Below are 57,671 nucleotides of genomic sequence, written 5' to 3' on the forward strand. Positions count from 1 at the left end.
GCGACCATAGAGAAACAAATAGGGACATACTTGCATTATTACCTCGATACCGGTGAGTAGAGACTTCCTTATAACGATGTAATAAGTGTAGACGACAGGTCAGGGTTGACGACGATAACCGGATAAAGATTCATCATTCGGATTATTTACCTGACGTAGGTCAGCCTTTTCTCTGTTGATTTTACAAATAAAACAGGACCAGACCTGACAACAATAAAAGCGTGATTTCCTGTCAGATATTATTGTCATGGCAATAATAACAAAGCATGACCGTCGAATGATGAAATAAAAGGCCAGTTTATAACGCGTTACGATACATCACCTCTTGCGCCGTGCTGTTTATCGCCAGCAGTCATCCTGTGCACGCGCCGATCGTTCGGGCTTTGTTAAATCTGTCTGGCCCTAAAACTCAGGTTATCTAACGTAAAGGGCGAAATAACCGAACCGGCAGAAAAGATCATCAGGTAATAATATTGAATCATCTGGTTCATTATTTCGCTCATCTTTTACCCACCTTATTGTTTATTAATTTCAGCACGTTCCCACTAAATATTTACCCTCCTGATGCCGATATATCAGTCCATAATCCCCTATTCAGGACTGCGTAATGTCGTTAAAAAAATCTTCACTACTGGTTTTGTCGTTCCTGTTAATTCTTTTTCTTATCAGCATATCGGTCAGCATCTGGTTACTGGCCCGGAGCAACGCGTCGTTAAATGCGGTTAATAAAGAAATCCGCGTAGTGTTATCAGTTATCGATCCTATCAACCACAGCCGAACGTTACGCGTACGGCTGATGGAATACATGAAAGAAATTGAGAACGACGGCCCGCAGGGCGGCTATTCTCTGGACAGCGTGAAAAGCGTCGCGGCTAAAGCCGATGCTGCCTTTCAGGCTTATCTGAGTGCGCCACGCATTCCGGGTGAAGAGGCCGATGCAGACCGCTATCGTCAGGCCTATCTGGCTTATCGCGATCAGGGAATTCAACCCTTGATTGAAGCGGCCGAAGCCCGCGATCAGCAGCGCTTTAAAAATCAAATTGCCAACGTAGTCCGCCTCGACCGGCAGTATGAAATCGTGCTGGATCAGGTGCTGGCCCAACACGAGGCTTATGCGAAGAAACTGAATACTGACGCCCAGGGCAACTTTTCATCCGGGATCACGCTGCTCATCGTGTTTGGCTTGTTATTCCTGGCCATCATCATTGCGATACTGATCTTTGTCAGACGCTATATCTTATCGCCGCTCAATAACGCAAAAGCGCACTGCAGCGAGATTGCAGCAGGCGTGCTCGATCACCCGGTGCCGGTCAAAATCGGCTCGAAGAGCGAAATTCAGCAACTGATGAGCTCGATGGAGCAAATGCGGACGTCTCTGACGGACATTATTATCCGGGTGCGCCACTCAACCCACGCGGTGTCCTGTGCTTCACAGGAAATTGCCAGCGGTAATATCGATCTGGCGTCCCGTACCGAGCAGCAAGCTGCGGCGCTAACGGAAACGGCGGCCAGCATGGAGCAGTTAGGGGCAACCGTTAAACAGAACACGGACAACGTGTTTGAAGCCTGCCGTCTGGCTAACGAAGCGGTACAGAACGCAGAAACCGGCGAGAAGGTTTCTCAGCAGGTTATCGTCTCAATGGCCAAAATTAATGAAAGTTCGAAGAAGATCGAGGATATTACCAGCGTTATTAACAGCATTGCTTTTCAAACCAATATTCTGGCGCTGAACGCCGCCGTCGAAGCGGCGCGCGCCGGTGAGCAAGGCCGGGGTTTTGCCGTTGTCGCCGGTGAAGTGCGTAATCTCGCGCAACGCAGCGCCGTGGCGGCGAAAGAAATTGAAGGGCTGATTGCCGAATCGGTCGCGACGATTCGCGTGGGTTCTGATCAGGTCAGCCGCACGGGCGAGGCGATGAATGCGATTATTTCCTCGGTGAGCCGGGTGAACGAGCTGATGGACCACATTTCAACCGCGTCCGATGAGCAGCATCACGGTATCAGCCAGATTGAAAAGGCGGTCACTGAGATGGATGGTGTGACGCAGCAAAACGCCGCGCTGGTCCAGGAGTCGGCCGCCGCGGCTGCTTCGCTGGAAGAGCAGGCTCAGCACCTGACCCACTCCGTTTCTGCTTTCCGCCTGTCTGGCGTCTAAAACGGATTCCCGCTCGGGTGATCAGGCCTGAGCGGGAAACAGACTCTGTGCGGCGCGGCGTCAGCCTGTGAGTGCCTGGCCTTTACCGGCCCGCCAATCGTGGTGACGGCTGACCGCGCCTTTGTGCCCTGACCGGCTCTTGTGCCTTTACCTCGGCCGCCTGCCGTTCTGCCCTAAAAACCGTCCCAGTCAATACTGCAATATGCGTTGCTAAAAATTCATCACTATTCCTGTCGGCAAGAATCAGGTAATTGATTATTCTGCTGCTTCACGGCTCGCGAATGGGCAACGCTTTCAAAACACATCACGGCCTGTAGCGGGAATGGCAATCATCCTGACATGAGGTTCACCTTACATGACACCAGCCTTCATCACAGGGATAGCACCGACGGCGGCATCGTCGGCCAACACCAGCTTAGCTGAGCGCATTGATGCGCTACCTTCTTCTGTCGGTTTATGGCGCTTTATCTCGCTGCTGGCGCTGGGCGGGTTCTTTGAGCTTTACGATCTGTTTGAAACCGGGTATATCAGCACTGGCTTGCTGGCGGCCGGTATCTTTCACGCGGGCAGTGCCGGGATACTGGGCATTACCGATCAGGCTGCGTTTGCTTCCGCTACCTTCCTGGGGCTGTTTGTTGGCGCCAGCCTGCTCACGCCCCTTGCCGACCGCTTTGGTCGTCGACTGACCTTTATCTGTGCCCTGGCCTGGTACGGCGTATTTTCACTGCTCATGGCTTTTCAGCACAGCGCGGAGATGGTGATCCTGTGCCGCTTTCTGGTGGGGATTGGGCTGGGCGTAGAATTGGTCACCATTGATACTTATTTGAGTGAATGGGTGCCCACTCACCTGCGTAACCGGGCTTTTGCCTTTTCATTTTTTATCCAGTTCCTGTCGGTGCCTGCCGTTGCGCTCATGTCGTGGTGGCTGATGCCGCAAAATATCCTTGGGCTGGAAGGCTGGCGCTGGGTGGTGATTGCCGGTGCGGTCTGTTCACTGGTGATCTGGTTTGTGCGCAAAAACCTGCCAGAGTCCGCGCGCTGGCTGGTGCAGCAGGGGCGCGTCGATGAGGCCCATCAGGTGATGGCGAAAATGGAAAAACGGTGCGGCATCGCCCCGGGCCTGCCGTTGACGAAGCCGTCCGTCTCAGACAAGAAACCGGAGAAGAGCCGCTTTCGGGAGATCTGGTCAGCCCGCTATCGCAAGCGCACGCTTATGTTGGTGGTCATGAACTTCTTTCAGGCGATTGGTTTTTATGGTTTTGGTAACTGGCTGCCGGCATTGCTGTCCGGTCAGGGAACGTCGATCACCCACAGCCTGCTGTATGCGTTTTTTATCACGCTTGCCTACCCGATTGGATCGCTGATTTGTGGCAGTTTTACCAGCCAGCTCGAAAACAAATGGCAAATCGTTCTCTCTTCGCTCATGACGGTGGTATTCGGTACGCTGTTTGCCCTGCAAACCAACCCGGTACTGCTGATTATTTGCGGTTTCCTGATCACCTTCTCGAATGCCTGGCTGACCTGCAGCTATCATGCCTATCAGACCGAGATTTTCCCCACGCACATCCGCGCACGGGCAGTGGGTTTCTGCTACTCGTTCAGCCGGTTATCAACCGCATTCAGCAGTCTTTTGATCGGTGTGATTTTACAGTACGCCGGCACGCATGGCGTTATCGCGTTTATCGTGCTGAGTATGCTGATGGTGATGCTGTCGGTGGGCGTTTTCGGGCCTAAGACGCGCGGTATCAGGCTGGAACATATCTGAACATTCAGCCTTCCCCCTGCGGGGAAGGCTGAAACACTGAGGTCTACTTCCCTTCTAACACCTTGATATCTGCATTGCCCTGACGATCTTTGACCTCTTCACGCAGGGCAGCCACCTGCTTCGCCGTCACGTTATCCGCCGCATTGTTGCCCCAGCTGCGACGAATAAAGTTCACCACGTCTGCGACCTGCTGATCGTTCAGACGCCAGCCAAATGCCGGCATAGTGATGGTTGAAGGCGCGCCTTTTACTCCACGTAGTTCGCCACCAACCAGCACGATGTGAATCAGCGAGGTCGGATCGTCTGCCATCACCACAGGATTGCCCCGCAGCGCAGGATAGAAGCGTTTATAGCCGCTGCCATCGGTTTTATGGCAGGCTGCGCAGCTGTCCACATAGGTCGCGGCGCCCGTCTGACTGTCGTCGCCCTTCCATAAGGCTTTGGCCGTCGCGTCATCCACGCTAAACGCCACCTGATGCGGATCTTTGGCACCCAGCGACTTCAGATAGCGGGCGATGGCCGTGATGTCTTCATCCGTCAGGTGCTGCAGGCTGTGGTCGACAACGTCCACCATGCCGCCAAATGCCGCCGTGTGGTCGTTACGCCCATAGCGCAGGAACTGGCGCAGGTCATCTTCACTCCAGCGGCCCAGACCATCGCGGTTATCTCCGCGCAGATTGCTTGCGGTCCAGCCGTCAACCGGCGCACTGCTGCCCGCCAGATAATCCGTTCCCCCGGCATTGGTTAACGCCTTTTCCTGCAGGGTAAAACTACGCGGCGTATGGCAGGCACCGCAGTGGCCCAGACCTTCTACCAGGTAACGGCCACGCGCCAACGTCGCATCCTCCTGCGCGGCAGGCTGGAACGCCTTTACATCCGGTGCAAACAGGTTGCGCCAGATCGCCAGCGGCCAGCGCATTGACAGGGGCCAGGGAATATCACTCTCTTTGTTGGCCTGACTGACCGGGGCAACCCCGTGCATGAAGTAGGCATACAGCGCCTGCATGTCTTCATCGCTGACCACGGCATAAGACGGATAAGGCATAGCGGGATAGAGCGTATCGCCGTTTTTCGCGATACCGTGCCGCACGGCTTTCTGAAAGTCGTCGTAGCTGTAGTCACCAATACCGGTCGATTTATCCGGCGTGATATTGGTGGAGTAGATCGTGCCAATCGGCGTGGCCATCGGCAATCCCCCTGCAAAGGGCTTGCCGCCTTCACTGCTGTGGCAGGCTACACAGTCGCCCGCGCGCGCCAGATATTCACCGCGTTTAACCCGATCGGCCGTGCTGTCATCCGCCAGGGCGGCGAAGGCGAGGCTGCCCAACACCAGGGCTAAAATACCGTTTTTCATCACCATCTTCCTTATGCCTGCACCAGGGGACCCGGATTCTTCAGATACTGTTCCCGAATCGCTTTCGCCGACCAGTAGGTCAGTGCGGCGACCATGCCGGTGGGGTTATATCCCAGCCCCTGCGGAAACGCTGAAGCGCCGGGAACGAACACATTCGGCACATCCCAGCTTTGCAGATAACGGTTCACCGCACTGGTATTGGGATCTTCACCCATAATCGCGCCGCCGCTGATGTGGGTTGTCTGATACACGGTCGTGTCAAAATGCGTACCAGGCTTCTTCGCCCCGCCAATGATCATTTTAGGATTCATGGCTTCGGCGATTTTATGCATTTTCCCCACCATGAACTGCGCCATTTTGATGTCGTTGTCCTGCCAGTCGAACGTCATGCGCAGCAACGGCTGGCCGTAGGCATCTTTGTAGTTCGGGTCCAGGTCCAGATAGTTAGCGCGGTAAGACTGGTGCGCACCGTGAGCATCCATGGAAAGGTGGTGCGTGTAGGTGTCCGCCACGGCGGCTTTCCACTGACTGCCCCAGTTTGGCGTGCCGGTCGGCGTGGGGAGCCCCGAGATCGGTTTGGTGCCCGCCTGGTTCACCCAGAACGGCGACCCGCCAACAAAGCCGTGCGGACCATGATCGAAATTGTCGGCATTGAAATCATCCACGGCGACGCCTGCACCGCCAGCACCGATGAAGGGATTGGTGGTGGTGTTTTTATCGAACAGCGCTTTCAACGTCGACAGGTTTTGATAGGCGAAGTTGCGCCCTACCGTACCTTCGTTGGTGATCGGGTTGTAAGGTTTACCAATGCCGGACAACAGCATCAAATGGACGTTATGGAACTGAAAGGCAGACAGAATGACCAGATCCGCCGGTTGCACCTGCTCACGGCCCTGCGCATCGACATAGGTGACACCGGTCGCACGCTGCTTATCACCCGTGAGGTTGACGCGCAGCACGTAAGAATTGTTACGCAGCTCAAACTTTGGCTCCTGACGCAGCGCAGGCAAAATATTCACATTCGGCGATGCCTTGGAATACATATAACAGGCGTAGCCGCTGCAGTAGCCGCAGAAGTTGCACGGCCCCATCTGGGCGCCGTAAGTATTGGTATAGGGGCCAGAGGTGTTCGCCGACGGCAGATCGTAAGGGTGATAACCTACGGACTCGGCGGCCTGGGCAAACAGCTGAGCCGACCAGGTACGCTTTTGCGCGGGCAGTGGAAAGTTGTCAGAGCGATCGGGCGCAAAGGGGTTACCGCCTTTGTCTTTGCCGACGACCTTGCCCTGAATACTCCAGGCACTACCGGAGGTGCCAAACACCTTTTCAGCTTTATCAAAAAACGGCTCCAGCTCCTGGTAGTCCACGCCAAAGTCCTGAATGGTCATGCCTTCAGGAATAAAGTTTTTGCCGTAGCGCGCCTCATAGTGGCTACGCAGCTTCAGCTCTACGGGATCAACCCGGAAATGGACACCCGACCAGTGCAGCCCGGCGCCGCCGGTTCCGGTACCGGGCAGGAAGGCCGCCAGTTGGCGGTAAGGCACGGCCGTTTGTGAGGCGTCGTGCCGAATGGTGACGGTGCTCTTAGACAGGTCCTGAAACAGCTTTTTGCGAACGTTGTAGGTCAGCTCATCAATCGACTGCGGGTAAGAACCATCCGGATAGGTATCACGATGTGGACCGCGCTCCAGCGCCAGCACGTTCAGACCTGCTTCGGTCAGCTCTTTGGCCATAATGGCGCCCGCCCAGCCAAAGCCGACAATCACGGCATCCACTTTCTTTAATTCATTTGCCATGCTCAGCTTCTCTCTCCACGAATCGACACTGACGGGAACGGATAGCGTTCACCGCGCTCTACCCAGTCCATAAAGTCGGCGCGTGCGCCAGGGAAGTTGATGAGCTTCCAGCCCACCATGCCCTGATTGCCGCCGTGGATGGGATCGCTAAAGAAGCCTTCGCGGGTGTTCTGCAATAAGTATGAGAAAAACACGTTGGCGGGCAGCTGACGGAAACCGGCTTTGCCGCTCTCCATGGCCTGTAATAATGCGTCCTGCTGCCCGGCGTCGAGTTGGGCAAACACCTTACCGTGCTGCTGCTGACTGTAATGATCGGCATCAGCCAGACCGAGACGGTAGATCTGTTGCGGCACCAGCGGCAGCTGATAGCCCATTTCTTTAGGGACGTCGGGATTGAAAGGCCCCTGCATATACCAGTTCGCTCCGGTGGCGTAAGGCGTATTCATCTGACGATCGATAAACTCGGGCACGCCTGCTTCCAACGCGCCGGGGCCGCGTTCATCAGCAGGAATCAGACGCGCAACGGCCGCCTTGATAAAGGCAAATTCCTCGGCGGTAAACCAGGTGGGCTGATAATCTCGGGCAGACTGGGGTGCGGCGGGCGCAGCCGCCTGAACGGGCGCAGAAAATGCACCAAGTGCGCTACTGCCTACCGCCACTGCGGGCGCCAGGGTGATGGTCTTCAGCAAAAAATCCCTGCGTGAATGACCCTTTTTCTGGTCTGACATGACATTGCCTCATCACCGCATCAACTGCGGTACGAAAAAGAGAAGTGAGTGCGTTGTAGTGGTTTTTATCTGCGGATTTCGGGTACAACGAACTGTTACCGGTAACAGTGAATATAAGTGTAACACCATTGCCAATAAACATTTAGTTTAAGGAAACAAAAAAGCACAATTTCATTAACATATATTTTGTCGATGTCATGTTCAGAAACAACAGGCTACAGACAGATAGCCGTTTAAACGTTATAAAAGCGATTACACAACAGCGGAGTACCTATGTTTAAGTCTTTCTTCCCGCGACCGGGACTGTTTTTCAGCTCGGCCGCCCTTTGGAGTTTACTGGCGATTTTTGGCTGGTTTGGCTTTGCCAGCGATTTACCGGCCCATTTTTGGCCTGCTTTTCAGGCCGCCATCAAGCAGCCCTTGCCCACGACGGTAATGCGGTTTATTGCGCCGGGTGAGTTGTGGTTTTATGCCTATTACTGGCTGATGGTGGCAATTTTCGCGATAGCCTGGCGACTAACTGACAACCATCCGTGGCAACGCTGGTCGGTATGGGGTTCGGCACTGATTATTTTTGTCACCTGGTTTGGTGTGCAGGTTGGCGTTGCCGTAAACGCCTGGTATGGCCCTTTTTATGATTTGATCCAAAAAGCGCTGACGAAAGCCGGCTCGGTTCAAATCAACGAATTTTATGCTCAGGTGATGGCCTTTTTGGGCATTGCCTTAATTGCGGTCGTTATTGGCGTGATGAATGCTTTTTTCATCAGCCATTGGGTATTCCGCTGGCGTACCGCAATGAACAATTATTATATGCACCACTGGCAGCGCTTACGCCACGTTGAAGGCGCGGCTCAGCGTGTGCAGGAAGATACCATGCGTTTTGCCACAACGCTGGAAAGCTGGGGCGTGAACTTTATCCAGGCCATTATGACCCTGGTGGCGTTTCTGCCGGTGTTGATCGCCCTGTCACATCATGTCGAAAACATTCCGATTCTGGGGAATCTCCCTTACGCGCTGGTGATTGCTGCGGTTCTCTGGTCGCTGTTCGGTACCGGTCTGCTGGCGCTGGTCGGGATTAAGCTCCCCGGTCTCGAATTTCGTAATCAACGGGTTGAAGCTGCTTATCGTAAAGAGCTGGTTTACGGCGAAGACAACGCCGACCGTGCCACACCACCCACGGTAAAAGTGCTGTTCAACAACGTGCGGGTTAACTATTTCCGTCTGTATTTTCACTATCTCTACTTCAACATCAGCCGCATTCTTTATCTTCAGGTCGATAACGTCTTTGGACTGTTTCTGTTGTTCCCGTCCATTGTCGCCGGAACGATAACGCTGGGTTTGCTTAACCAGATAACCAACGTTTTCGATCAGGTCCGCAGCTCGTTCCAGTACCTGATCACCTCGTGGTCGACGCTGGTTGAGCTGATGTCTATCTATAAACGTCTGCGCAGCTTTGAGCAGATTCTGGATGACGTGCCGCACGGTGAGATGATGCGTGACGCCTCAGAAGACGTGTCATAACCAGGCTCTTCGCCTGCGGCAGCCTCATGCCGCAGGCAAATTATCGCGAATCCAGAGTCATGAGTCGGTGCCTGCCAGGATTGTTGGCCGCGCTTCACGCAATCCAGACTGACAAGCAGAACCTGGCGACTTGCTGAGCGCAGCAGACCGGTAAACCGGTTACTGATGCGGTTTACGTCTTCCCCTTCTGCCCAGGCTCTGCTTCCCTTAGCCCGTGATGGACTTTGCCATCGGCTGTCGTCCGACCAGGCTTACGTGGTCTTACCGTCTTGCTGCATCAGGGATCGTCCGAGGCCAGCCTGTCTTGCACCTGGCTATTAATGGCAGCAAATCGTCTTTCGCGTGAAATCGCGGCCGCAGCGGAGAAGCCTGCACGTTATCGCGCCCAAAAATCAGGCAAGCGTCTGCACAGCTGACAGGCTTAGTGGCGAATAACAAAGGAGTCTGATGGGGAACCTGGAAGGGAAAAGATGAAACGGCGGGCATCCACAAACGCCGCCAGGACGCCCTTAGGCGTCCTGTCAGCACACAACTTCAAGCATTATTTCAGCAGTTCAGCGGTCATGTGCACGCCGTTATTGGTGTTAGCTTCGGTGATTTTATAGGAAGCACCAGCTTCTTGCGCCTGCGCAGCAATTTTCGCTTCGGTGCTGTCCAGAGTAGAACCGGTCGCTGTCACAGTTTGCGCGAAGCCTGCAACAGGAAGAACGGCAAGGGCGATAACAGCAGCAAAAGTTTTGATAGTTTTCATGATAATTTCCTCGGTCATTTTCAGTTTATTTAAGGCGTTTTGCCTTGTGTGAAAACATAATAGGCCGAATATTGATCAGAAAAAAGCAGAGGGTTTTGCTTAAGTTGTTCAATAAAACTGAAATTGAAAAGCACGTTTAGCCCTGTTAAAACACAAAAGGTTAAAAAACCAGACCGCAATAAAAAGGCAGCATATATCGCTGCCATGAGTCTCATTAACCGTGATGCCTGACGCGGGAAAAGATCGTTACTGCCGCCACCAGCATCAGCGCGCTACTGGCAAGGAAAACGCCGCCTGCACCGCGTAAGTCAAACATCCAGCCTCCCGCCGCCGCGCCCACCGTAATCGCTAACTGAATGGTTGCCACCAGTAACCCACCGCCCGATTCAGCATCGTCTGGCACTGCACGAGAAATCCACGTGGACCAGCCCGTCGGCATCGAACCAAACGCCAGGCCCCAGATCGCGACACCGCCTGCAACCAGCCAGCCAGTATGGCCAAAACTCACCAGCATCAGGGCCGTCGCGCCCATCAGCAGGGCCATTCCGCTCAGCGTCAGTGATACGCTACGTGTCACCAGATAACCGGCCAGATACGTACCCACAAAGTTAGCGATGCCAAATGCCAGCAGCACCAGAGACAGCTGGCTGAGGTCAAGCCGCGCCACGCTTTCCAGAAACGGTCGCAGATAGGTGAAAAAAGCAAAGTGGGCAGTAAACATCATGATCACCGCCAGCATTCCCCAGCGCATGACATTTATCCGTAACAACGCCAGCACACCGCCGCTGCGCGCGTTGCCTTCGGCAGGCATGGCGGGAAGGGTGAAAAACTGCCAGAGCAGGGAAGTCGCGCCCAGGCCCGCCGTAAACAGGAAGATCGCTCGCCAGCCTACCAGCCCGCCCAGATAACTGCCCAGCGGGGTCGCAATAATGGTCGCCAGTGAGATACCACTAAACACGATGGAGAGTGCGCGAGGGACCTGATCGGCGGGCACCAGCCGCATGGTAATAGCGGTAGACAACGTCCAGAAGCCACCAATGGCCACCCCCAGCAGGACGCGCGCCAGCAAAATGACGGTCAGATTGGCGGCCAGTGCCACCATCAATGCGGAAACGATGAGCAGTAATGAGAAGGCCAGCATCACCACCCGGCGATCGATGCGTCGGACCAGGCTGCCTACCGTCAGACTGGTGAGAAGCGCAATCAGGGCCGTGACGGTCACTGTCTGTCCCGCCAGACCTTCCGAAACGTTCAGGCTGCGCGCTATCGGCGTCAGCAAACTAATAGGTAAAAACTCGGCGGTAATCAGGCTAAATACGCCAAACGACATCGCAAAGACGGCGCCCCACGCTGGCTGAGTGGGTATGGAAACCTCATCAGCCACTTCAGTGTTGAGACTCATGTTGCTTCTCCGGAAAAAAAAGTAGTGCTGAGCATAGAGGGGATGAGCAAGACGATCTATGATGGTTACACCGTCATTTTTGATAATTCGTCTGGATTTCTGTGATGAGCCGTTACGATGAGTTGACCAGTGAGTTGCTAATGGGCATGCGCCTGTATGGCGTTAACTACCAGCGCATTGCCGTCAGCGCCCCTTTTGGCCTGCGCTTTAATGATTCTCCGGGACGGGCCCAGTTTCATTTTGTCGGGCGCGGTACGCTGCTGGTGCGTGGCGCATCCGGCGCGCTTTTCACGCTGAACAGTGGCGATGCCCTGCTGATCCCTCACGGTAAGCCGCACAGCCTGCTCTCCAGTGAGGATGCCGACTGTCAGTGCATTGACGCGATGGCGAGCAAACCGATCTGTGACAGTATCTGTGCCATTACGGCACCGGCGGATGCCTGTGAAGATGACCACAGCGTCCTGTTATTCAGCGCCAGCATGGCATTTGAACTGGGCGGCATGCAGCCGCTGATCAACACGATGCCGGACGTCATGCTGGTCAGTACGCTGCTGTCACACTACCCGGAGATTCGCCCAATGCTGGAGGCGATGGAGCGTGAATCACGTACCCGACACGCGGGTCACGCCGGGATTCTTTCGCGTCTGGCGGATGTGGTTGCGGCCCTGGTGGTGCGTGGCTGGGTAGAAAATGGCTGTGGGCAAAGTAGCGGGCTGGTGCAAGCGATGCGCGATCCGCGCCTGAGTGAGGCCATTGCCGCCATGCACCGTTCTCCGGGCGAGAACTGGACGGTAGAACGTTTAGCGCGCGAAGCCGGTAGCTCACGCTCGGTATTTGCCGAACGCTTTCTTCATGCCACCGGTATGACGCCGCTGCGCTACCTGACCGAATTGCGCATGCGACTGGCGGTTAAACGCATCGCCGACCATGGTGAGGCGCTGGAAACGGTCGCTTTCGATTTGGGCTATGGTTCACTGGCCGCTTTTAGCCGGGCCTTTAAACGAATAATCGGCCAGTCACCCGGTGCACTGCGTGCCGGCTATACAGGCACGCAGGCGGTCGCGTCTTAGCGAAACACGCTGATCGCTTCAACCAGCCGGTTAGCCTGATGCGTCATGCGCCCTGAGGCTTCTGCGCTTTCCTGAACGCGGGCGGCGTTTTGATGGGTAATATCGTCCAGATCTTCCACCGCCGTGCTCACTTCACTCAACGCGGTGGACTGTTCTGCTGTCGCGGCGCTGATTTGGCCGATCAGTGACGTCACGTTCTGGACCTGCTGCACAATGTCCTGCATGGTATGGCCTGCGGCACCCGCATGCTCGTTACCCGAATTGACCCGGCTGGCGCTGGTTTCAACCAGCGCTTTAATCTCGCTGGCGGCTTTTGCGCTGCGCTGTGCCAGGCTCCGCACCTCACCGGCCACCACAGCGAACCCTTTCCCCTGTTCACCCGCTCTGGCCGCCTCTACCGCCGCGTTCAGCGCCAGGATGTTGGTCTGGAAAGCAATGCTGTCGATAACGCTGGTGATACTGGCAATGCGCTGTGAGCTGTCAGCGATTTCTGCCATCATTCCCATCATCTCCTTCATGACCTCGCCGCCCTTGCTTGCCGCTTCACTGGTGTTAACAGAGAGCGAACTCACTTCCTGTGCGGTCTGCGTATTACTTTTTACCGTTGCAGTCATTTCGTTCATGGTCGCGGCCGTTTGCTGTACGTTGGCCGCCGCCTGCTCGGTGCGACGACTCAGTTCATTATTGCTACGGGCAATCGCATCACTGGCACTCAGCACATTAATGGCCTGGCCACTGACATCATCGACTAACCAGCGGAACATCAGCCCCAGCTGTCCAATGGCGCGTAGCGTCAGTCCTACCTCGTCGATGCGATCCATCTGCTCAACCTGATGGCTGGCACCGGTTGCCACACGCAGCGCCTGTCTGCACATGCGCTCGATGGGACGCGAGATCTGCTGTTCGAGCCACAGGCTGGCCAGCAACAGCAGGCAGGCCATACCGGCCGTAAAGCCCGCCAGCGCCAGTGGCGCAACGCCCAATGCCCAGACGCCCGCAACCGACAGCGGCAAGACAGCCAGTAACGCAGTGCGAATGCGCCAGCGGAGCGGCAACGTTTTTAATATCGATCCAAGACGACGCCAGCCGCTGCGTATAATCAGCCCTTTGTGAAACTGGCGGCCCCTTGCGCGTCCTTCGCGGAAATCGCGATACAGCGCTTCACACTGTTTAACCTCCTGCGCTGAGGGCTTAGTGCGTACGGACATATAGCCCTGGACCTTGCCGTCACGCACCACCGGAATGGCATTCGCCCGCACCCAGTAATGGTCTCCGTTTTTACGCCGGTTTTTAACCAGCGCGGTCCAGGGTTCACCCTGTTTTAAGGTGGCCCACATATCTGCAAAGGCTTCTGGTGGCATATCCGGATGGCGCACCATATTGTGCGGCTGCCCTTTTACCTCATCAGAGGTAAAACCACTGGCCTCAATAAAGGCGTCGTTGGCATAGGTGATATAGCTATTCAGGTCGGTCGTTGACATCAGTGTGGCATGATCGTCATAGACATATTCACGCTGGGAAACAGGTTGGTTATTGCGCATAGGAGTCCTTGCTCGTACCAGTCAGACTTACACCAGAAGTGTTAATGAGTGAGTGTTAAAAGGTAAAGATTACCTTTTTTTATGTTTTCGGCACTTGCGTAATGACTCTTTAGTGCTACGCGCAAATTTGTTGCATTTAAAAAGCCGCTTTAGGGCGGCTTTTGGTATTTATACCGCGATCATTCATTGCGAACGTAGCGGGTTGAGTACGCAGACTGGTAAGCCCGAGACAGTGTTAGGGACGTTTTGATGCAACAGATTCCCCATCCTTATTTTTTTACAGACCTGCTTAACAGGCTTTCTTCGTGTTTTATTTATCAATTCAGCGCAGGTCGACATTGCGGGTGCCGAACCACCACGTCAGTAAAAAGCCGCTAACCCAGGCGACGATCAATCCCCCCAGATAGACAGCCATGCCGGCAAAAATCCCCTGATGCGACGTCATCAGCGGCAGCGTGACCAGTCCAGACGGACCAAATACGGTATTCATGCCCACCGGCAGCCCCAGCCATGCCACTAAGCCAATAAAGAACCCGCCGACCGCACCGCCACAGCAGGCGGTAATAAAAGGTTTGAGGCGCGGCAGCGTTACTCCGTAGATAAGCGGTTCCCCCACGCCCAGTAACCCCGGCACGATAGCGCCTTTTATCTGGGCACGCAGCAGCGCGCCCTTTTCCGCTTTGCACCAGAGCGCCAGCGAGGCACCGACCTGACCGGCACCCGCCATGGCGAGAATCGGAAACAGTGAGTTAAATCCCTGGGTTTCCATCAGGGCAAAATAGACCGGGATAAATCCCTGATGAATGCCAAACATGACGGCGATCAGGAACAGTCCGGCCAGTAGCGCACAGCCAAACGGGTTGTTATTAAGGTGGATAAAGAGCCATGACATGCCCTTAAACAGCTCGCCGCCGACCGGCATAATCAGCAGGTATGTCAGCGCGCCCGTGATCAATAAGGTCAGCAGCGAGGTGAGAATCATATCCAGATTGTCTGGAATGATCGTGCGCAGCTGCCTTTCCAGCCAGCCACCAAACATGGCCGCCAGCAGCACCCCGATGATATTACCGCGCGGATCGATAGCCAGACCAAAAAAGCTGTCCATACCGCTGTAATAGCCGACTTTGGCATCCGGCACGTAGCCCAGAATAAACAGCGAGGCGATGATGGCCCCGTTTACGCCCGTGCCGCCAAAGGCTTTTTGCGCGTTGTAGCCAATCAGAATGCTGAGGAAGGTAAACAGCCCTTTGCCGAACACTTTCATATAGGCCACGCCCTGAATCAGCCAGCCTGGATGACCGCCAGGCGTGCTCAGGTGCAGGCTTTGCTCAATCAGGGTGGCAAACCCCAGCAGTAAACCTGCGGCAATAAAACCCGGAATGAGCGGCGTAAAAATGGTGGCGAAGCGTGCCAGGAACTGCTGCAGCGCGCCAGTCTGCCTGGCTTTTATCTGCTGTTTCTGTTCTGCCGCTACCTGGTGCAATACCGCGGCATCGCCCTGCGCCTGCGCCAGGATGGCCTGCATCCGTTCTGCCGCCGTCTGTGCCTTACCAGGACCGAGCACTATCTGCAACTGATCATCGCTGTCGATGACGCCCAGCACGCCGGGCAGGCGTTTCAGCCGGGCAATATCGGCCTGATTGTGTCTCAGCGTCAGTCGTAAACGCGTCATACAGTTGCCGCATACGACGATGTTCGCCGCGCCGCCCACTGCCTGCACGATATCGTGCAGAAGTGCATCGGTCATTTTTGCCATTAGCGCGCTCCCGAATCCTGTAATGCTTTGCGGATAAAGCCCTGGTGCTTAGCGAGCAGCGCGATCGCCTCATCGGCATTTAATCCTGCCAACACCATGAGGATGGCGGTTTTACAGTGTCCGCCACAGGCTGACAGCGCCGAGCGGGCGCTGGCTTCATCACAGTCAGTGGCCTGCATAACAATGTTAACCTGCCGCTGCACCAGCTTTTGGTTAGTGGCTTCAACATCCACCATCAGGTTGCCGTAAACCTTACCGCTACGAATCATCGCTCCGGTGGTGAGCATATTCAGCACCAGCTTCTGTGCGGTTCCGGCTTTCATGCGTGATGATCCCGTCACCACTTCAGGCCCCACTACTGGCGTCAGGGCGATATCGGCGACCTGAGCCATTTTGCTGTGTGGATTACAGGTCAGCGCTATCGTGGAGGCACCGCACTGCCGGGCATAGTCCAGCGCCCCCAATACGTAGGGCGTCCGTCCACTGGCAGCGATGCCGACCAGCACGTCGTGGCGGCTAAAGTGAATAGCCTTCAGATCCTGAGCGCCCTGTTCCACATTGTCTTCTGCGTTTTCTACCGCCTGCAAGATGGCCTGATGGCCCCCAGCAATCAGGCCAATAACCTGGTCACGTGGCGTTCCGAAGGTTGGTGGGCATTCACTTGCATCAAGAATACCTAAACGGCCGGATGTCCCGGCACCGCAGTAAATCAGACGTCCCCCTGCGCTGAACGCCGCGCAGATCGCCTCCACCGCGCGCGCAATCTCCGGCACGATCGCCTCCACGGCCAGAGCGACTTTTTTGTCTTCCTCGTTGATGACCCGCAGCATCGCCTCTGTGCTCATTTCATCAATATGCTGGCTGGCCGGATTGCGCCCTTCCGTGATCATCTGACTGAGATCGATTTTCACACTCGTCCTCCACAGGAATAATTTATTCTGGATATTTTTAACACAACGAATGAATAATTCATCCTCTGCCCACGTTTTTTTCTGCGGTGATAAAAACGGGGTAAAAAAAAGGCCCAACCACCGTTGAGCCTTTGTCTTGCTAACCCGCTGTTAACTGGCGGTTTGCGTCCGTAACTGTAATTCGTACGCTTTAGCCTGTTCTGTATCGAACTGGTTTTCCCAGCGCGCAATGACCAGCACTGCCAGAGCATTACCCACCACGTTGAGCGCGGTGCGGGCCATATCCATAATGCGGTCCACGCCCGCAATAAACGCCAGCCCTTCCAGCGGAATACCCACGCTGCCGAGCGTTGCCAACAGCACAACAAAGGATACGCCGGGCACGCCCGCAATGCCTTTGGAGGTGACCATCAGCGTCAGCACCAGAATAATTTCGTCCGTCAGCGACAGATCAATGCCATACAGCTGAGCAATAAAGATGGCGGCGATGCTCTGATACAGCGTTGATCCATCCAGGTTAAACGAATAGCCGGTCGGAACGACAAAGCTGGTAATCGCTTTGGGCGCGCCATAGGCTTCCATTTTCTCCATGATGCGCGGCAGCACGGTTTCTGAACTGGACGTTGAGTAAGACAGGATCAGCTCATCTTTTAAAATGCGCATCAGCGTCGTAATGCGTAGCTTGCAGAAACGCGCGACCGCTCCCAGCACCACAAAGGCAAAGAAGAGGATCGCCACATATACCAGCAGCACCAACTTCGCGAGCGGCCACAGCGACGCGAAGCCAAAGTTAGCAATCGTCACGGCGATCAACGCAAACACGCCCACTGGCGCGTAACGCATAATCATATGCGTCACTTTAAACATGGTTTCTGATACGCCACGGAACAGATTGACCAGCGGATCGCGCTGTTCTGACGGTAGAGCGGACAGTCCCAGCCCAAAAAGTACCGAGAAAAAGATAATCGGCAGCATTTCACCCTTCGCCATTGAGGCAAAGATGTTCTGCGGGATCAGCGACAGGATGGTCGCCACCAGACTGTGGGTGCCTTCCTGCACCTGAGCGGTTGTGGCTTCATATTTAGAGATGTCCACCGTTGCCAGCGTAGACATATCAATGCCGGTGCCGGGCTTAAACACGTTGGCCAGGGTAATACCAACAACAATGGCAACGGTGGTAATCACTTCAAAGTACAAAATGGTTTTGAGACCAATGCGTCCCAGCTTTTTCGCATCCCCGACACCCGCAATGCCGACAATCAAGGATGAAATCACGATGGGCACGACAATCATCTTAATCAGATGAATAAAGATATCGCCCGCCGGGCTGAGAATATTATTGACTAACCATTCACGATCTTCTGGCTGATTATGCAACACGGCACCCACGATGATGCCAAGCACAAGTGCGATCAGAATCTGCCAGGCAAGGCTGATTTTAAAACCTTTCATAACGCGTAATTTCCTCAGTCAAAACCCGTTTCTCTCTACTGCGAAGGTGCAGAAGACAATACACACAGGGAAGTGAGCAAAAAGCCCGGTAAATTAGAGGGTGTTTATAGACGGCGTCCCGCATTGAAATGCGATGATTTCCATACCCATTTTCAGACGCGGTCTGAGTTGATACCTGATGATCAGGGGCGAGATAAGTACCATTTTCACTGTGGTAAATGCAACCCTTGGAGGCTTCGATTAAAACTTCACCATCTCTTAAGCATAAAATGCTGGCACAGGCGCAAATCCCTAACCTGCTGTTATGAAAAGTAAACCTTCGATAAGTTTTCGCATAGCTATTCAGGCAATGCTCAATGTCTGCGCGGTTCGTTCGCTGTTTTTTTAACCAGAGCCCTTCACAAAATGTTGCAACTTAAATCCCCATTTTTTGCAGGGAGTTAGGGTGATTTTATCCAATTCACGACGTTTTTATGTCAGCAAGGTTAACGCGTGATCTATGGCGCAAAAAAGAAACAAAACCCGTTGTCGGGCTTCACTTAACCATTGATTGACATATGATTAACATCTTCAAGGAGATTCGCCATGAGCCAACATCATATCTATCCTGTTCCAGAAAATATTGCAGCAAACGCGCTGATTACTGCCGAACAGTATCAGGCGATGTACCAGCAATCGGTTACCGATCCAGAAACATTCTGGGGGGAGCAAGGTAAAATCCTTGACTGGATAAAGCCTTACAGCAAAGTTAAAAACACGTCTTTTGCGCCTGGCAATATTTCCATTCGTTGGTATGAGGACGGCACGCTCAATCTGGCGGCGAACTGCCTGGATCGTCACCTGGCAACCCGGGGCGATCATCCTGCCATCATCTGGGAAGGTGATGATGCCAACGAAAGCAAAACAATAACCTTTCGTCAGCTTCACGCCGATGTCTGTCGCTTTGCCAACGTGCTGGAGCTGCTCGGGGTTAAAAAAGGCGATGTCGTCGCGATTTATATGCCAATGGTGCCGGAAGCCGCGGTCGCCATGCTGGCCTGCGCGCGCATTGGCGCCGTGCATTCGGTTATTTTTGGCGGCTTTTCACCGGAAGCGGTGGCAGGTCGCGTGATCGACTCCAGTGCAGCCTTAATTGTGACAGCCGATGAAGGCGTGCGCGCGGGGCGTACGATCCCACTGAAAAAAAATGTGGATGATGCGTTAAAAAATCCCAACGTAAACAGCGTGAAAAACGTCGTGGTCTTTCAACGTACCGGCAAAGACGTCGGTTGGGTTGAAGGACGTGACAGGCACTGGCACGAGCTGATGCAGAACGCCAGTACCAACCACTCTGCGGCAGAAATGCAGGCAGAAGATCCGCTGTTTATCCTGTATACCTCAGGTTCAACCGGCAAGCCGAAAGGCGTGCTGCATACGACCGGCGGCTATCTGGTTTACGCTGCGACCACCTTTAAGTTTGTTTTTGACTACCATCAGGACGATATCTACTGGTGTACGGCTGACGTAGGCTGGGTTACCGGCCACAGCTATCTGCTGTATGGCCCGCTGGCCTGCGGTGCCACGACGCTGATGTTTGAAGGCGTGCCCAACTGGCCGACGTCCGCCCGCATGGCGCAGGTGGTGGATAAGCATAAAGTCACCCTGCTCTACACCGCGCCCACGGCTATCCGCGCGCTGATGGCCGAAGGGGACAAGGCGATTGAAGGCACCGACCGTAGCAGCCTGCGTATTATGGGTTCGGTCGGTGAGCCGATTAATCCGGAAGCCTGGGAGTGGTATCACAAAAAAATCGGCAACAGCCAGTGTCCAATAGTGGATACCTGGTGGCAGACCGAAACCGGGGGGTTTATGATCACCCCGCTACCCGGCGCAACGCGGCTTAAGGCCGGTTCTGCGACCACGCCTTTCTTTGGCGTACAGCCCGCGCTGGTCGATAATGAGGGGCATCCTCAGGAAGGAGCCTGCGAAGGTAACCTGGTTATCACTGACTCCTGGCCTGGCCAGGCCCGAACGCTGTTCGGGGATCACGACCGTTTCGAACAAACCTATTTCTCTACCTTCAAAAATGCCTACTTTAGCGGTGACGGCGCGCGACGGGATGAGGACGGTTATTACTGGATCACCGGCCGCGTGGATGATGTGCTGAATGTGTCAGGGCACCGTCTGGGCACGGCAGAAATCGAATCGGCCCTGGTTTCCCACCCTAAAATTGCCGAAGCCGCTGTGGTGGGGATCCCGCACAGCATTAAGGGCCAGGCGATTTACGCCTATATCACCCTGAATCACGGCGAGGAGCCCTCACCAGAGCTTTACACCGAAGTGCGTAACTGGGTACGCAAAGAAATTGGCCCGATCGCCACGCCCGATGTGCTGCACTGGACCGACTCTCTGCCAAAAACCCGCTCCGGTAAAATCATGCGCCGTATCCTGCGGAAAATCGCCGCGGGTGATACCAGTAATTTAGGCGATACGTCAACGCTGGCCGATCCTGGCGTCGTTGAGAAACTGCTTGAAGAGAAACAGTCCATCACCATGCCGTAACAACCCGGCGGAAAGCATCAGGCTTTCCGCCACCACTTCCCTACGTAGTGTGTTTCTGTAGTCACAAAAATATAACTCATTCACGCTTTTGCGTGAGGTCCACGCCTGCATGCTTCTGGAGATAATGTGATGAATGATGCCCTGCCCGAACAGGAAAGGATCTACCAACAAATTGAACGTAATCCTCGCTTTCAGGAATTGGTACACAAGCGCCAGTCCTTTGCCCTGCTGCTGTCGTTAATTATGCTGGTGCTGTATGTCGGCTTTATTCTGCTTATTGCTTTTGCCCCTGGCTGGCTGGGCACGCCTCTTCATGCCGGCACCAATGTGACACGCGGCATTCCGCTCGGCGTGGGGCTGATCGTCATCTCCTTTGTCCTAACCGGCGTGTACGTCTGGCGCGCAAACGGCGAGTTTGATCGTCTGACGAAGGCTATCCTCAGCGAGGTAAAACCATGATACGTCTTATGCTGTGGATGCTGGCAGCGCTGCTGCCATTTTCTGCTCTGGCCGCCGATGCCATTACGGGCGCGGTACAGAAACAGGCTGTTAACTATCAGGCGATCGTCATGTTTGTGATTTTCGTCGGCGCCACCTTGAGTATCACTTACTGGGCGTCGAAGCGAACGCGTTCGCGTAGCGATTACTACACCGCAGGCGGAAATATCACCGGCTTTCAGAATGGGCTGGCCATGGCAGGCGACTTCATGTCCGCCGCCTCTTTTCTGGGTATTTCGGCGCTGGTGTATACCTCGGGCTATGACGGCTTAATCTATTCGCTGGGCTTTCTGGTCGGCTGGCCGATGATTCTGTTTCTGATTGCAGAACGGCTGCGTAATCTGGGGCGCTATACCTTTGCCGATGTTGCCTCGTATCGCCTGAAGCAAAAACCCATACGCACCCTGTCAGCCTGCGGTTCACTGGTGGTGGTTGCGCTCTATCTGATTGCTCAGATGGTTGGGGCAGGTAAACTGATCCAGCTTCTGTTCGGCCTCAATTATCATATCGCCGTTATCCTGGTGGGGATCCTGATGGTGATGTACGTGCTGTTCGGCGGCATGCTGGCGACGACCTGGGTTCAGATCATCAAAGCCGTTCTGTTGCTGTTTGGTGCCTCATTCATGGCCATTATGGTAATGAAAAGCACCGGATTTAGCTTTAATACGCTGTTCACCGAAGCGATGGCTGTCCACCCGAAAGGCGCGGCCATTATGCAGCCCGGCGGGCTGGTTAAAGATCCCATTTCTGCCCTGTCGCTGGGGCTGGGGCTGATGTTTGGTACGGCGGGATTGCCGCATATTCTGATGCGCTTCTTTACCGTTGCCGACGCCAAAGAGGCACGTAAAAGCGTATTTTGGGCCACCGGTTTTATGGGGTACTTCTACTTTCTGACCTTTATTATCGGTTTCGGCGCCATACTGCTGGTCGGTGCCAACCCGGCCTTTAAAGATGCCTCCGGCGCGTTAATCGGCGGCACCAATATGGCGGCGGTACACCTGGCGAATGCGGTTGGCGGCAGCACCTTCCTGGGCTTTATTTCAGCCGTGGCATTCGCCACGATTCTGGCCGTGGTGGCTGGCTTGACGCTGGCGGGCGCTTCGGCGGTCTCTCACGATTTGTATGCCAGCGTTTACCGTAAGGGCCAGGCCAGCGAGCGCGACGAGCTGCGAGTGTCGAAAATTACGGTGCTGGTGCTCGGTGTTGTGGCGATAGCCCTGGGTATTCTGTTTGAAAAACAGAACATCGCGTTTATGGTCGGCCTGGCGTTCTCGATTGCGGCCAGCTGTAACTTTCCGATTATCCTGCTTTCCATGTACTGGTCTAAACTCACCACCCGCGGCGCGATGGTCGGCGGCTGGTTAGGGCTGATCACCGCCGTGGTGCTGATGATTCTTGGCCCTACCGTCTGGGTTCAGGTGTTGGGCCATGCTTCGCCGATCTATCCGTATGAATATCCGGCCCTGTTCTCTATTACTATCGCCTTTGTGGGCACCTGGCTGTTTTCGGTAACCGATCATTCGCAACAGGGCGCAGAAGAGCGTTCACGCTTCCGGGCGCAGTTTATTCGCTCCCAGACCGGTGCCGGTATTGAGCAAGGCAAAGCGCACTAATCCCTTTTCCCGGGCATAAAAAAAGGGCAGGGTCCGCGAGGTCCCTGCCCTTTTTCTCAGGCCACTATCAGAAGCGCAGTGATGCACCCACGTATGGACCATCGACCAGGACGTTGTCTTTACGACCGCCTTTATTATTCAGCTCGATATACTGATAACCCACGCGCAGGTTAAGCAGAGAGACTGGCGTAAAGCTCACACCGCCGCTCGCTTCCTGGTAGCTGTCAAGATGATCGGTAAGGCCTTCCGGCGCATAATAATACTGGCCGTACAGGCCCCACATGCTGTTGAAGTTGTACTGCGCGCTGCCGCCCAGCGCCACCGCAAATCCGTCTTTCCCGTCTTCAGGATGGGTAAAAATCGCCTTTGCGGTTGGCGCCAGTCGCAGATCGCCGAAATCGACGTTGTAGCCCAGGCCAGCGCCGTAAGTGCTGCCGTCATGATCGCTACGCAACCAGTTGCCGTTCAGGAACAGGCCTGGTGAGGTCGTGCCCAAACCGACATTCAGGTTGGTGCTGTGCTCGCCAACATCGACGCTGCCCTCGATGGCCTGCGCGGCGCCGCTCAGCATAATGAAGCTCAGAGCGCTTCCGGTAACAAGTTGCTTAAACATGATTCTCTCCATGATGGGTCAAATAATTCCGCATCAAGGGTAGCAGTCTGAAACGAGGTGACAACTAAATTTGGAAAGCTTTACGTAAAAAGAGATGTCATTTTGTGCCAAAACGGACAACGCGCTGTAAGTTAAGCGGAAAAGAGCGGATGACAGGCGCATTCAGGCCTGTCATCACCGGGCTCAGTGTGCCCACATCAGGTGCCCGATGAACGGTGCCAGTATGACGGTTACTACACCAGACAGCATCATCACCAGGCTAGATACCACGCCTTCCTGCTGCCCCAGTTGATAAGCGCGTGCCGTACCGGCACCGTGCGAAGCGGCACCGAATCCGGCCCCTTTCGCCACGCCCTGTTTGATGGCGATGCGCAGGAACAGCACATCCCCTACCGCCATGCCAAATACGCCTGTCACAACCACAAACAGCGCCACCAGATCGGGCTGCGCACCCATGGGTTTGGCCGCCGCCAGCGCAAAGGGCGTAGTAATGGAGCGCACGGCCAGACTTCGCTGAATAGTTTCCGGTAAATTCAGTAAGCGCGCCAGCCAGACGGAACTGCATACCGAGACTGTTGTGGCGGTTAACACACCGGCACTCAGCGATAACCAGTGGCGTTTAATCACCGCCAGATTTTCATAGACCGGCACCGCAAAGGCCAGCGTCGCGGGGCCCAACAGCCACAGTAGCCAGTGGCTTTCCGCAATATAGTTTTGCCAGCTGATATGGGTCAGCAGCAGCAGCGCCACCAGAATGAGCGGCGTCATGATCAGCGGCATCAGTAACAGTGTTGGCCAGCGGCGATACAGCCGTTTATTCAGGTAATAAATCAATAGCGTGACGGCCGCACACATCAGGCTGATAAACAGATTACGCATCGTCGCCGCCCTGCTTACGCGCGGCCCGCGCGACCTCGAAGCGGTACAGGCGATCCACCACCAGGGCGGTCGTTGCCAGCACCAGTAGCGTACTGACCGCAATCACCACAAAAATCCGCCATCCATCAATCTGCAACAGATCAGCGTAATTCACCACCGCTACCACTGCCGGGATAAAAAACAGCAGCATCTCTGCCAGCAGCCAGCTGGCACCGACTTTCACCCAGCGCAGCGGTAAAACGCGTAGCGCAATCAGCATTAACATCAGCAGCATGCCGACAATGTTGGCCGGCAGCGGCAGATGCAGCCAGTTCACCAGCTGCTCGCTGGCGACGAATACCGAGATAAACAGCGCCAGCTGTAGCGGTAAGCTGAGCCGTTGCAGCCTGTCGAGGTTAAGGCGCGGCAATGCCAGGGCCATCATTTTTCTCCCATATCGTTAATGCGCTCAGTATAGAATCACGAGGTATTGTGAAAAAAATGAATTAAAATTATTAAAATCATGCCAGAAAGGAATAGTTATGGACGTTCGTGCGTTGCGTTACTTTACCGAAGTGGTACGTCAGCAGAGTTTTACCCGGGCCGCGCAAAAGCTGTTTGTGACGCAGCCGACGATCAGCAAAATGGTGCGTCAGCTGGAAGAGGAGCTGGACTGCGCGCTACTGCTTCGCGATGGACGTCGCCTGCATCTCACGGACAGCGGACAAGCCGTTTATCAACGCGGACTGGCTATTTTGCAGGAGTTCCATCAGCTTGAGGCAGAGATAGGCGATATCAATCAGTTGAAAACCGGCAAGCTGCGGCTCGGTATTCCCCCAATGGTCGGCATGCAGATCGCCGGATCGGTTTCGGCGTTTCGTCGCCGGTATCCGGGCGTGGAACTCAGCATTGCTGAGTTTGGCGGCTTAACGGTTCAGGAGGCGGTGCTGGCAGGCACGCTGGATATTGCCCTGACGGCGCTCCCGGTCGATGCCGAATTACCCCTGGAAACGTTATCGCTGATGCAGCATCCGTTATGTGTCTTACTGCCCCGTCAGGAACCCTGGCTGCAACGCACCCAGCTCAGCCTGCGCGATTTGGCTCCGCATCCTTTGCTGATCTTTAATGAAGAGTTTTCGCTGAACCGCCAGTTAATGAAAGCTTTTCAGCGTCAGGAGATAACCCCTACCATTGCCGTGCGTAGCGGGCAGTGGGATTTTCTGGCCGCCATGGTGCAGGCCGGGATGGGGCTGGCAATTTTGCCGGAGCCGATATGCCAGCGGTTAGATAAACAGTCGTTACTGTGGCTGCCGCTGGAATCCGAGCTTCAGTGGCATCTGGGGCTGATCTGGCGGGAAGGCAGCTATCTGTCACGCAGCGCGCAGGCGTGGATTGCGTGTTGCCGCGAACACTGGCCCGATCAGGCGCCGCGCCTCTCCGTCTAGTGCAGCAGCCCGCCCGGCCGTCGCAGAACGCAGGTGACCGGGCGGGCGCGGCGCAACAGGGAGTTTACTCTTCTTTCTCGATCAGAAGCGCTTCCAGCAGGTCCAGATCGTGCAACAATTTTTGCATCGTTTCGTTGGATATCTGCTGGGTGGCACGCAGGTGATACACTTCGGCACGTTCGGCACGCAGTGCGTTCAAACGGAAGCGACGTTCCAGGTTCTCGGCAAACAGCGCGTGCTCGAGGTCGTTTTTCCCCTCCGCACGGCGACGCAGGTTGCCGATGACACGCAGGCTGACCTCTTTCAGCAGCTCAGGATCGATATTTTCGTCGGTTTCCTTTTCGAGCCGTGCCTCCATCTTTTGCAGACTCTCGATAGCCACACCGGCCATCACCGCTCTTGCATGCTGAAGTTCGTGCCGATGAGCACTCTTATCCATCGTCTCGACGCCGCGCAGCAGCACCGGCAGAACAATGACGCCAACCAGTAACGAGAACAGAATCACGCCGGTTGCGATAAACACCAGCTCATAGCGCGCCGGGAAAGGATTGCCGTTGCTCAGGAACAGGGGAATCGACAGGACACCCGCCAGGGTGATGGCCCCGCGCACGCCCGCAAAAGAGGCAATCAGCAGTTCGCGCAAAGAGTAACTGGAGAAAACTAACGGCTTGTTTTTTAACAGGCGCTTGCTGAAACGCTGCATGATCCACAGCCAGCCGAAACGGACCACCATTAACGCCGCATAGACCAATGCGATATCTGCAAAGATCATCCAGATATCCACGTTGGGATCCGCGTTCGCCTGTTGAATGGAATTTTCCAGGATAGAGGGCAATTGCAGGCCCAGCATCAGGAACACCATGCCGTTAAACACAAACTCCAGCATGTGCCAGACGCTGTTGGCGCGCAGTCGCATGGTCAGCGGGGCCTGACGGATAATACCGGAGCGCGTGATGGTCATCCCGGCCGCGACGGCGGCTAAAATGCCGGAAACGCCCAGGTGTTCTGCAATCAGATAAGAGGCAAACGGCAGCAGCAGCAGCAGGACGATCTGTGTGGCAGCATCGTCCCCACCGCTCCAGCGGTTCAGGACACGCAGTGACTTACCGTAGAGCCAGCAGACCGCAACACCGGCAATTAAGCCGCCGACCGCCACTTTCAGGAATTCGACGCTGGCACCGCCCCAACTAAACACCATGGTGCCCATCGCCACCGCGACGGCAAATTTCAGTGAAACCAGGCCAGAGGCATCGTTCATCAAGGCTTCGCCCTGAAGTATTCCCATAATTTTCTTAGGAATGCGGCCTTCGCCGACAATGCCTGAAAGCGCCACGGCATCGGTAGGTGATAACACTGCCGCCAGGGCGAAAGCAGGGATAAGAGGAATACCGGGAACCGTCCAGTAAATCAGATAGCCAATTCCGACGACGGTAATCAGCACCAGCACCAGCGCCAGGCCAAGAATTTCCCGCCCGTAATGCAGAAACTCGCTAACCGGCGTTTTCCAGCCGTCAGCAAATAACAGCGGCGGAATAAATAAGACGAGGAACAGTTCCGGATCAAAATCCACATGCAGGCCGAAGTTAGGCCAGGCCAGTAGCGCACCGACGGCGATCTGCACCAGCGGTAGCGGGATTTGAAAAGGCAAGATACGTGCGGCGACCCCGGAGAGCGACACCACCAGTGTCATAATTAAAATAGTAAAAAAGATTTCCATGCTTTCCTTAGGCGGTTGTTATCTTCGAATCAACTATAAGTTAAAAGTGTAAAACAAACTGGCCAGGGCAGGAAAAGCAAGCCGTGCTTAAAAGACCAAAAAGCGGATAATTCCGGACGCTCCGCTGAACGTCCGGTTTGACAGTCAGATCGCCCAGCCTCCGGCATAAAAGGCGACTAACGCGGCGGCAATCACGACAGTGCCCACGTTGAGCTTACGCCACTCGCCCGCAAACAGACGGCCCACCACCAGAGTGGCGAACCCCATCATAATGCCGGTAACGATGTTACAGGTCAGCACGATAATCACCGCCGTGAGCAGGCCGGACATGGCATCAACGAAGTCACCGAAATCGATCTTGGCCACGTTGCTCAGCATCAACAGGCCGACATACATCAACGCTGGCGCGGTGGCGTAAGCCGGCACCAGGTATGCGATCGGCGACATGAACAGAATGACCAGGAACAGGAGACCCACAACGATCGCCGTCAGGCCGGTTTTACCGCCCGCCGCCGTACCGGCGGCAGACTCAATGTAGACTGCCGCGGGCGAAGCACCGACAAGGCCAGCAAACAGGCTACTGACGGAATCCGTGGTCAGCGCCCGACCACCGTTGATGATCTGCCCGTCTTTATCCAGCAGATTGGCCTGGCCCGCAACCGCGCGGATCGTGCCGGTGGCATCAAAGACCGCCGTCATCACTAGCGCCAGCACGCTGGGCAGCACCGCAGGCTGCAAGGCGCCCATGATGTCCAGGCTAAAGAGCTGTGACTCACCCTGCGCATCACGCAGGCTGGGCAGGGCAAACAGTCCCTGCCAGCGCACGGCCGGGTCGAACACCAGCCCCAGAGCAGAAATCGCGATAACGGTCAGTAAAATACCGCCAGGCACGCGGCGTTTTTCCAGGCCAAAAATGGCGGCCAGCCCCAGCAATGACATCATGACGGGGAACGACGTAAACTGGCCCAGGGCAACGGGTAACCCTGAGGCCGGATTTCTGACGACCAGTCCCACGTTGTCTGCCGCAATCAGCAGCAAAAACAGACCAATGCCGACGCCCGTTCCGTGCGCAACCCCCATTGGCAGATTGCGTAAGATCCAGGCGCGAATCCCGGTGGTGGAAATCAGGGTAAAGAGCAGGCCCATCAGGAACACGGCACCCAGCGCCACGGGTACGCTAATGTGCTGACCCAGCACAAGGCTGAAAGCGGTAAACGCCGTCAGTGAGATAGCACAGCCAATTGCCATGGGTAAATTCGCCCACAGCCCCATGATGATCGATCCCACGCTCGCCACCAGACAGGTCGCAACGAACACCGCCGTGGGTGAAAATCCCGCCTTACTGAGCATGCCGGGCACCACGATCACTGAATAAACCATGGCGAGGAACGTAGTCAGCCCGGCGACAATTTCCTGTCGCACGCTGCTGCCACGGGCCGAGATGGCGAACCAGGCATCCAGCTTTCCACCGGACGGGCGTGATTCAATTGACATAGTTGAGCCTCAAAAATTGTTGTAGTGGGATCGTGCGGTAACGGCCCTGACGTCCCTGGAAACCTGTCATCGCCAGCGGGCAGCCGGCAAAAGGCAAACGTTTACTTCGCCGCACAGAACGGGACGTCACGCTGCCCCGTTTAAAGGGGGCAGATTATCCGGCGTTTAACCGCCGTTTTTCAACCGCTGAGTGAGGATTGGTGACTATAAAGATCAGGTTGATAACATCAGGAATGCTCTTGATACCATCATTTAACATTCTGTCCGTCAGGATAAGGCGTCAATCACGAGAAGGCAGGCAAGAATGACGCCGGGCGGCGTCATCGGGCAACGTGCATCAGCCAGAAAGGTTAATCTCACCGCCTTGTTGAATAGCGCGCTGCCAGGCCGCACGCTGTTGCACGGTCGTTAACCATTTTTGCGTAGCGGGGGCATCTTTCAGTCCGGCGCGCTGGCTCAGCGCCAGAATAGGGAAACTCATCTGCACATCCGCAATGCTGAAGCGCTGACCCGCGAACCACGGCTGTGTTGAAAGGTGAGCTTCAATGACCTGCTTGTGCAATTTGAGTTGTTTATCCAGCCAGGCTTTCTGAACGCCTTTGCCCAGCGCCGCGCCCACGGGGCGAAGCAACCACGGCACCGGCGCGCTGCCAAGGCGGCCAAAAACCAGCTTCATCACCAGCAGCGGCATCAGTGAACCTTCTGCGTAGTGCAGCCAGTAACGCGCCTGTAGCTGCGCCTCTTCATCGGTGAGCTGCAGCCGCTTTTCGCTGTCGTATCTTTCTTCCAGATACTCAAGGATGGCCCCGGACTCGGCCACCACGCGATTGCCATCGGTGATCACGGGCGACTTCCCTAACGGATGCACTTTTTTTAGTGCGTCCGGCGCCAGCATCGTGGGTTCGCGCTGGTAGCGCTTGACCTGGTAAGGCACTTCCAGCTCTTCCAGCATCCACAGCACCCGGTGAGAGCGCGATTGTTCAAGATGGTGAACGGTGATCATCATGGTTCCCTGTGAGTGAATATGCTGCAAGTATAGACGTCACCTTGTCTTATGCAGGGAACCATCCTGCTCAGGATCGAGCAGTACCGCGCCAGAGCCCTGCTGGCCCAGCAGGTCGCCAGGGTTGCGCAGCGGGCAGTCACGCATTGATAAACACCCACAACCAATGCAGCCATCCAGATCGTTACGCAGGCGCGTCAGCGTTTCGATGCGCTTATCCAGTTCGTCGCGCCAGTGCTGCGTCAGATTGCCCCATTCCTGAGCAGACATCCGCTTATCTGCCGGCATGTTCTCAAGGCTGTCACTGACGCTGGCGAGCGGAATACCAATGCGCTGTGCAATTTTAATAATGGCCACCCGTCGCAGCACATCACGGCTGTAACGCCGCTGGTTTCCGCTATTACGGGTGCTGAAAATCAGCCCTTTGCTTTCATAAAAGTGCAGTGCAGAAACGGCGACGCCGCTTCGGCGCGCCACTTCGCCCGGTGTCAGCACGGGTTTTGGGTAATTGCGATCTTTTTTCATTTGGCACTTTACCTCAAGTTAACTTGAGGAATTATACTCTTTTCCCATCAGAACGACACCTTCCCTTATGATGTCATGCGCCAGCGAGCGGACCCGGTTTTATCGCCGAAAGCCTGTTAATTCCGCATGAACGCTAAGGGGAAATTCACCAGAAGGATGAGGCCATGATACAAGAAGAGATCATTCATTCACTGACGCACTGGATTGACCAAAACCTGGATAAGAGCCTGTCAATTGACGAAGTCGCCGCCAAATCAGGCTATTCGAAATGGCATCTGCAACGTATGTTCCGTAGCGTGACGAAACAGACGTTGGGTGGCTATATTCGCGAACGCCGCCTGACGCTGGCCGCTGAAGCGCTGCGACAAACGCAGCGGCCGGTGTTTGATATTGCGATGCAATATGGCTATGACTCGCAACAGACATTCTCACGCGTTTTTCGTCGCCAGTTTTCACAAACGCCCACGGCTTATCGCCACGCGATGCGCCGCCAGGCCATCCAGCGTCCGCGTTTGATGCGCTTTGACTGCAGCGACACGATGACCAGCTTTACCCAGCGGACAACGGGAGAATGCTGTCCAGTTAGCTGACGCGCTCCGTGCGCCTGCCCAGGCGCACGCCGCATTCAGTGCCCCAACCTTGTCGTAAGCGCCCTCTTTTTCTGCTGCCAGATCAGACAAATTTTGTACAAAAATCAGAAATCGGATGATATAGTGTGACCCACATCACATTATGACACTTGTTGCCGACGAAAGAGCCCGACCTGACAGACTTTTCCGCCGACGTGATGTTCGCAGACAGTCAGGCGTAATCTCCGATTTTGAGGTCAAAATTGATGGCGACTTTAACCACCAGTTTTCTTGTTATGCGCTGGGAATTGCTTAGCGCGATAATGATGTTTTTTGCCAGCACGCTAAAAACCCGTCTCCGCCAGGACAGTCATCACGTCATGGCGTTTCTCTGTGGCAGCGTAGGCGTTGGGATGTCGTGCTGGTTCGTGACCGGCTTGATGGGCATCACGTTGAGTATGGAAAACGTGCACCATTTCTTTAGCGTCTCTAAAGATGTCTTTATCGACGTGATGAGTCGAGCGCCCGCTAACTGGCAAATGCCCTGATAAACTCATAAAAAACCCCGCAAAGCGGGGTTTTTTATATTGCTGTGTAGCGTCAAATTTTCTTCAACATAACAGGAATGGCAACGTCCTGTATTTCTACGTCCGGCCTCTGCGTTCCGCGACGATCCTGAATCCACATTTCACCCATCATCTTATCCAGCCCGCGATCCAGACCCGTCACCATGCCTGCGCCTGGCGTGAACGTCAGCTCGCCAAAATAAATTTGTTCATCATGGATATACCAGTCAACACGGACATAGTCGAAGTCGCTGGCCAGCGTTTTGCTTAACGCCAGGGCCTGTTGTAACGATGGCATCACCGTCGAAACGTCCAGCCCGGTATCGCGAATTTTATGGAACGCCTCACTCAGGTTGTTCACATAAAAATTCATTGAGAGCTGAGGCTGACAGCGGTTGTAAATGACCTGAAGCACATACTCAAAGTTGCCATCGCGCTTATTAAACATGTGGAACTTGTAGTCAACCGGGGCACTTTTGCCATCACCGATGTATTGCTCAACCAGAATACGTGGCTTGATATAGCGATAGTGAATCTCACGCGCTTCGTTGGCGAAGTCAGTCTTTAACCACGTGTAGCAGTTATGAATGATTTGCTGCTTCCGGAGTGCATTAGGTTCCTCCAGCACGATCTCGACCATGTTTGACGCATGATTCGGTTTGATCACCGTTCCCTTCCAACGCGTCAGATTGTTCAACGTGGTGGGATCGGTCGTGTCATGAAGCAGCGGTATCAGATATTCATTGCCGATCTTCTCAGCAATAAACTCACGCACCGAAAACTTGTCAGACAGGCGGGCATAGAGCTGATAGTCACCATGAATGAACTTGCGATACAGCACTTTTTCATTGAACACCTTGGGCTCACGCAGGTTGGGGAGCCTTCTGAACTTACGGAAATAATAAATCCGGTCCTGATAAGTCCAGGGCATCTTCTTGATGAAGTATTGCAAACTTCTTCTGAGCTCGTGTTTTAACTTGAGCATATTTGACCTCATTTGTAGGTTTTGTAGTTGAGTGAGGAAACCTGGATTTTTTGAATCACGCCGTGTTTAAAGAAATAATTCATGACGGTCAGGGACAGGAGCTCTGATAGAAAAACGCTCCATGCGGCTCCTGTAATGCCATAGCCCTGAATCAGCCACCAGGAAAGCGGCATACTGATGATCACCAGACAAATGATTTTCTTCAGTAAATAATCAAAGCCCCCTTCCTTTACCATGTAGCGATACGCGACGGTGCCCAGCGCCGAAAAGCTGGTCGCTATCGACAGCAGGGTGATGAGATTGCCTGACTGGGTAAACGCTGGGCCATACAGCGCGATGATTATCTGTTCACCGAACAGTGCGACGATCAGCAACATCAGCAAAGACACGGCCATCACGTAGCCATTGAGCCGCGCCGTCAGCCTGATCGCTTCCTCACCGCGCGCGCGAAAAATTTCGCTAAAGCACGAGGTGATGAGTGCGACGGGAATAAAAATCCACGAGGCGGCGATGGTATTGGCTGCGGCAAACAAGCCAAGCTCCTGGGCCGATGCGATGCCAGCCAAAAACATCTGCGCGGCTTTTACCTGGACAGAGATAAAAATGCTGGAAATCGCCAGAGGCAATCCGGCATACATCAGGTAACGCAAATACAGCGTTCGCGTCTCGCGCGGCGGAAGCTGGTCCTGATGTGCCTGATAAAAGGTGTAACGTTTGATGGCGTAAGGCACCAGCGTGACCGTGATAACCGAAAGCGTTAGCCACAATGGATTGAGACGCAGCCAGGCAATGATAAAGCTCAGGGCAAAACTCATCAGCATGCCAATCGCATTCGCCACGGTATTCAGCTTTGAAGCCAATCGTGCATTGTTGTAAACGCTAAAGGTGTCCTGTGTGACAAAAACAGACGCAACAAAAGAGGCCAGTGCAAATGCCAGGAAGTTCTCCTGCATGTTGTACCAAACCCAAATTAATACTGGCCCTGAGGTGAGAAGTAATAAACCCATGCGCAACGTGCGTGCGATGCGCATTAAACGTAAACCTTTGGCCGCATTTTTGCTGACACGTTTAAACAAAATTGTTTCAGTGCCAAAGAGGGCTATGGTTTGCACCATAGCAAATAATGACGTTGAAAATGCCATCTGACCAAATAGGGTCGGACCGAAGGATTTTGCCACATATGACGTCACGAAAATGACGCCAAAGACGGAGATAATCTTTTCAGACATCATCCAGGCGGCATTAGACATTACGCTCAATTTCATCGACTGTTCCTTAGTATTACTCTACATCTACCACTTCGGTGCCCATCCCTGGGACGAATTAATAAGCGCTTAAATTTCATAGCGAAATTATAAACATCGCGCCAGTCCGGCGCAAAAATGAGAATCCAGTCTTATTTTATCGGGAGAATTCAGGAGAATTCTGATTATATCTGGACCGAATACCCTCTACTGGAAACGATTTCAAATTGAAACCAATAATGTTTCCAAAAACCATCCTCCCTGAATAAAACAGGTCAGGCGGCTTTGAATATCAAATTCACAGTCATTTTTATCTTTGGGATGCGATGAATTTATATCAAAAACCCCATACCAGGAAGGCGCGACATCCCGATAAGAATAAAATAAGATTTATCCCATGATGATATTTATTCTAAATATCTTAATTTAACCCTCGCAATTTAACGTCCGTATTTAAATACGGCACTCAATGAAATCATACAGTACCAAAGGTTAATAAAGTAATTCTCATCCATTAATTGATAAGAAAGGTAAGAGCATTTATGAGAAAGTCACGATATAGCGAAGATCAAATCACAAATGCCATTAAAGCTTCTGAATCGGGCGTTAAGGTTAAAGAGATTTGTGAAGAGCTGGGCATCTCTGAGGCAACCTTCTACAGCTGGAAGAAGAAGTTCTCTGGGCTATCCTCGGAAGAAGGCAGAAAAATCAAAGAACTGGAAGAAAAAGTACAGTTTCTGACACGCGAACTGCAAGCGCTGAACGCGGATAAGGAAATGCTACAGAGCGTATTGAAGAATTTCTTCACCACCAACGAAAAACGTCAGGCGGTCAACTTCTTACAGAGCACTTTTGATGTAGGAACCCGGCGCAGCTGCCGTTTACTGGATATTAGCCGTAGCGTTTATCATTACCCTGCCGGTTCAGATAACCGCTAATAGTGAGACAACGGCTTTATAATGGCGACATCGCTGAGATTTGTTCTTACCAGAAGAGATGAAGAGCATTTAACAGGACATTTATGGTGGTGCGCTTCGCCCAGTCCGTAATTAATGAATGGATTTGCGGTTACGCTTCCTTTTTTGCGGTAAAATTGATTCACAACAGCAAAAGTCTCTCTATCTACGCCACTTTTATACGCCAAATCTCATTTCGGTGAGATTGGCGCCCCTCTTTTTTTCATTAGCCTCCCTAAAAGAATCGAATATCCACTGGCCTCTTTGTTCAGCAAGGGTAATGTTAAGTCGGTTTATAAAGTGCTTTTTTTAGCCACCTCTGGCCCTGGGAATTTTTTCCAATCTCGCCGCGATCGTTGTCAGCATAAAAAGATAAAAACAGGCCAGAATAATCTCAGATAAACAGTTTATTGATACTTATCACTTTCAGCAGCCAATAGCACATATCCTGTACTATTGATGCCCATCGTTAAACATTAAATAAAAGCGAAGCGGGATGAACGAGCGATTTAATTAGACACTGCTGAAGTAAAGGGTGGTTTTTTATAGGGATTTATCTTAACCAAACGGCAACGCTGCGTGCTGGTTACACATAAAATTTGGCGGCCAGCCTAAACATCAGGCTCACATTCTCCTCTTTTTAGGGCGAATGACGGTCGTGCCCCGGACAAAACTGTCTGTTTTTTGTTCAAAATGCACCCTGCAGCACGTGGTAACGCCCTACAGGGATCACATTTTTTTGCAGAGCGCGCGGCGCATATAACAGATAAAGGCCAGTTACAGGGTGAGAAAAGCGCGATTACCGCGTTATTTTGCCGTGCCTGAGTCAGGCATAATCCGAAAAAGCGTGAATATCACACTGGGTAATTATCAATTGTCAGGGGCAAGGCTTATCGAATGTTGATGGCAGTACCGCGTGGCTGAGGTTTAAATCGCATCGTCCAGAACAGGCCAGAAGCCAGGCAAAAAAAAGCGACAAATGTGAATACAGGTTGCCCGTATTGAGTCCAGACCAATGTCCACAACGGCCCGGCGAGGATGGCAAAAACGGAGGGAGGCCTCATCAACAACAGCGATAAGCGCTGGCTGTGTTCCCTCACAGGAAAGGCGGCATAATTCACATCAGCGGAGCGAAGTGAGGGCCCAGTAGCAGGCCAGCTGACCACTGTTCAGCGCACATAAATCAGCGCCAGCAGTCGCCTCATAAACGCCTGAGTAGTTTTGGGTTTATCTGTTTTTGATAGCGGCCCGGCGTAATGCCATAACGACGGGCCATTGCCAGGCCAGCTGGCCACTGTTCAGCGCACACAAATCAGCGCCAGCAGTCGCCTCATAAACGCCTGCGTGGTTTTGGGTTTATCTGTTTTTGATAGCGGCCCGGCGTGATGCTATAACGACGGGCTATCGCCAGGCCAACTGGCCACTGTTCAGCGCACACAAATCAGCGCCAGCAGTCGCCTCATAAATGCCTGAGTAGTTTTGGGTTTATCTGTTTTTGATAGCGGCCCGGCGTGATGCCATAACGACGGGCAAACGCGCGCGTCAGATGAGCCTGATCCGTCAAGCCCACGGCGGCAGCCACGCTGGCAATTGCCTCACCCTGAGCCAGCTTCTGTTTGGCCTCATACAGTCGATAAGCCATTAACATTTGCTGAGGCGTAACGTGAAAACGATCGCGGAAGGCCCGTAAAAAGTGCCAGGGCGACAATGAGGCTAACGCGGCCAGCGTCTCCAGTCTGAGCGGTTCAGCCAGATTGGCGCGCAGGTAGTCGCGCACGTCATCGAAACGGTGTCGGGCTTCAGCTTTACGCGGTGAGGACATTCGCGCCAGCGGGCGCATATTCAGCAGCAGTTCAGATAATAAACTGTCGCGTGCCAGTGCCGTATCGGCCTGCCACAGCGCCGAGAGGAGTTGCGATAAAGGTTGTGCCAGACGCACATCCGTTCTGAGCGCCTCATCAAACCACCAGCCGCGATCGCCACTGAGTTCGTCCATCAACTGCGGCTGAATATAAATCATCTGATAGCGCCAGCCGTCTTCGCAGGCCGATTCACCGGTATGCAGCTCATCGGGATTCATCATCACCAGCGAATGCGCGGGCGCGATGTACTGCGTACCGCGATAGCGAAAACGTTGTGCTCCCGCCTCAATGGTGCCTATACCAAACGCTTCGTGCGTATGCGGCTCAAAGGCGTAATGAGAGATGTGCGCCTGATAAAGCTCCACACCTGGCAGGTCTGGCGATTGCTTAAACTGCGCGCGATCTTTTTCACCGGGAAATACGGCTGGAATGCCCTCCACCTCACCTCTCCTTATTCCTGCAACAAGGTCTTCTGCACCGCACCCAAACTGCAGATTGTTATCCTCTGTCGATTAGGTAACACTGCTTCACAGGCACACTCACCGGGAGCAATTATGCAGCGCGTAGTCATGGTCGTTGATATGCAAAATGGCGTGTTTGAATCGCCGCGTTTCGATCGCGCCGGGCGAGTGGCGCAGATCAACCGACTGATCAGACAGGCTGACATTACACTGTTTATTCAGCATCGCGAAGGGAACATGATTGAAGGCAGCCATGCTTTTGCACTGCTACCCGAAATTGAACAGCCCCAGAATGCGTATTACGTTACCAAAACCGCCTGCGACAGTTTCTGGCAGACAACCCTGGCTTCGCTGCTGAGCACCTTAGCTATCACTGACTTCGTAATTTGTGGCTGTGCCACCGACTACTGTGTTGATACCACGCTCAAAGTCGGAGCAGGCTTAGGGTATCGCATCACCGTGGCCGCCGACGCGCACACCACTGCCGACAGGACCTATGCCAACGCTGAGCAGTTAATTGGTCAGCATAATGAAGTCTGGGCAGCCCTTAGCATGCCCGGTAACGTGCCGCGCGTTGTCGATACCGCCACCCTGCTGGCCGAATGGCGCTGAGGCCTGTCCGCTCAACGTCGTTTGATCGACACACGTCTTCTTAGCCGACTATCCTCAACGCTAAGGCTGTGATCAATGGTTTATTCTGGAGGCGCCGTGCTCGACTCTTTTTCCTGGATCAATGAACCCGCAAGGTGGCAGCATCAGAACGGTATCCTGCACGTGGTTACCGACGAAAAAACGGATTTCTGGCACCAAACCTGGTATGGATTTGAACGCTTTTCCGGGCATATCTTCGCCAGGGCGGTGCAGGAGGATTTTACTTTCCAGGTCAAGATTCTTGCCGACTTTACGACGCTGTACGATCAGGCCGGACTGATGCTGATGCGCGATGCGCAGCACTGGTTGAAAGCGGGCATTGAATATAATGATGGTGCGCCCGCTATCGGCAGCGTCCTGACGCTTGGTCAGTCTGACTGGGCCACGGGCATCTTTCCCGGCGATGCGCGCGCATTCTGGTTGAGGCTGACGCGCAAAGGCGACAGCCTGAGACTGCAGTATTCAACCGACGGGCAATGCTGGCCGCTGCTGCGTTTGTGCCCCTTCCCGCCGGGCCGCGTTAACGTTGGCGTCATGTGCTGCACGCCAGAACGCGCTGGCCTGGCCGTTGCGTTTGAGGACATCTCACTGAGCCCGCCGCTGGATAAGGCACTGCACGACCTGAGCTAAAAGCCAGGCTGTCACCGCGGCAAAATCAAGGCAGAAAAACAAAAAGCCCCGGTAAGGGGCTTTTATATAGTAGAGAAGCGACGCAACGTTGCAATCAGAACGGAATGTCGTCGTCGAAATCCATCGGTGGTTCATTGTTGTTGCTGGCAGGTGCGCTTGGCTGCTGCTGCGGGCGAGACTGCGCACCACCGCTAAACTGGTTGTTGTTCGCCTGCTGCGGTTGCTGAGGCTGGCCCCAACCGTTGTTGTTGCCCTGGCCGCCGCCTGCTGCTGGCGCGTTACCGCCCTGCTGACGTCCACCCAGCATTTGCATGGTGCCGCCGACGTTAACCACGACTTCGGTGGTGTAACGTTCCTGGCCGCCCTGATCCTGCCATTTACGGGTACGCAGCTGGCCTTCAATATAGACCTGAGAGCCTTTACGCAGGTATTCACCCGCCACTTCCGCCAGCTTGCCAAACAGCACAACACGGTGCCATTCGGTGATTTCTTTGTTTTCACCGGTCTGCTTATCGCGCCAGCTTTCCGAGGTAGCCAGCGTAATGTTGGCGACAGCGCCACCATTTGGCATGTAACGTACTTCCGGATCCTGACCCAGATTCCCGACAAGAATCACTTTGTTAACGCCACGACTGGCCATGTTGCTGTCTCCCGATGAATTTTTACGTAAGTCTACGCGATCAATTCTAACACGTCCCGCGCCTGGTTTCCCACTTTAGAGCGGTGTCCCATTTTTATCATCCGTCTTAAAAAGGCAAAAAACTACTGGATATTTGTTCAGTCTATTTTTTGTGCCATAATGATGCGTTTCTTCTGGCCGTGTCGTAGGGCGCGGTGAGTGCTGCTAATCCGGGAAAGGTGAATGGATAAGATCGAAGTTCGTGGTGCCCGCACCCATAATTTGAAAAACATCAACCTGACGATTCCTCGCGACAAACTCATTGTGGTGACGGGCCTGTCAGGTTCCGGTAAGTCCTCTCTGGCGTTTGATACGCTGTATGCGGAAGGTCAGCGCCGCTATGTGGAGTCGCTCTCTGCCTATGCGCGCCAGTTTCTTTCTTTAATGGAGAAACCGGACGTCGATCATATCGAGGGGCTGTCACCGGCGATCTCCATTGAGCAAAAGTCCACCTCGCACAACCCGCGATCCACGGTGGGGACGATCACGGAGATTCACGACTATTTGCGTCTGCTGTTTGCCCGCGTGGGTGAACCGCGCTGTCCGGACCACGACGTGCCGCTGGCGGCACAGACGGTCAGCCAGATGGTCGATCAGGTGCTCGAGCAGCCTGAGGGCCGCCGCCTGATGCTGCTGGCGCCGGTCGTGAAAGATCGTAAAGGCGAACACACCAAAACGCTGGAGAATCTGGCGACGCAGGGCTATATCCGCGCCAGGATTGACGGCGAGGTGTGCGATCTTTCCGATCCGCCCAAGCTGGAACTGCAGAAAAAACACACCATCGAAGTCGTTATCGATCGCTTCAAAGTGCGTGAAGATCTGGCGACGCGCCTTGCCGAGTCGTTTGAAACCGCGCTTGAACTGTCTGGCGGTACGGCAATTGTTGCTGATATGGACGATGCTGATGCGGAAGAACTGCTGTTTTCGGCTAACTTTGCCTGTCCGATTTGTGGATACAGCATGAGTGAGCTGGAACCGCGCCTGTTCTCGTTCAACAACCCCGCCGGGGCCTGCCCAACCTGTGACGGTCTGGGCGTGCAGCAATATTTCGATCCCGATCGCGTGGTGCAAAATGCTGAGCTGTCGCTGGCCGGTGGCGCTATTCGCGGCTGGGATCGTCGTAATTTTTACTATTTTCAGATGCTGCGCTCGCTGTCTGAACACCTTAAGTTTGATATTGAAGCGCCATTCAGCAGCCTGCCAGATAACGTTCGCAACGTGATCCTGTATGGATCCGGCAAAGAGAACATTGAGTTTAAATATATTAACGATCGGGGTGATACCTCGATTCGCCGCCATCCGTTCGAAGGCGTGCTGAACAATATGGAGCGCCGTTATAAAGAGACGGAATCCTCCGCAGTACGCGAAGAGCTGGCGAAGTTTATTAGCAACCGGGCCTGCGCCAGCTGCGAAGGCACACGTCTGCGCCGCGAAGCGCGCCACGTGTATGTTGAAAACACGACGTTGCCCACTATTTCAGAGATGAGTATTGGGCACGCCATGTCATTTTTTGAAAACCTGAAACTGAGTGGCCAGCGGGCTAAAATCGCCGAGAAAGTGCTTAAAGAGATTGGCGATCGCCTGAGTTTTCTGGTCAACGTCGGCCTGAATTATCTGTCGATGTCGCGCTCCGCTGAAACGCTCTCCGGCGGTGAAGCTCAGCGTATTCGCCTGGCCAGTCAGATCGGTGCCGGCCTGGTCGGCGTTATGTACGTGCTGGATGAACCCTCCATTGGTCTGCATCAGCGTGATAACGAGCGCCTGCTTGGTACGCTGATTCACCTGCGCGATTTGGGTAACACCGTCATTGTGGTCGAGCATGACGAGGATGCGATTCGTGCCGCCGACCACGTTATTGATATCGGCCCTGGCGCTGGAGTGCACGGTGGTACGATTGTCGCGGAAGGAACCGTCGATCAGATTATGGCTGAAGAGGCCTCCCTGACCGGTCAGTTCCTTAGTGGGAAACGCGAAATCGCCGTGCCCGCTGAGCGGGTGAAAGGCGATCCGTCTAAGGTGTTGAAAATTACCGGCGCGCGGGGTAATAACCTTAAGGATGTCACCTTAACCCTGCCTGTCGGCCTGTTTACCTGTATTACCGGCGTATCCGGTTCAGGTAAATCGACGCTCATCAATGATACGCTGTTCCCGATTGCGCAGCGCGCCCTGAACGGCGCAACGATTGCCGAACCGGCACCGTACCGCGACGTAGCTGGACTGGAGCACTTCGATAAAGTTATCGATATCGACCAAAGCCCTATCGGCCGTACGCCGCGCTCCAACCCGGCCACTTATACCGGTATTTTCACGCCGGTACGTGAGCTGTTTGCCGGTGTCCCTGAGTCCCGCTCTCGCGGTTACAATCCCGGCCGCTTCAGCTTTAACGTCCGTGGCGGACGCTGTGAAGCCTGCCAGGGTGACGGCGTCATTAAAGTTGAGATGCACTTTCTGCCGGATATCTATGTGCCGTGCGATCAGTGCAAAGGCAAACGCTATAACCGTGAAACGCTGGAGATTAAATACAAAGGCAAAAGCATTCACGAAGTGCTGGAAATGACCATTGAAGAAGCCCGCGAGTTCTTTGATGCCGTTCCGGCGCTGGCGCGTAAGCTGCAAACGCTGATGGACGTAGGTTTATCCTATATCCGTCTGGGCCAGTCGGCGACGACACTCTCCGGTGGTGAAGCCCAGCGTGTGAAGCTGGCGCGTGAATTGTCGAAACGCGGTACCGGCCAGACGCTGTATATCCTGGATGAACCGACCACCGGGTTACACTTTGCCGATATTCAGCAGTTGCTGGAAGTTCTGCACCAGCTGCGCGATCAGGGCAACACGATTGTGGTGATTGAACACAATCTTGACGTGATTAAAACGGCGGACTGGATTGTCGATCTGGGCCCAGAGGGCGGCAGCGGCGGCGGCGAAATTCTGGTATCAGGTACGCCAGAAACCGTGGCGAACTGCGAGAAATCGCATACCGCGCGCTTCCTGAAGCCCTTGCTGGAAAAATAACAGAACGCCGCAACGGATAACGTTGCGGCATTCTTTAAATGCACTCATACCTTCATTACGTCAGGCAAGCAAAGCGCGTTGCCGGGCGTTTCTGCCAGGCTCTGGCAAGCACATCAGGCAAAGCGTAAGAAGCAGCACCCGTCTGGCGAGCCCTGACACAAGACGAGATGCTGTATGACCATGCCCCTGATATCACAGGGATATGACAGTGGCTTTTAATTGCTAAAACGGCCTGGCCTCTTCATCCAGCGTTTCGAGCAAAAATGTCACCGGCCGGTACCCATCATTGCAACACACCACCGCTTTGCCCTGTCTGGACCAGTCATTCCAAAATAATGGCTCGCTGGTATGAGCCAGAGTAAACACGAACTTTTCCATACAACCCCAGGCGTCTTCACAGAGGGCATTGGGTTTGCGAAAGTCAGTAATAAATTTCTCGCCCTCTTGATGCTTAGGACATGTCTTCATTTTCGGATAGCCATCCGCTCAATTAGCGTTGGCTTCAACTCTACCGATAAAACCGTTATTTTTACTTTATGCATGCCCGCACCATTAGCTCGTTCAGGTTCTCTGACGCGCCGGAAATCGCGACTGATTCCGCTGACTATCTACATGTCTGTCCGGCGCCACCATAAAACCATACTTTACGTAATGTTTTTTGACGCGATTTGACCTGCCGGCTCTTCTTCAATCGCCTGTCCGACAACATTCCAGCTTACGGCAACAGAACCTTTCCGGGGATGATAAGCAGCCTTAGTCGTCCAGATGAACGAACGCAATAACAGACACCAGTGAAACTATCCTGCTCGTGTGCCCGGCCGTTGAGAACGCCAGGGATGGCCAGGGATGACCTCATCCTCTGTTTCCGACACGACCTTACTGAACGCCCCGGCAGCGACGTTCACATCGTTGGCCATTTTTCACGGACTGATGTTGTGATCTTCCGGCCAGGCAGGCGTAAACCAGGAGAAGGCCAATGGCGCATCGCCATCGGCGGTAGCGCTGAGTAATGGTACAGCCGTTTTTCAGGCCACCTTTGAGCGGAGGCGTGACTGACAAGCAGCACGGCTCTGGCAGGCTTTTTTTGATCGCTGTTCTGTTTACCCTGAGAAATGCAGGATCAGGCAAGATTCAGACACGTATAGGCATATACGCTTTTCAATCCCCTGACTATCCTTAATCCGTTCCTCTTTGGTACGCCCCTGGCGTCACCTTCTTGCTGCGCGCTTTACGCTGCGGCGTTGATCAAAAAATCACGACACACCTTAACTGGAGACACCATGAACATTACCCATGCGTATGCTGCTCAGGATGCAAAATCCAAACTGGCACCGTTTGATTTCAAACCGCGTGAGCTTCGTGCTCATGACGTACAGCTTGAAGTGCTGTTCTGTGGCGTTTGTCACTCTGACTTGCATCAGGCACGCAATGAGTGGAAAAACACAATTTTCCCAGTGGTACCGGGACACGAGATTGTCGGTCGCGTTACCGCTGTTGGCCCTGAGACCCAAAAATACAAAGTGGGCGATTTGGTCGGCGTCGGCTGTCTGGTGGATTCCTGCCGTAGCTGTCCGAGCTGTCAGGAAGGGCTGGAGCAGTATTGTGAAAATGGCTTTGTCGGCACCTACAACGGTGAAGATCGCTTAACAGGGGCCATTACCTATGGCGGCTACTCCACCTCAATGGTGGTAGATGAAGACTTTGTACTGCGTATTCCTGCAAATCTTGAACTGGCAGGCGTGGCACCGCTGCTGTGTGCCGGCATTACGACCTATTCGCCGCTGCGCCACTGGAACGTAGGCCCCGGTAAAAAAGTTGGCATCGTCGGTCTGGGCGGCCTGGGTCATATGGGCGTAAAAATTGCGCATGCTATGGGCGCGCATGTCGTGCTGTTCACCACCTCTCCGTCTAAAATCGAAGACGGTAAACGCCTGGGCGCGGACGAAGTGGTGATCTCAAAAGATGCCGACCAGATGGCTCAGCATGCTAACAGCTTTGATTTTATCCTGAATACTGTCGCCGCCCAGCACGACCTCAACCCGTTTATCACCCTGCTGAAGCGCGACGGGAATATGACCCTGGTTGGCGCACCTGAGCACGACCACCCGGCACCACAGGTTTTCAATCTGATCTTTAAACGCCGCAGTATTGCCGGTTCACTGATTGGCGGCATTGCAGAAACTCAGGAAATGCTGGATTTCTGTGGCGAGCATGGCATTACCTCAGATATCGAGCTGATTGCGATGAATCAGATTAACGACGCCTACGAACGTATGCTGAAAAGCGACGTAAAATACCGCTTTGTTATTGATATCAATACGCTGCGTGATGAATCAGCGGCATAACCCTGCCGTTTGCCCTTTCCCACCTCGGGAAAGGGCCGTTATCGTCCGGCATCAGCCTGCTGAAAAGAGGCGTCCACCAGATAGTAGATTTGCGAATCTTTTAACGTGCCATCCAGAAACAGCGTATTCCAGTGGGATTTATTCAGATGTTCACTGGGGAACACATCGCTGTGCTCTTCCCGCATCAACTCGGCAAGCGCAGGCGTCGACTTTAACGATACCGCTGGACGCCCTTTTACCTCGTGAACCATGGCAAACAGTACGCCGTTGCTTTTGATCTGCGTGGCCTTCCAGTCGCTGTGTACGCTCTGTTCGGCGCCAGGTTTGTTCATGCAATAGGTCAGTAACTCCGAATTATTCATTATCATTCCCCTTGTAAGGTGGCAACGATACGCCGGGCACCGCCGTGAATGCGATGCTCACCCAACCAAATCCCCTGCCAGGTGCCTAATACCAGCTGACCGCGCTGCACGGGCAATGTCAGCGATACGCCGAGACTGGACGATTTAATGTGCGCGGGCATATCGTCACGACCTTCATAGTCATGCTGATAAGGTGCGTCTTCCGGGACGTGGCGCATGAAATGCTGCTCCATATCACGTCGAACCGTAGGATCGCAGTTTTCATTCAACGTCAGTGAGGCTGAAGTATGTTGCAACAGCAAATGCACCAGTCCCGTTCTGATATCACGTAATCCCGTCAACTGCTGCACGATTTCGTCCGTGATCAGATGAAAACCACGAGATTTCGCGCTTAAGACCAACGTTTGTTGATGCCACATAATTTTTTCCCTGAATCTGTCAGACCATTTAAGTGTGCAGAATGTGGCGCAAAGGTAAACCCGAAGCCTGAAAATAAAAAAGCCGCCAGACAATGCTGGCGGCCAGAACCTGTGACGGCCGTAAATTACATGACCGCGGCGAACGCTTCTGCAACCTGGTGAACGTTTTTACTGTTGAGGCCAGCCACGCACATACGACCGCTGCCGACCAGATACACACCAAACTCTTCGCGCAGACGATCCACCTGCTGCGCGCTCAGGCCGGTGTAGCTGAACATGCCGCGTTGCTTTAACAGGTAGTCGAAGCGCTTGCCCGGTAATGCCGTGCTCAGCACCTGTACCAGCGCCTGACGCATGTCGATAATACGCAGACGCATCGCTTCCACTTCTGCCAGCCAGTTTGCCTTTAAAGCCGCGTCGTTCAGGACACGTGCCACAACCTGCGCACCAAAATTCGGCGGGCTGGAGTAGTTGCGACGCACGGTCGCTTTTAACTGACCCAGAACTCGGCTGGACTCTTCAGCGCTGTCGCACACGATGGACAACCCACCGACGCGTTCGCCGTAGAGCGAGAAAATTTTCGAGAAGGAGTTGCTGACCAGCGCAGGCAGGCCCGCGGCAGCAACCGCACGCATCGCGTAAGCATCCTCTTCCATTCCGGCACCGAAGCCCTGATAGGCGATATCGAGAAACGGGATCAGTTCCTGCGCTTTCAACACCGCGACGGTTTCGTCCCACTGAGCATTGGTCAGGTCGGCGCCGGTTGGGTTGTGGCAGCACGGATGCAACAGCACGATGCTCTGCTTTGGTAAGGTTTTCAGCGTGTTGAGGAAGGCATCGAAACGGACACCGTTAGTTTCAGGATCGTACCAGGGATAGGTCTTCACCTCAAAACCGGCACCGCTAAAAATGGCAACATGGTTCTCCCAGGTCGGATCGCTAACCCAGACGTTTGACTGCGGAAAATAGCGCTTGAGGAAATCCGCGCCCACTTTCAGCGCGCCCGAACCGCCTAATGTCTGGATGGATGCTACATGGCCCGCTTTTAGCACCGGATGATCGGCACCAAATAACAACGGGGCAATCGCGTTGCGGTAGGTACTCAATCCTTCCATTGGCAGATAAAGCGACGCCTGCTGCGGCTCGGCACGCAACTGTTCCTCAGCATCGGCCACGGCCTGTAGCTGAGGAATGATGCCTTGCTCGTTGTAATAAAGCCCAATACTCAGGTTCACTTTATGCTCGCGCGGGTCCTGCTTAAAGGCTTCCATCAGCGACAAAATCGGGTCGCCAGCATAGGCATCAACGTTTTGGAACACGGTGCAGATCTCCATGGTTGGTCTTGAAATAAAAAGGGGCCACTAAACCCTGTACCGCCCGGGGCGATGGTTCATTGCGATAATCACATTAAGCACCACCGCACCGGCTACAGAAGCAAGCAACATTGGCAGGCTGACGACAAAAAGTGACGCCAGCACGACGCAGGTATCTACCGCCATTTGCAGTTTACCTGCGCGGATATCGAAACGATCCTGTAACCACAGCGCCAGAATATTGATTCCACCCAGGCTGGCTTTGTGACGAAACAACACTATAAACCCAATCCCCATGATGACGTTACCGAACAATGCCGCATAAAAAGGATTCAGCGCGGAAAAATGCATAAACAGCGGGTGCAGGTGGGTAAAAAGCGACACCAGTCCGACGGCACTGAACGTTTTCAGGGTAAATTCCCAGCCCATCCGTTTTACGGCCAGCCAGTAAAACGGGATGTTAATGAGAAAAAAGGCGCTGCCAAAAGACATGGGCGACAGGTAGCTGATTAAAAACGCGAGGCCTGCCGTGCTGCCGGTCAGCGCGCCCGCCTGCTTCAGCATAATCACGCCGAACGACACCATTAACGTGCCGAGCAGAATTGCAAGCGCATCTTCAAGACGAGAGTGGGGAATATGAGCGGGTTGTACAATGTTATCCATGATGCTGTCTCAGTACGGGTAATGACGCACTGATGCAATAACTGCGCCAGCCGGGCTGCGCTGGCAACAGGTTGACAGAAGATCACCGTTCTCGCCCGTCCGGGCGGGGACTTTCGTGCAACACCGACTTATTTTATGCACAGATAGCGCAAAATCAGGCGGTTTACCGCGTTTAATCTGCACCAAAATGGCACATCATGCGCTTTTTTGGCGCGCAGCCGGTTCCGCACTCATCATCAGGCCATTCTCTTTCAGTCTGCCTAGCACGACCGACGTTTTGACATGGGAAACGCTCTGGTGCCCGGCTAAAAGCTGACTGATTAAGGCACTGAGCGAGGCTAAGTCAGCTACCGCGACTTTAAGCAGATAGTCGGCATCGCCGGTGGTTTTATAAGCATCAACAATGGCCTCTTCCCGTTCCACCATTTGATGAAAGCTCTCAACATAGTCTGCAGTATGGTTGATCAGGCGCACTTCGATTAGCCCAACCATGCCAAGACCCACGGCGTCGGGCGACAAACGCGCATGATAGCCAAGAATAAGGTTTGCCTGTTCAAGATTGATACGGCGGCGTGAGCATTGCGATGCAGAAAGACCCACTAAATCACTGAGTTCCTGATTAGTAAGGCGGCCATTGGATTGTAACAGAGTGAGGATTTTCAGATCGTAATCGTCTACATGAGTCATGCTGTTTCCATCGCGTAAAGTGTTGCTTTACTACAGATAACCCGATTATCTGCAGGCTTGTCCAACACTATTTCGCACGGCGGGGGCCGACATGCACAGATCGTGCATGTCGGCACACAGCAGCATTACTCGTCGTCGTATTGCGGCCCAGCGTAGTTATCGAAACGCGACCACTGACCGTTAAAAGTGAGGCGAACGGTACCAATGGGGCCGTTACGCTGCTTACCCAGGATGATCTCGGCAATCCCTTTAAGATCGCTGTTTTCGTGGTAGACCTCATCGCGATAGATAAACATGATCAAGTCGGCATCCTGCTCGATCGATCCGGATTCACGCAGATCGGAGTTCACCGGGCGTTTATCTGCACGCTGCTCCAGAGAGCGGTTTAACTGGGATAAGGCCACCACCGGCACATTCAGCTCTTTTGCCAACGCTTTGAGTGAACGCGAAATCTCCGCGATTTCCAGCGTACGGTTATCTGACAGTGCCGGTACGCGCATCAGCTGCAGGTAGTCGATCATAATCAGGCTCAGTCCACCGTTCTCACGGTAGATACGACGCGCGCGCGAACGCACTTCGGTTGGCGTCAGGCCTGAAGAATCATCGATATACATATTCTTCTTTTCCAGCAGGATGCCCATGGTGCCTGAAATCCGCGCCCAGTCTTCATCGTCGAGCTGGCCGGTACGGATGCGCGTTTGATCCACGCGCGACAAGGAAGCCAGCATACGCATCATGATCTGCTCGCTGGGCATTTCCAGACTGAAAATCAGAACCGGCTTGTCCTGCAACATCGCGGCATTTTCGCACAGGTTCATGGCAAAGGTGGTTTTACCCATAGACGGACGGGCAGCCACAATAATCAGGTCTGATCGTTGCAGCCCGGCGGTTTTCTTATTCAGGTCCTGGTAGCCGGTATCCACTCCGGTGACACCATCATGCGGCGTCTGATACAGCGACTCAATGCGAGAAACGGTCGCTTCAAGAATCTGCTCGATGTTCTTTGGGCCGTCATCTTTATTGGCCCGCGCCTCTGCAATCTTAAATACGTTCGACTCAGCAAAATCCAGCAGATCTTCACTGCTGCGCCCTTGCGGATCGTAACCGGCATCGGCGATCTGGTTTGCCACGGCGATCATTTCGCGCACCACGGCGCGTTCGCGCACGATATCGGCATAAGCGCCGATGTTCGCAGCACTGGGCGTATTTTTGGCCAGCTCAGCCAGATAGGCGAAACCGCCTGCCATTTCCAGTTCGCCCCGCGTTTCGAGCGATTCTGACAGGGTGATCAGATCGATTGGCTTACTGTTTTCCAGCAGGCGCTGCATCTCGGAAAAAATCAGACGGTGCGAGCGATTAAAGAAATCATTAGCTACGACGCGTTCGGACACATTGTCCCAGCGCTCGTTATCCAGCATTAACCCACCCAGTACCGACTGTTCCGCTTCCAGCGAATGCGGGGGCATTTTCACGCCTTCCAACTGGCGATCCTGCGTTTCGTTCGATTTGTTGGTGGGTTTATTTCCTGCCATAGTGAATGCATTACCGATCTTCTGTGGGGACGCGCAAGTATACCTCAGTTAAGGGGCGCGCCTCACCCTCATGATGAAACAATCACAGGAGTAAGAATGGCAAAGCGTATTCAGTTCAACGCACACGGCGGTCCCGAGGTCTTAAACTGGGTCGATTTTGAGCTTGCCGATCCCACCGAGCATGAAATCCAGGTAGAGAATCGCGCGATTGGCATTAACTATATTGATACCTACGTGCGCAGCGGCCTGTATCCAACGGGCCATTTTCCCTCGGGGCTGGGCACCGAGGCGGCCGGTGTCGTCACCCGCGTCGGTTCGGCCGTTACGCGCTTCACGCCCGGCGATCGCGTCGTATATTGCCAGGCGGCGCTGGGCGCTTACAGTGAACGCCACAATGTAGCTGAAGAGCGTCTGATGCTGTTACCAGACGCAATTAGCTTTGAGCAGGCAGCCGCCAGTTTCCTCAAAGGCCTGACCACACAGTATCTGCTTCGTCAGACCTACAAGGTAAAACCGGATGAAACGTTCCTGTTTCATGCGGCGGCCGGTGGGGTTGGGCTGATTGCCTGCCAATGGGCGAAAGCGCTTGGCGCACACCTGATTGGCACCGTCGGCTCTCCAGAAAAAGCGGCGCGGGCAAAAAATGCTGGCGCCTGGGCCACCATTAACTACCAGCAAGAAGATATTGCCCAGCGCGTCATGGAACTGACCGCAGGCGAAAAGGTTGGCGTGGTATATGACTCCGTGGGTAAAGCGACCTGGGAGGCCTCGCTCGACTGTCTGCGCCGTCAGGGCCTGATGGTGAGCTTTGGTAATGCTTCGGGTCCGGTGACCAATATCGATCTCAGTATCCTGAACAAAAAGGGATCGTTGTTCGTTACCCGGCCCTCCCTGTTTGGTTACATCACCAATCGCCAGGAACTGGAGACAGCCAGCGCTGAGCTGTTTTCTTTGCTGGCCAGCGGTGCGATTAAGGTCGATGTGCCAGAACAGCAACAATTTGCCCTTAAAGACGCCAGTAAGGCACATCAGGTGCTGGAAAGCCGGGCCACGCACGGATCGAGCCTGTTAATTCCGTGAAATAAAAAGGGCTTCCCGCAGGAAGCCCTTCTTTTATTTTTCATTCGCACTGATGTAGGGGCAGAAGCGATGAACAGATTATGAAATCACGCGAGCCATCCTGACAGAAAATATAAGTAAAAAGTATGGTCCGCAGCCATTATCTTACCGGCAATCTCTTAACCTGTGATCTCGCCCACATTTAGTACCGGCCATCTCTTTCCAGTCGGCTGAAGCGGCGTTTGAGCCTGTTGCGTCGACGTGTGTCTTCATCAGTAAAAAAGCGGCGATAAAGCCACACCGCTGCCACCGCCAGTATGAGCCAGGGCAGAACGTGTACGATAAGCGCAAACACGCCACCGATAAACATCACCACCGTCGCGACGATCAGGGCAGCAATGACGCCTAACAGGGACACGCCGGTGAATAACAGCATCAGGAAAAAACCCAATACAAAAAGTATGTCCATTTTGGTGCTCCTCGTTATCAATAGATTATTTATTACAAGAAACGTGCCAAAGGTTAACTTTTTGATTTTAAATAAGATAACAGAATAGCCCCAGCCCAAAGATGATGAAATTCACCAAATTATGGTGTTAAAAAAACCAGCCTGATGGCTGGTTTGGCAGAACTAGGCTTCCTGAGGAATTTTGTCGGCGACCAACGCCAGCGCCGCCTCTAGCACGCGGACGTCAGCGCCAGGTTTGTGCGCATTTTCACTAAGATGACGACGCCACTGACGTGCACCAGGAATGCCCTGGAACAGGCCCAACATATGGCGCGTGACATGGCCGAGATAGGTGCCTTTCGACAGTTCTGCCTCGATATAAGGATACATCGCGCGCACCACCGCAACCGGATCGACAGCAGGACGGTCGCGGCCAAATAATTCACGATCCACCTGTGCGAGGATACCGGGGTTTTGATAGGCTTCGCGGCCCATCATGACGCCATCCAGGTGCTGAAGATGCGTTTTCGCTTCTCCAAGCGTTTTAACGCCGCCGTTAATCGCAATCGTTAACTGAGGGAAATCGCGTTTTAACTGGTAAACACGTGGGTAATCCAGCGGTGGGATCTCACGGTTCTCTTTCGGGCTGAGTCCGGAAAGCCAGGCTTTGCGGGCATGGATAATAAAGGTGTCACAACCACCGCGTTCGGCAACCGTGCCGATAAAGTCGGTAAGGAAAGCATAGCTGTCCTGATCGTCAATGCCGATGCGCGTTTTAACCGTTACCGGGATATCCACCACATCGCGCATCGCTTTGATGCCGTCAGCCACTAAGCCAGCTTCCGCCATCAGGCAGGCGCCAAAACGACCATTCTGTACCCGGTCTGACGGGCAACCGACATTGAGGTTCACCTCATCGTAACCGCGCTGCTCTGCCAGCGCCGCACACTGCGCCAGGGCTGCGGGATCGCTGCCGCCCAACTGCAATGCGACCGGGTGCTCCTGCTCGCTGTATGCCAGATAATCGCCTTTGCCGTGAATAATCGCGCCCGTTGTTACCATCTCGGTATACAGCAGCGTGTCAGCCGTAAGCTGGCGATGGAAATAGCGACAGTGACGGTCAGTCCAGTCGAGCATGGGGGCAATGGAGAAACGTTGGGATGAAAAAGTATCGGTCATGAAGCGCAGTCGGTCCGGTGGTTAACAGTGATGATATTCTGCGCAAGGATAGCATAAGGGCGGGCGACAAGGTATCGCCCGCCCGTGAATGGCGGAGATTAGAAATTAAATCCGAGCTGAGCCATCGCGCCCCAGGTATTGTTTTGGCCTACCGAACCCGCCAGATCCAGGTGCACAGAATTATTGAATGGTGACAGGCCGAAACCGGCTGTGGCTACGTTTTCATCAGTCGAACGCATGTCCGCGCGGTAACCAGCACGTAACTGCAGCCAGTCCAGTACACGGTATTCCGCACCGACGCCAGCGTACTGGCTGTTTTCCTGCGATTTAAAGCGATGGGTTTCAGTGAGGTCAACATCACCTGTCAGGGTAACGGGACCTTTATCCCAGGCTAAACCCGCGGTCACTAATGGGCGGATTTCGTAAGTATCGCGGTAGCCGTTGACTTCTTTCGTTTCCAGATCGCGGGAAACCAGGTTTTGTCCGGTCACGCCCAGCGTCCAGTTTTCAGCAAACACTGTCGCCATGCCGGCATCAATGTTGAAGCCACTTTCCGTGCTGCGGTAGCGGCCATCGCGTAAATCGTTTTTGTCGTAGTTATAGACGCTGGCGGAATAGTTATACAGCCAGGTTTTTTGCAGCTTGGGTGTAATGCCAATTGAAACCGGCTGACCGGCGATGGTGAATTCATGCGCAACGGCAATACCATAATCCGTATTCAGTGCAGCCAGCCCATTGGCACTGGAACCCAGCAAGTTTTGGATATTAGCCAGCCCAAAGGGACCACCAGGAATACCTGCAAAGGAGCCATCAGCAACGCCCTGCAGTATGACAATGTCACCCTCTTTCACGTTTGCGCGTACATGTGCTGTACCGTAAGCCTTAGTCACAAAAGCAAAAGGCAGGGTTTCGTTAGGGATGGTTACGGCGATCGCCACGCCCGCTGTGGCATTGGCTTTGTTACCGCGTAAGTCCCGGAGCGTATTCGCTAAGTCGCCTGACGCGGCCTGTATCTCAGGAATACGACGCAACAGCTCAAACCCCGATGCATTTTCGAACAGATCCTGATAGCGATTCACTGTGTCAGTGATGTTATCGATCTTATCGACCATCTTGTCTTTGTCGGTGATTTGCGCACCGGCACTGGGAATAATGATGCTGACATCGTCATCAGGTTTCGCTTTGGTCATCAAGGCCGGGTTGGCCAGAACGGCTGATCCGTAGGTCGACGACGCCACGCCTGTTCCACCCATGGCATCGTTACGGGCATCATACCAGGTTCCTGCGGCCAGCGCGGAAGATGAGAAAACCAGGGCATTGAACACTGCAGGAAAAACCAGAACGGAACGTGGTACGGTTAATTTTGCCATTTGCTTATCATCACCTGAAATATTGCCGTCAAAACATTAACGACTGAATAGTTTGTTAGCTCCATTGTGGAGGATTGCTAACGCTTTATTGCTGTGAATTCAGAGTAAATAGTGGCGCAATTCCGTGGATTGATTATTTTTCGATCCGATATGTGCAGTTACCGCCAGAAAAGCTTCAGGCAAATCCGGTCTGAGCCAGCACTTTATTAAGAACATTTAAACATTAGTGCTTAACTCAGTGAGATGTAAAGTAAAAGTAAAAAATATCTATAAACATTCTGAAATACACTGGTCTCAGGCGGGTTGTTGCCGGGTGATAACAGGGGTAAAAGTGGTCAAAAAGGCAGGCTCAGGGACTCCTGGCGAGGTTCAGCGTCAACATAATTATTGTGATAAGATAACATCACCTGTCCAGCGGAGAACTTTCATGTCAACCATGACGCCAGAGCAAATTATGACCCAGGCTGAGAAGCTGTGTTTACAGCGCGGTGTTCGCCTGACAACACAGCGAGCAGAAGTGCTGAGGTTGATGGCCGGACAGCCTGGCTCAATCAGTGCCTATGATCTGCTGGATCAGCTGCGAGTTAGCGAGCCACAGGCAAAACCGCCCACCGTTTATCGCGCGCTGGATTTCCTGCTGGAGCAGGGATTTATTCATCGGGTGGAATCAAATAACAGCTACGTAATGTGCCATCACTTCGAAGCGCCTGCACACACGTCGGTTATGCTGGTGTGCGATCGCTGTGCTGGCGTGACCGAAAAGCAGGCTCAGGGCGCGGAGCAGATCATCGCCTCTTTGGCTGAGGAAGCCCATTTTGTCCTCAGAAATAGCGTGATCGAAGCGCATGGCTTATGTGAGAACTGTGCTGAAGTTGAGGCGTGTGAACAGCATGAACATTGTGATCACGATCATCATACTGAAGGGAAAAAGCGCGGTAAGCGGAGCTAGTTTGCACATCCTTGTGCGGTGGCCGGCATGAGCGTACCGACCCGGGTAGGAGCGTCCCTGAAAAGCGTGATTACCAGCGGTAATCTTTGTTAGAACCTTCCCAGGCCGTTACTTCCTTCTCCGCTTCTTCTTTTGCGTAGCCGTAACGTTCCTGGATTTTACCGACCAGCTGATCGCGTTTACCTTCAATGACTTGCATGTCATCATCGGTCAGCTTGCCCCATTTCTCTTTCATTTTTCCTTTGAACTGTTTCCAGTTACCACTCGCTTCGTCTTTATTCATTGCAGACCTCCACGTTATCCTTCGGTTTCGCATTATCTTGCAGTTAAGCAAAATCACGATATAAAGCGCTGGTCATAAGCGCCATTCAAAGTTAATTGTAGTAGGTAATCTCAGGATTGCCGGAAAAAATGAAAATATTATGTATCCTGCGTCATAATTCCGCCTGAGCGTTCAGGCATTGAACCAGGTGCCATTACGCCAGTGCTTCCGCCAGACCAGCCACAAGGATAAGCCACGCAGGGCCAGGAAAACGGCGATAGCCAGCCACAAACCATGGTTGCCCAGCCAAGGCAGTGTCGTGAGCGTCAGGAAGTAACCCAGCGCAGCCACTGCCATGCTGTTACGCATTTCTCTGCCCCGCGTTGCGCCAATAAACATGCCATCCAGTAGATAGCACCAGACGCCGATCAGCGGTAACACCATCTGCCAAATCAGAAAACTATCGGCCGCCTCTTGCAGTGCACGAATAGAAGTCAGCAAAGTCACGATCTGATAGCCAAAAAAAGCATAGGCCAGCGAGAAAAACAGCGCCACTAACAGGGCTTGGCGACAGGCAGACAACCATACCTGCTGCAGTCGGCTACCGTCTTTTGCCCCGTGTGCTTCGCCAGCAAAGGCCTCGACGGCATAGGCAAAGCCGTCCAGGGCATAAGCGGTAAAAGTAATAAACATCAGAAGGATAGCATTTACCGCTACCACATCCGGGCCAATACGGGCACCCAGTACGGTCAGCGAGGCAAAGCAGAGCTGCAAGAGCAATGAGCGCAGTAAGATATCGCGGTTAAGGCGAAGAAGGCGGTGAATATCGCCACGCCAGCTGCGGGTGAGCATATCAAACCTGATACCACGGAGCTTTAATACGCGCCACACCATCGCCATACCGACCAGCAACGTCGCGTATTCTGCCAGCGCGGTGGCGGTGGCGGCACCGGCCACGCCCCAGTGCAGGCCCAGAACCAACCAAAGATCTAACAGGATATTGATGACATTCCCCACCACCAGCAGGATGACGGGTGCCCGGGCATACTGAACGCCCAGCAGCCAGCCCAGGATTACCAGGTTAGCCAGCGTTGCGGGCGCGCTGAGCCAGCGAATATGAATAAACAGGGCAGCCTGTTCCAGCACCGACGGATCCCCACCGACAAAGCGGGTCGCCAATGCGGTGACGGGATAGCGGAGGAAGATAAACAGGATGCCGACCACCAGGGCGATGATCAGTGGCTGTGTCAGCGCACGCGCCAGCGCGGTCTTATCGCCCGCACCGAATGCCTGTGCCGTTAAGCCCGTAGTGCTCATGCGTAGAAAAAGCAGCAACATGAAGACAAAGCTGGTGACGGTCGTGCCGACGGCGACGCCGCCCAGATAGATCGGACTGTCGAGATGACCAATAACGGCCGTATCGACCAGGCCGAGCAAAGGAACCGTAATATTTGACAGGATCATGGGCAGCGCTAACCGCCACAGTTTTTTATCGGTAGCCGTCAGAAAGCGCATTCGTAAATCCGTGCGATGAACCGCCGGGGTTTCAGGTCAACCCACAGCGGAAAAGTAAGGACAAGCAGGGGAATAGTAAGATTGACGAAAGCCGACAATCTTAACCGGTTTTACAGCCACTCACCGTTACGCACAATGCCCACGGCCAGACCTTCAACGGTCAGTGACTGGGCACGGGTGTCAACAACGATAGGCTCGAAATCATTGTTTTCAGGTAAGAGATGCACCACAGAACCCTGCTTTTTCCAGCGTTTTACCGTGACTTCGTCATCGATGCGCGCCACCACAACCTGACCATTGCGCACGTCCTGCGTTTTGTGTACGGCCAGCAGATCGCCATCCATGATGCCGATGTCTTTCATTGACATACCGCTTACGCGCAGCAGGAAATCGGCTGAAGGCTTGAACATGTCGGGATCCACTTTGTAATGCGTTTCAATGTGTTCCTGAGCCAGTAATGGCTCACCGGCGGCAACACGACCGATCAGCGGCAGGCCGTCTGATGGCTCTTCTTCCATTAACAAACGGATACCGCGGGACGCACCAGAGACAATTTCAATCACGCCTTTACGCGCCAGTGCTTTCAGGTGTTCTTCGGCCGCATTGGGCGAACGAAAACCGAGTTGTGCAGCAATTTCTGCACGCGTTGGCGGCATGCCTGTTTGATTAATGTGGTCGCGAATCAAGTCGTAGACCTGTTGCTGCCTGCTGGTTAATGCTTTCATCCCGCCCCCTGGTTGTTTATACAGTCGCTGTGAGTATATACAGGTATTGGTGAAATGGAAACCAAAACTCAGGTCAAAATCAGTTATTTGAGCCGAGATGGAACGCTTATCGCAAATGCGACCAAAGCAGCGTTCCCCAGACAAAAAGGGCCAGTAATATTGCGATAAAAACGGCAGCGGATCCCATGTCTTTTGCCCGCCCGGCAAGCGGATGACGCTCCTGGCCTGTGCGGTCTACCACGGCTTCTATCGCGCTGTTCAGGACTTCGACAATAATCACCAGCACGACAGAACCAATCATCAGGATGCGCGAAACAGTATCGACATCCAGCCAGCAGGCCAGGATAATCGCCACCACTGCGGCAACCGCTTCCTGACGAAAAGCGGCTTCGTGCTGCCAGGCAGCACGCAGACCTTGCCATGAATAGCCGGCCGCTTTCACAATACGGTTAAGGCCGGTGGCATTATTTGTCATAATAAAGGAACTCTTTTCAAAGGATTGACGTCAATATTGGGCAGCGCACAATTGTCGCTGTCACAGATTTTTGCTGCGCTTTCTGATAAGCTTGCGCCGCTTTGCTAACAAGAGGCTTCATATTGTCTATGTCAGGTTGGCGTATACTTTTTTATAAATTACTGAATTTACCCCTTTCGTTTCTGGTAAAGAGTAAGGCCATTCCGGCCGATCCCGTATCCGAACATGGGCTGGATCCTACCCGGCC

The 57,671-nt window shown here is 53.8% G+C and carries 53 protein-coding genes (2 of these 53 running past the window's edge); 18 read left to right on the top strand and 35 right to left on the bottom strand.

What is annotated here, in order from left to right; all coding sequences use genetic code 11:
• Positions 1-36: the beginning of a VOC family metalloprotein YjdN gene (gene yjdN, locus P9J57_RS19180; RefSeq protein WP_013024205.1), read on the bottom strand. It extends 402 nt beyond the left edge of the window; 36 of the gene's 438 nt are visible here — the first part of the coding sequence; its start codon is at positions 34-36; its stop codon lies beyond the left edge, outside the window.
• Positions 37-607: 571 nt separating this feature from the next.
• Here yjdN and P9J57_RS19185 point away from each other — a divergent pair.
• Positions 608-2,152, top strand: coding sequence for a methyl-accepting chemotaxis protein (locus P9J57_RS19185; protein ID WP_014595085.1), 1,545 nt, complete (start codon positions 608-610; stop codon positions 2,150-2,152).
• A gap of 355 nt (positions 2,153-2,507) precedes the next feature.
• A complete protein-coding gene (locus tag P9J57_RS19190) occupies positions 2,508-3,917 on the top strand; it encodes an MFS transporter (RefSeq protein ID WP_013024203.1) in 1,410 nt (469 codons plus the stop codon).
• 43 nt (positions 3,918-3,960) lie between these two features.
• Here the strand turns inward: P9J57_RS19190 and P9J57_RS19195 are convergent, their stop codons facing one another.
• From P9J57_RS19195 to P9J57_RS19205, 3 genes are read right to left on the bottom strand one after another with little or no spacing between them, the layout of a single operon-like run.
• The gene (locus P9J57_RS19195) at positions 3,961-5,271 is read right to left on the bottom strand and encodes a c-type cytochrome (protein ID WP_014606920.1); all 1,311 of its coding nucleotides are present in this window, start codon (positions 5,269-5,271) and stop codon (positions 3,961-3,963) included.
• A gap of 11 nt (positions 5,272-5,282) precedes the next feature.
• Entirely contained in the window at positions 5,283-7,067 is a 1,785-nt protein-coding gene (locus P9J57_RS19200) for a GMC family oxidoreductase (RefSeq protein ID WP_013024201.1), read from the bottom strand.
• Positions 7,068-7,069: 2 nt separating this feature from the next.
• Positions 7,070-7,795: a gluconate 2-dehydrogenase subunit 3 family protein gene (locus tag P9J57_RS19205; protein ID WP_029570871.1), complete on the bottom strand. Its 726-nt coding sequence runs from the start codon at positions 7,793-7,795 to the stop codon at positions 7,070-7,072.
• Positions 7,796-8,068: 273 nt separating this feature from the next.
• Between P9J57_RS19205 and sbmA the strand changes: the two genes are divergently transcribed.
• On the top strand, positions 8,069-9,316 hold the full coding sequence (gene sbmA, locus P9J57_RS19210; RefSeq protein WP_014595081.1) for a peptide antibiotic transporter SbmA: 1,248 nt from the start codon (positions 8,069-8,071) through the stop codon (positions 9,314-9,316).
• A 541-nt stretch (positions 9,317-9,857) separates the two neighbouring features.
• On the opposite strand, the gene P9J57_RS19215 is transcribed toward sbmA, so the two are convergent.
• Both P9J57_RS19215 and P9J57_RS19220 read right to left on the bottom strand, forming a co-directional pair.
• Positions 9,858-10,067, bottom strand: a complete 210-nt coding sequence (locus P9J57_RS19215; RefSeq protein WP_014606922.1) for a YdgH/BhsA/McbA family protein — start codon at positions 10,065-10,067, stop codon at positions 9,858-9,860.
• A 214-nt stretch (positions 10,068-10,281) separates the two neighbouring features.
• The gene (locus P9J57_RS19220) at positions 10,282-11,469 is read right to left on the bottom strand and encodes an MFS transporter (protein ID WP_013024197.1); all 1,188 of its coding nucleotides are present in this window, start codon (positions 11,467-11,469) and stop codon (positions 10,282-10,284) included.
• A gap of 104 nt (positions 11,470-11,573) precedes the next feature.
• Between P9J57_RS19220 and P9J57_RS19225 the strand changes: the two genes are divergently transcribed.
• Positions 11,574-12,539 (top strand): AraC family transcriptional regulator, encoded by a 966-nt coding sequence (locus tag P9J57_RS19225; RefSeq protein ID WP_014595080.1) that lies wholly within the window; start codon positions 11,574-11,576, stop codon positions 12,537-12,539.
• Here P9J57_RS19225 and P9J57_RS19230 read toward each other — a convergent pair.
• The 4 genes from P9J57_RS19230 to gltP form a co-directional block, all read right to left on the bottom strand.
• The gene (locus tag P9J57_RS19230) at positions 12,536-14,080 is read right to left on the bottom strand and encodes a methyl-accepting chemotaxis protein (protein WP_014595079.1); all 1,545 of its coding nucleotides are present in this window, start codon (positions 14,078-14,080) and stop codon (positions 12,536-12,538) included. The two genes, P9J57_RS19225 and P9J57_RS19230, sit on opposite strands and share 4 nt — an antisense overlap.
• Before the next feature lie 322 nt (positions 14,081-14,402).
• The gene (gene murP, locus P9J57_RS19235; protein WP_072137747.1) at positions 14,403-15,836 is read right to left on the bottom strand and encodes a PTS N-acetylmuramic acid transporter subunit IIBC; all 1,434 of its coding nucleotides are present in this window, start codon (positions 15,834-15,836) and stop codon (positions 14,403-14,405) included.
• Positions 15,836-16,747, bottom strand: a complete 912-nt coding sequence (gene murQ, locus P9J57_RS19240; protein WP_104933746.1) for an N-acetylmuramic acid 6-phosphate etherase — start codon at positions 16,745-16,747, stop codon at positions 15,836-15,838. Before murQ ends, murP begins: the two co-directional genes overlap by 1 nt.
• Before the next feature lie 150 nt (positions 16,748-16,897).
• Positions 16,898-18,199 (bottom strand): glutamate/aspartate:proton symporter GltP, encoded by a 1,302-nt coding sequence (gene gltP / locus P9J57_RS19245; RefSeq protein ID WP_014595076.1) that lies wholly within the window; start codon positions 18,197-18,199, stop codon positions 16,898-16,900.
• A gap of 585 nt (positions 18,200-18,784) precedes the next feature.
• On the opposite strand from gltP, the gene acs reads away from it, so the two are divergent.
• The 3 genes from acs (at position 18,785) to actP (ending at position 22,851) form a co-directional block, all read left to right on the top strand.
• A complete protein-coding gene (acs, locus tag P9J57_RS19250) occupies positions 18,785-20,740 on the top strand; it encodes an acetate--CoA ligase (protein WP_014606927.1) in 1,956 nt (651 codons plus the stop codon).
• A gap of 129 nt (positions 20,741-20,869) precedes the next feature.
• Entirely contained in the window at positions 20,870-21,199 is a 330-nt protein-coding gene (locus tag P9J57_RS19255; protein WP_014606928.1) for a DUF485 domain-containing protein, read from the top strand.
• On the top strand, positions 21,196-22,851 hold the full coding sequence (gene actP, locus P9J57_RS19260; RefSeq protein WP_013024190.1) for a cation/acetate symporter ActP: 1,656 nt from the start codon (positions 21,196-21,198) through the stop codon (positions 22,849-22,851). The genes P9J57_RS19255 and actP overlap by 4 nt, the downstream gene beginning before the upstream one ends.
• Before the next feature lie 67 nt (positions 22,852-22,918).
• Here actP and P9J57_RS19265 read toward each other — a convergent pair whose 3' ends face one another.
• The 3 genes from P9J57_RS19265 to P9J57_RS19275 all read right to left on the bottom strand — a co-directional run bounded on the left by P9J57_RS19265 (position 22,919) and on the right by P9J57_RS19275 (position 24,767).
• Positions 22,919-23,464, bottom strand: coding sequence for a YfaZ family outer membrane protein (locus P9J57_RS19265; protein WP_014606929.1), 546 nt, complete (start codon positions 23,462-23,464; stop codon positions 22,919-22,921).
• Positions 23,465-23,647: 183 nt separating this feature from the next.
• A complete protein-coding gene (locus P9J57_RS19270; RefSeq protein ID WP_019105652.1) occupies positions 23,648-24,343 on the bottom strand; it encodes an LrgB family protein in 696 nt (231 codons plus the stop codon).
• Entirely contained in the window at positions 24,336-24,767 is a 432-nt protein-coding gene (locus P9J57_RS19275; protein WP_015701251.1) for a CidA/LrgA family protein, read from the bottom strand. The genes P9J57_RS19270 and P9J57_RS19275 overlap by 8 nt, the downstream gene beginning before the upstream one ends.
• A 97-nt stretch (positions 24,768-24,864) precedes the next feature.
• Between P9J57_RS19275 and P9J57_RS19280 the strand changes: the two genes are divergently transcribed.
• Positions 24,865-25,767 carry a LysR family transcriptional regulator gene (locus P9J57_RS19280; RefSeq protein ID WP_013024186.1) on the top strand — a complete coding sequence of 301 codons (903 nt, stop codon included), beginning with the start codon at positions 24,865-24,867 and terminating at the stop codon, positions 25,765-25,767.
• 64 nt (positions 25,768-25,831) lie between these two features.
• On the opposite strand, the gene P9J57_RS19285 is transcribed toward P9J57_RS19280, so the two are convergent.
• The 4 genes from P9J57_RS19285 to soxR form a co-directional block, all read right to left on the bottom strand.
• Positions 25,832-27,484 carry a Na+/H+ antiporter gene (locus tag P9J57_RS19285; protein WP_013024185.1) on the bottom strand — a complete coding sequence of 551 codons (1,653 nt, stop codon included), beginning with the start codon at positions 27,482-27,484 and terminating at the stop codon, positions 25,832-25,834.
• Between the two features lie 144 nt (positions 27,485-27,628).
• Positions 27,629-28,978, bottom strand: coding sequence for an NCS2 family permease (locus P9J57_RS19290; protein ID WP_013024184.1), 1,350 nt, complete (start codon positions 28,976-28,978; stop codon positions 27,629-27,631).
• A 337-nt stretch (positions 28,979-29,315) separates the two neighbouring features.
• Positions 29,316-29,981 (bottom strand): glutathione S-transferase family protein, encoded by a 666-nt coding sequence (locus P9J57_RS19295; protein ID WP_026020990.1) that lies wholly within the window; start codon positions 29,979-29,981, stop codon positions 29,316-29,318.
• A gap of 39 nt (positions 29,982-30,020) precedes the next feature.
• On the bottom strand, positions 30,021-30,506 hold the full coding sequence (soxR, locus tag P9J57_RS19300; RefSeq protein WP_013024182.1) for a redox-sensitive transcriptional activator SoxR: 486 nt from the start codon (positions 30,504-30,506) through the stop codon (positions 30,021-30,023).
• 164 nt (positions 30,507-30,670) lie between these two features.
• On the opposite strand from soxR, the gene soxS reads away from it, so the two are divergent.
• Together soxS and P9J57_RS19310 are read left to right on the top strand one after the other, a co-directional pair.
• A complete protein-coding gene (soxS, locus tag P9J57_RS19305) occupies positions 30,671-31,096 on the top strand; it encodes a superoxide response transcriptional regulator SoxS (protein WP_013024181.1) in 426 nt (141 codons plus the stop codon).
• 245 nt (positions 31,097-31,341) lie between these two features.
• Positions 31,342-31,623, top strand: a complete 282-nt coding sequence (locus tag P9J57_RS19310) for a YjcB family protein (protein ID WP_014606931.1) — start codon at positions 31,342-31,344, stop codon at positions 31,621-31,623.
• 52 nt (positions 31,624-31,675) lie between these two features.
• Here the strand turns inward: P9J57_RS19310 and P9J57_RS19315 are convergent, their stop codons facing one another.
• Positions 31,676-32,626 (bottom strand): ATP-grasp fold amidoligase family protein, encoded by a 951-nt coding sequence (locus P9J57_RS19315; RefSeq protein ID WP_014606932.1) that lies wholly within the window; start codon positions 32,624-32,626, stop codon positions 31,676-31,678.
• A gap of 8 nt (positions 32,627-32,634) precedes the next feature.
• The gene (locus P9J57_RS19320; protein WP_013024178.1) at positions 32,635-33,891 is read right to left on the bottom strand and encodes an oligosaccharide flippase family protein; all 1,257 of its coding nucleotides are present in this window, start codon (positions 33,889-33,891) and stop codon (positions 32,635-32,637) included.
• A 521-nt stretch (positions 33,892-34,412) separates the two neighbouring features.
• Here P9J57_RS19320 and P9J57_RS19325 point away from each other — a divergent pair.
• Positions 34,413-34,808: a transposase gene (locus tag P9J57_RS19325; RefSeq protein ID WP_014606933.1), complete on the top strand. Its 396-nt coding sequence runs from the start codon at positions 34,413-34,415 to the stop codon at positions 34,806-34,808.
• A 1,477-nt stretch (positions 34,809-36,285) separates the two neighbouring features.
• Here P9J57_RS19325 and P9J57_RS19330 read toward each other — a convergent pair.
• Entirely contained in the window at positions 36,286-37,128 is an 843-nt protein-coding gene (locus tag P9J57_RS19330) for an AraC family ligand binding domain-containing protein (protein ID WP_483279353.1), read from the bottom strand.
• Positions 37,129-37,242: 114 nt separating this feature from the next.
• Here P9J57_RS19330 and P9J57_RS19335 point away from each other — a divergent pair, with 114 nt between their 5' ends.
• Positions 37,243-37,761 carry an isochorismatase family protein gene (locus P9J57_RS19335; RefSeq protein WP_015701260.1) on the top strand — a complete coding sequence of 173 codons (519 nt, stop codon included), beginning with the start codon at positions 37,243-37,245 and terminating at the stop codon, positions 37,759-37,761.
• Positions 37,762-37,836: 75 nt separating this feature from the next.
• On the top strand, positions 37,837-38,430 hold the full coding sequence (locus tag P9J57_RS19340; protein ID WP_116584822.1) for a DUF1349 domain-containing protein: 594 nt from the start codon (positions 37,837-37,839) through the stop codon (positions 38,428-38,430).
• 94 nt (positions 38,431-38,524) lie between these two features.
• On the opposite strand, the gene ssb1 is transcribed toward P9J57_RS19340, so the two are convergent.
• The gene (gene ssb1 / locus P9J57_RS19345) at positions 38,525-39,070 is read right to left on the bottom strand and encodes a single-stranded DNA-binding protein SSB1 (protein WP_013024173.1); all 546 of its coding nucleotides are present in this window, start codon (positions 39,068-39,070) and stop codon (positions 38,525-38,527) included.
• A 222-nt stretch (positions 39,071-39,292) separates the two neighbouring features.
• On the opposite strand from ssb1, the gene uvrA reads away from it, so the two are divergent.
• Positions 39,293-42,121 carry an excinuclease ABC subunit UvrA gene (gene uvrA, locus P9J57_RS19350; RefSeq protein WP_014595066.1) on the top strand — a complete coding sequence of 943 codons (2,829 nt, stop codon included), beginning with the start codon at positions 39,293-39,295 and terminating at the stop codon, positions 42,119-42,121.
• Positions 42,122-42,343: 222 nt separating this feature from the next.
• Here the strand turns inward: uvrA and P9J57_RS19355 are convergent, their stop codons facing one another.
• A complete protein-coding gene (locus P9J57_RS19355) occupies positions 42,344-42,589 on the bottom strand; it encodes a TIGR04076 family protein (protein ID WP_029570864.1) in 246 nt (81 codons plus the stop codon).
• 812 nt (positions 42,590-43,401) lie between these two features.
• On the opposite strand from P9J57_RS19355, the gene P9J57_RS19360 reads away from it, so the two are divergent.
• Positions 43,402-44,466 (top strand): NAD(P)-dependent alcohol dehydrogenase, encoded by a 1,065-nt coding sequence (locus P9J57_RS19360; protein WP_014595065.1) that lies wholly within the window; start codon positions 43,402-43,404, stop codon positions 44,464-44,466.
• A gap of 38 nt (positions 44,467-44,504) precedes the next feature.
• On the opposite strand, the gene P9J57_RS19365 is transcribed toward P9J57_RS19360, so the two are convergent.
• From P9J57_RS19365 to dnaB, 6 genes are all read right to left on the bottom strand, one after another.
• Entirely contained in the window at positions 44,505-44,828 is a 324-nt protein-coding gene (locus P9J57_RS19365; RefSeq protein WP_014606938.1) for an MmcQ/YjbR family DNA-binding protein, read from the bottom strand.
• A gap of 2 nt (positions 44,829-44,830) precedes the next feature.
• Positions 44,831-45,247: a secondary thiamine-phosphate synthase enzyme YjbQ gene (locus tag P9J57_RS19370; RefSeq protein WP_014606939.1), complete on the bottom strand. Its 417-nt coding sequence runs from the start codon at positions 45,245-45,247 to the stop codon at positions 44,831-44,833.
• A 125-nt stretch (positions 45,248-45,372) separates the two neighbouring features.
• Positions 45,373-46,566, bottom strand: a complete 1,194-nt coding sequence (locus tag P9J57_RS19375) for an amino acid aminotransferase (protein ID WP_024471455.1) — start codon at positions 46,564-46,566, stop codon at positions 45,373-45,375.
• A 42-nt stretch (positions 46,567-46,608) separates the two neighbouring features.
• A complete protein-coding gene (locus tag P9J57_RS19380; RefSeq protein ID WP_013024166.1) occupies positions 46,609-47,223 on the bottom strand; it encodes a YitT family protein in 615 nt (204 codons plus the stop codon).
• 195 nt (positions 47,224-47,418) lie between these two features.
• Positions 47,419-47,910, bottom strand: coding sequence for an Lrp/AsnC family transcriptional regulator (locus P9J57_RS19385; RefSeq protein ID WP_013024165.1), 492 nt, complete (start codon positions 47,908-47,910; stop codon positions 47,419-47,421).
• 125 nt (positions 47,911-48,035) lie between these two features.
• Entirely contained in the window at positions 48,036-49,442 is a 1,407-nt protein-coding gene (gene dnaB / locus P9J57_RS19390) for a replicative DNA helicase (protein WP_013024164.1), read from the bottom strand.
• Between the two features lie 96 nt (positions 49,443-49,538).
• Here dnaB and P9J57_RS19395 point away from each other — a divergent pair, with 96 nt between their 5' ends.
• Complete coding sequence (locus P9J57_RS19395) at positions 49,539-50,522, top strand: quinone oxidoreductase (protein WP_014606941.1); 984 nt, start codon at positions 49,539-49,541, stop codon at positions 50,520-50,522.
• 181 nt (positions 50,523-50,703) lie between these two features.
• Here P9J57_RS19395 and pspG read toward each other — a convergent pair whose 3' ends face one another.
• From pspG to P9J57_RS19410, 3 genes are all read right to left on the bottom strand, one after another.
• Positions 50,704-50,970, bottom strand: coding sequence for an envelope stress response protein PspG (gene pspG / locus P9J57_RS19400; protein ID WP_014606942.1), 267 nt, complete (start codon positions 50,968-50,970; stop codon positions 50,704-50,706).
• 162 nt (positions 50,971-51,132) lie between these two features.
• Positions 51,133-52,128, bottom strand: coding sequence for a tRNA dihydrouridine(20/20a) synthase DusA (gene dusA, locus P9J57_RS19405; protein ID WP_014595062.1), 996 nt, complete (start codon positions 52,126-52,128; stop codon positions 51,133-51,135).
• A 98-nt stretch (positions 52,129-52,226) separates the two neighbouring features.
• Positions 52,227-53,498 (bottom strand): conjugal transfer protein TraF, encoded by a 1,272-nt coding sequence (locus P9J57_RS19410; RefSeq protein ID WP_013024160.1) that lies wholly within the window; start codon positions 53,496-53,498, stop codon positions 52,227-52,229.
• A 427-nt stretch (positions 53,499-53,925) separates the two neighbouring features.
• Here P9J57_RS19410 and zur point away from each other — a divergent pair, with 427 nt between their 5' ends.
• Entirely contained in the window at positions 53,926-54,447 is a 522-nt protein-coding gene (gene zur / locus P9J57_RS19415; RefSeq protein WP_014606943.1) for a zinc uptake transcriptional repressor Zur, read from the top strand.
• A gap of 70 nt (positions 54,448-54,517) precedes the next feature.
• On the opposite strand, the gene P9J57_RS19420 is transcribed toward zur, so the two are convergent.
• The 4 genes from P9J57_RS19420 to P9J57_RS19435 form a co-directional block, all read right to left on the bottom strand.
• Positions 54,518-54,730 carry a CsbD family protein gene (locus P9J57_RS19420; protein ID WP_014606944.1) on the bottom strand — a complete coding sequence of 71 codons (213 nt, stop codon included), beginning with the start codon at positions 54,728-54,730 and terminating at the stop codon, positions 54,518-54,520.
• Between the two features lie 171 nt (positions 54,731-54,901).
• Positions 54,902-56,224, bottom strand: coding sequence for an MATE family efflux transporter DinF (gene dinF / locus P9J57_RS19425; RefSeq protein WP_014606945.1), 1,323 nt, complete (start codon positions 56,222-56,224; stop codon positions 54,902-54,904).
• A gap of 110 nt (positions 56,225-56,334) precedes the next feature.
• Positions 56,335-56,949, bottom strand: a complete 615-nt coding sequence (lexA, locus tag P9J57_RS19430) for a transcriptional repressor LexA (protein ID WP_014606946.1) — start codon at positions 56,947-56,949, stop codon at positions 56,335-56,337.
• A 106-nt stretch (positions 56,950-57,055) separates the two neighbouring features.
• A complete protein-coding gene (locus tag P9J57_RS19435) occupies positions 57,056-57,424 on the bottom strand; it encodes a diacylglycerol kinase (protein ID WP_013024155.1) in 369 nt (122 codons plus the stop codon).
• A gap of 128 nt (positions 57,425-57,552) precedes the next feature.
• Here P9J57_RS19435 and plsB point away from each other — a divergent pair, with 128 nt between their 5' ends.
• Positions 57,553-57,671, top strand: the 5' portion of a protein-coding gene (plsB, locus tag P9J57_RS19440) for a glycerol-3-phosphate 1-O-acyltransferase PlsB (protein ID WP_014595060.1). The gene runs 2,308 nt beyond the window's last position; 119 of the gene's 2,427 nt are visible here — the first part of the coding sequence; the start codon lies at positions 57,553-57,555; its stop codon lies beyond the right edge, outside the window.

The sequence above is a fragment of the Pantoea sp. nfd-35 genome (genome assembly GCF_056892255.1).

Excerpts from the sequence above, each read along its gene's own strand:
- P9J57_RS19185 (WP_014595085.1), top strand. The coding sequence starts at position 608 with ATGTCGTTAAAAAAATCTTCACTACTGGTTTTGTCGTTCCTGTTAATT.
- P9J57_RS19190 (WP_013024203.1), top strand. The coding sequence starts at position 2,508 with ATGACACCAGCCTTCATCACAGGGATAGCACCGACGGCGGCATCGTCG.
- P9J57_RS19195 (WP_014606920.1), bottom strand. The coding sequence starts at position 5,271 with ATGAAAAACGGTATTTTAGCCCTGGTGTTGGGCAGCCTCGCCTTCGCC.
- P9J57_RS19200 (WP_013024201.1), bottom strand. The coding sequence starts at position 7,067 with ATGGCAAATGAATTAAAGAAAGTGGATGCCGTGATTGTCGGCTTTGGC.
- P9J57_RS19205 (WP_029570871.1), bottom strand. The coding sequence starts at position 7,795 with ATGTCAGACCAGAAAAAGGGTCATTCACGCAGGGATTTTTTGCTGAAG.
- sbmA (WP_014595081.1), top strand. The coding sequence starts at position 8,069 with ATGTTTAAGTCTTTCTTCCCGCGACCGGGACTGTTTTTCAGCTCGGCC.
- P9J57_RS19215 (WP_014606922.1), bottom strand. The coding sequence starts at position 10,067 with ATGAAAACTATCAAAACTTTTGCTGCTGTTATCGCCCTTGCCGTTCTT.
- P9J57_RS19220 (WP_013024197.1), bottom strand. The coding sequence starts at position 11,469 with ATGAGTCTCAACACTGAAGTGGCTGATGAGGTTTCCATACCCACTCAG.
- P9J57_RS19225 (WP_014595080.1), top strand. The coding sequence starts at position 11,574 with ATGAGCCGTTACGATGAGTTGACCAGTGAGTTGCTAATGGGCATGCGC.
- P9J57_RS19230 (WP_014595079.1), bottom strand. The coding sequence starts at position 14,080 with ATGCGCAATAACCAACCTGTTTCCCAGCGTGAATATGTCTATGACGAT.
- murP (WP_072137747.1), bottom strand. The coding sequence starts at position 15,836 with ATGGCAAAAATGACCGATGCACTTCTGCACGATATCGTGCAGGCAGTG.
- gltP (WP_014595076.1), bottom strand. The coding sequence starts at position 18,199 with ATGAAAGGTTTTAAAATCAGCCTTGCCTGGCAGATTCTGATCGCACTT.
- acs (WP_014606927.1), top strand. The coding sequence starts at position 18,785 with ATGAGCCAACATCATATCTATCCTGTTCCAGAAAATATTGCAGCAAAC.
- P9J57_RS19255 (WP_014606928.1), top strand. The coding sequence starts at position 20,870 with ATGAATGATGCCCTGCCCGAACAGGAAAGGATCTACCAACAAATTGAA.
- actP (WP_013024190.1), top strand. The coding sequence starts at position 21,196 with ATGATACGTCTTATGCTGTGGATGCTGGCAGCGCTGCTGCCATTTTCT.
- P9J57_RS19265 (WP_014606929.1), bottom strand. The coding sequence starts at position 23,464 with ATGTTTAAGCAACTTGTTACCGGAAGCGCTCTGAGCTTCATTATGCTG.
- P9J57_RS19270 (WP_019105652.1), bottom strand. The coding sequence starts at position 24,343 with ATGCGTAATCTGTTTATCAGCCTGATGTGTGCGGCCGTCACGCTATTG.
- P9J57_RS19275 (WP_015701251.1), bottom strand. The coding sequence starts at position 24,767 with ATGATGGCCCTGGCATTGCCGCGCCTTAACCTCGACAGGCTGCAACGG.
- P9J57_RS19280 (WP_013024186.1), top strand. The coding sequence starts at position 24,865 with ATGGACGTTCGTGCGTTGCGTTACTTTACCGAAGTGGTACGTCAGCAG.
- P9J57_RS19285 (WP_013024185.1), bottom strand. The coding sequence starts at position 27,484 with ATGGAAATCTTTTTTACTATTTTAATTATGACACTGGTGGTGTCGCTC.
- P9J57_RS19290 (WP_013024184.1), bottom strand. The coding sequence starts at position 28,978 with ATGTCAATTGAATCACGCCCGTCCGGTGGAAAGCTGGATGCCTGGTTC.
- P9J57_RS19295 (WP_026020990.1), bottom strand. The coding sequence starts at position 29,981 with ATGATCACCGTTCACCATCTTGAACAATCGCGCTCTCACCGGGTGCTG.
- soxR (WP_013024182.1), bottom strand. The coding sequence starts at position 30,506 with ATGAAAAAAGATCGCAATTACCCAAAACCCGTGCTGACACCGGGCGAA.
- soxS (WP_013024181.1), top strand. The coding sequence starts at position 30,671 with ATGATACAAGAAGAGATCATTCATTCACTGACGCACTGGATTGACCAA.
- P9J57_RS19310 (WP_014606931.1), top strand. The coding sequence starts at position 31,342 with ATGGCGACTTTAACCACCAGTTTTCTTGTTATGCGCTGGGAATTGCTT.
- P9J57_RS19315 (WP_014606932.1), bottom strand. The coding sequence starts at position 32,626 with ATGCTCAAGTTAAAACACGAGCTCAGAAGAAGTTTGCAATACTTCATC.
- P9J57_RS19320 (WP_013024178.1), bottom strand. The coding sequence starts at position 33,891 with ATGAAATTGAGCGTAATGTCTAATGCCGCCTGGATGATGTCTGAAAAG.
- P9J57_RS19325 (WP_014606933.1), top strand. The coding sequence starts at position 34,413 with ATGAGAAAGTCACGATATAGCGAAGATCAAATCACAAATGCCATTAAA.
- P9J57_RS19335 (WP_015701260.1), top strand. The coding sequence starts at position 37,243 with ATGCAGCGCGTAGTCATGGTCGTTGATATGCAAAATGGCGTGTTTGAA.
- P9J57_RS19340 (WP_116584822.1), top strand. The coding sequence starts at position 37,837 with ATGGTTTATTCTGGAGGCGCCGTGCTCGACTCTTTTTCCTGGATCAAT.
- ssb1 (WP_013024173.1), bottom strand. The coding sequence starts at position 39,070 with ATGGCCAGTCGTGGCGTTAACAAAGTGATTCTTGTCGGGAATCTGGGT.
- uvrA (WP_014595066.1), top strand. The coding sequence starts at position 39,293 with ATGGATAAGATCGAAGTTCGTGGTGCCCGCACCCATAATTTGAAAAAC.
- P9J57_RS19355 (WP_029570864.1), bottom strand. The coding sequence starts at position 42,589 with ATGAAGACATGTCCTAAGCATCAAGAGGGCGAGAAATTTATTACTGAC.
- P9J57_RS19360 (WP_014595065.1), top strand. The coding sequence starts at position 43,402 with ATGAACATTACCCATGCGTATGCTGCTCAGGATGCAAAATCCAAACTG.
- P9J57_RS19365 (WP_014606938.1), bottom strand. The coding sequence starts at position 44,828 with ATGAATAATTCGGAGTTACTGACCTATTGCATGAACAAACCTGGCGCC.
- P9J57_RS19370 (WP_014606939.1), bottom strand. The coding sequence starts at position 45,247 with ATGTGGCATCAACAAACGTTGGTCTTAAGCGCGAAATCTCGTGGTTTT.
- P9J57_RS19380 (WP_013024166.1), bottom strand. The coding sequence starts at position 47,223 with ATGGATAACATTGTACAACCCGCTCATATTCCCCACTCTCGTCTTGAA.
- P9J57_RS19385 (WP_013024165.1), bottom strand. The coding sequence starts at position 47,910 with ATGACTCATGTAGACGATTACGATCTGAAAATCCTCACTCTGTTACAA.
- dnaB (WP_013024164.1), bottom strand. The coding sequence starts at position 49,442 with ATGGCAGGAAATAAACCCACCAACAAATCGAACGAAACGCAGGATCGC.
- P9J57_RS19395 (WP_014606941.1), top strand. The coding sequence starts at position 49,539 with ATGGCAAAGCGTATTCAGTTCAACGCACACGGCGGTCCCGAGGTCTTA.
- pspG (WP_014606942.1), bottom strand. The coding sequence starts at position 50,970 with ATGGACATACTTTTTGTATTGGGTTTTTTCCTGATGCTGTTATTCACC.
- dusA (WP_014595062.1), bottom strand. The coding sequence starts at position 52,128 with ATGACCGATACTTTTTCATCCCAACGTTTCTCCATTGCCCCCATGCTC.
- P9J57_RS19410 (WP_013024160.1), bottom strand. The coding sequence starts at position 53,498 with ATGGCAAAATTAACCGTACCACGTTCCGTTCTGGTTTTTCCTGCAGTG.
- zur (WP_014606943.1), top strand. The coding sequence starts at position 53,926 with ATGTCAACCATGACGCCAGAGCAAATTATGACCCAGGCTGAGAAGCTG.
- P9J57_RS19420 (WP_014606944.1), bottom strand. The coding sequence starts at position 54,730 with ATGAATAAAGACGAAGCGAGTGGTAACTGGAAACAGTTCAAAGGAAAA.
- dinF (WP_014606945.1), bottom strand. The coding sequence starts at position 56,224 with ATGCGCTTTCTGACGGCTACCGATAAAAAACTGTGGCGGTTAGCGCTG.
- lexA (WP_014606946.1), bottom strand. The coding sequence starts at position 56,949 with ATGAAAGCATTAACCAGCAGGCAGCAACAGGTCTACGACTTGATTCGC.
- P9J57_RS19435 (WP_013024155.1), bottom strand. The coding sequence starts at position 57,424 with ATGACAAATAATGCCACCGGCCTTAACCGTATTGTGAAAGCGGCCGGC.